We start from the raw sequence: 57295 nt of genomic DNA on the forward strand, positions 1-57295 counted from the left end.
ACAGAAGGAGGCACCCGAAACCAACCTCAAACCCGCCGCCTGATAACCTCACATGAGGGGGCGACTGTCAGGGGATAACCATCTCTGTACAAGCTATCAGAGTAGGAAGCGATCATGATTTATCGCCTCCTACTCCGAGGCCGGCCCTGAGTTCGAACCTATCGAACCCAAAGGTGTTTCACACCCGGGCGCCCAAATAGGCGCTTGGAGTTTAAGAATGGCTTTCCGCCATGGAAAACAAGACTGATGGGAGAACAAATTCCACATTCTTATCTTTCAAGGCGTCATACAGTCCGTTCATAAGAGCCCATGGATCGTTGTCACCATTACTCCCCCAGGCATTGACATAGACCATATAGAATGGCGGACTGGGCGGATTGCCCAAAATCTTCTTGGCAACGACATTGACGTCGCCGTCTAGGTTTATATTCATGGGGATGACAGTCTTATTGTTATATTTATTGAGCGCCGTACTATTGGGAACCACCCAAGGCGTATACGACACATACATAACGCCGCTTACGGCATCCTGATCCGCATACCCCTGCAAGTATTCTGAGTTTGGATATTGGTTTCCAAAAACAGACACCAAGTTGATGTTGGCATCGCTCATCAATTTCCCCGTCAAACTCAGAAACGATACGAAATTATCGCTCTGGGCTATGTTGTCGAATACATAACCAATGCCGGAAGGGCCGCATATAATTTCATCATTTTCCGTCTTCGTGCCGATATAGTAATTCCAAATGACCGGCGCCAAATTATAAAGCGACGGCGAGAATGTCCACCCTACGGGTAACGTGCCACGGCTGGAATTACCCCACCAGTTACTGCAATTTCCCCGATTCAACAACCACTGAAGATTGTCACCATCAGACATCATGAAGGCGACATAGACTTTCTTCTTTGGCTGGGCGCGGCCAGCTGGGAAGCTGCTCACCGCCGCAGGGACCGATGTGGGGGAAACGTCCAGACCATTGAACACAGTCAGATTGAAAGCGGCATCTGCCGCCACGTAGTAGTCGCCGGCCTTGCCAACATCCGTGATAAAGGCTTTCTCGCCGAATTGGTCAGTGGGACCCCAGCCATAAATAGGCGCCGGCGCCTCTAACAGGGTCAGGATGCTGGCGCGCTGGGTAGCGCCATAGATAACGACGGCCTGATTGGCGACAGCGTAATCTCTTGGTCCCCAAAAAATATTAGGATTCAGCTCGACCGCCATGGATTTGCTGATACTATCACTATATTTTTTAAGAAATTTATCAAATTTCCACTTCGTTACGTCCTCTGCCATGTTGAATTTCAGAGATTCAACTCTATCTTTCAGAGAAACATCCACCGGAATCGCCCCCAAGATTCCAGACAAGGATGTCGCGATATTCACAGAGTCTCCGTTATTCTCAATATCGCATAATATATAATGATTTATGTTTTTGTAGCTCGTAAGAAGCTTCCAGTAATCTTCGACAGATTCTTGTTTTATATCAATCTTCTGTAACCAGAAGTCGGCCGCCAAAGGTTCGAAAGACAGGTCATTAAAATTGTTGGACACGCAGTAAATCGCTTTGGGGCCTCGGCTAGCCAACCCTTGCAGCGCCGAGAACAACAATTTCTCGGCGCTCGTCATGGCGTTATAGACCGCGTTCGGAATGACGTGAAGTAAAGAGAAGGTCATTATCGGCTCCATCCCGCCAGTACCGTCGCCGGCGTGGCGCTGCACCAGAAAGAAGTTCAGCCCCGCATTCGATACAGGTGCTGATCAGACTGATGGGAGCGGCGTGCACATGCCCGCCGCTCCCTACCCCGGTTACGGGGTCAGCGCGTTGCCGACACCGGTGGCCTGATTCAGCATCGACTCCTGCTTGCACTGGTAGCCGGGGCCCTTCTGGGCGAGAGCGTTCTTGCCGATGATATAAGCGATATCCCACTCGCCCATCTTGTTGGCCTTGCACATGGCCAGGGCTTCCTCCGGCGTGGCCAGCTTCACGACGGCGCCGTCAGCGGTGATCGCGTTACCGACGCCACTGGCCTGAGCCGGCGCCGACTCCTGCGCGCATTGGTGGCCGGGGCCCTTCTGGACGAGGCCGTTCTTGCCGATGACATAGGCGATGTCCCATTCGCCCATCTTGTTGGCCTTACAGATGGCCAGAGCTTGCTCCGGCGTGGCCAGCTTAACCTCCCCGGCGGAAGCGACGGAGGGAACCAAGGCGCAAATGGCCAGGGCGAAGATGCCGGAAACGGTGAACTGTGCTTTACTGCTGAGCGTCATGATAATCCCCATTGGTCTAGTTGTGCTTTCGGCCTCCGAACGCCGGGATAAGCCGGGCCGTTACCCTGGCCTTGAGGCTGGGGCTCCGGGTTGGACACCCCAGCCAAAGACCAATCAGCAGTTTCCGTGCCAACTACATTTTCAATGATTCATGGTCATTTATGGGGATGACCTTCGCGTCCGCAGCGGTTTCGGACACGTCGGACGTGGTGGACACGGTTCAAGGACGCCGCACGTTACATCCGTAGCGGAGCGGTACCGTCACGCCGCCAGCGGTGCCCGGCCGTAGTTCTTGGCGTAGGCGTTCTCCACGCCCGCCAGGATGTCGACGATCTGGAAATAGCGGTCCCAGAATGGGGTTTCGCGCAGCGCCTCCACCAGCAACTGGTAGGATTCATGGCTGCGCGCGTCCCAGATCCATATGTCGGTGACGTTGGTTGAGTAGAACTCCACGTCATAGAAGCGCATACGCGCCTCCCCCTTGAACCGGGTCACGATGGGCTGAAGGTACTGGCTCAGTTCCTGGAAACGCTGGTCGATCGGCATGCCCAGCCACTCGGGCATGGTCTTCACCAGCATGAAGACGGTGATGGCGGGCTCAAAGTTCCCAACGTTGGCGTCAGCACTCATTTTTCTTTGTCCTTGCAATGGGTTGCGATGGCGCCAGTATGCGGGGACCGGTCCCTTTCCCCTACTCGCGTACCCCATGGCCAAGACACCCGACCTGAACCCCCGGAAATCGCCCCGGCAAGCGCGGGCGGCGGAGACGGTGCGCATCATCCTGGAGGCGGCTGCTCGCATTCTGGAGGCGCGTGGACTGGATGGATTCAACACCAACGCGGTGGCGGAGCGGGCGGGCGTCAGCATCGGCTCGCTCTACCAGTACTTCCCCGGCAAGGACGCGCTGACCGCCGCCCTGATCCGCGCGGACGGGGAGGTGCTGCTGCGGGAAATGGCCGCCGCCGCGATCCTGCCCCAGATCCGGGCCGCCCTGTCCGGCATGATCGCCGCCGCCGTGGGCCACCAGCTGCGCCGCCCCGTCCTGGCCCGCCTGCTGGATATCCAGGAAAATCGCCTGCCGCTGGGCGAGGCGCAGGAGGAGAAGGCGGGGGAGCTGCAATCCCTGCTGGCCCAGGTGCTGGCCCGCGTGGACCCGCCGGCGGGCCTGCCCGTGGAAACCGCCGCGGCCGACATTTTCGCCATCGTGCGGGGGATGATCGACCATGCCGGCGAGCGACAGGAATTGGACGCGCCCGCCCTGCAAGCCCGGGTGGAACGCGCCGTGTTCGGGTATCTGGGCTTGACCTGAGAAGACTCAGGCGCCGACCTTGTCCAGGGGCGGGGCGCCCAGGGGCGGGGCGTCCGCAACGCCCGGTTTGTTGATTTGCCGGATCAGCGCCCGGTGCGCCGGCAGGTCGCGGGTGGCATGGTCGCCATAGGACTGGATGCGGGCGAACATCTTGCGCGCGGTGTCGCCGTGGGGATAGGCGCCGCGGGCGGCCGACAGGTCGGTATCGAAGCCCATGCCGTACAGGATGTACTGGTAATTGAAGAAGGCGAAGGCCTCCAGATCCAGCGCGAAGTCGAAACGGCTGGGCGGACGCACCCGCCACTGCTCCAACAGATCCCGCAAGGGAGCGGGTATGGACTCCGGCGTGCGGTTGTCACGCCAGAACGGCTCCTCCCGCCGGCTGAGGCAGTAGTGCAGCTTCAGGAAGTTGACGATGTTCTCGAAGCGCCGGGTCATCAGCTCGTTGAAACGGGCGGCCGGCGCGTCCCAGCGGCCGTCGTGGGGGAACAGCTCCGCCAGCATGCCGACCGCGACCTCAATCAGCACCACGCTGGTGGATTCCAGCGGCTCCAGGAAGCCGCCGGCCAGGCCGATGGCGACGCAATTCTTCACCCACGGCGTCTCGCGATAGCCTGAATCGAAGGCGATCTTGCGCAAGGCCGGCGGCTCGACCCCCGGGCCGAGATAGGCCCGCACCGTCTCTTCCGCCTGCGCGTCCGAGATGTGGTCGCTGGAATAGACGCAGCCGACGCCGCGCGCGCTGGTCAGGCCGATGTCCCAGGTCCAGCCGCCGGCGTGCGCCGTCGCCACGGTGCAGCTTTCCAGCGGCGCGTCCGGCGCGTCATAGGGCATCTTGCAGGTCAGGGCCCGGTCGGCGAACAGGATGGGCCGCACCGACTTCTGCGGCACGCCCAGGGCCCGGCCGATCAGCTCGGCGCGAAAGCCGCTGCAATCGACGTAGAAATCGGCCGCGAGGGCGCCCTGCTCCCGCGTCGTGACCTGGGCGATGGCGCCATCCTCGGCCAGGGCCACGCCCATCACCGTGCCGGACAAGTGCCGCACCCCCAGCTCGACGGCCCGGCGCGCCAGGACCCGGGCGCCCTTGGCGGCGTCGAAGTGATAAGCGTAGTTCAGGGGCGCCTCGAAATCACCCTCATGCCCGCGCTTGGGCGCCCGCAGGGCATCGGCCACCTGCTGCTGGAAGGTCATGGCCTGGGCGAAGGGCAGGCGCCGGTCCTTGTCCTGCAACAGCCAATAGGGCACCAGGCCCGTGCCCTCCGCCGGGAAGGGCGCCTCGAAGGGATGGAAGAAACTGTCGTGACCGCCATCGGCGGTGGCCCCGGTCACCCAGTCGGTGAAGCGGATGCCCTGCTTGAAGGTGGCCGCGGTCTCCCGCATGAACTCGGCCTCGTTCAGGCCCAGGAACTTCAAGGTTGTGCGGATGGTGGGGAAGGTTCCCTCCCCCACCCCGATGATGCCGATGTCTGGCGATTCCAGCAAGGTGATGCCGATCGGGCCGTCCTTGCTCACGCCCAGATACTTGGCCAGATAGGCGGCGGCCAGCCAACCGGCCGTGCCGCCGCCTAGGATCAGGATGGTCCGCTTGCAGGTCATAAGGTCAGCTCAGGGCTTGCTCCGGTACCGCCCCCAGCTCACCACTCAGCCGGGCCTTGCGGCCATAGACCAGTTCGAACAGCGGGGACGCCATCATAGTGGTGACGATGGCCATCAGCACCAGCATAGAGAACAGCGTCGGGCCGATGATGCCCTTTTGCAGCCCGATGTTGATGATGATCAGTTCCATCAGCCCGCGTGAGTTCATCAGGGCGCCAATGCCCAGCGCGGTGCTGTTGTCCTCGCCACACAGCCGGGCCGCCGCGTAGCAGGCCACCCCCTTGGCGATGATGGAGGCCAGCAGCACGCCCAGCGCCATCATCAGCAGCGGCAGGGAGTTCACCATGTCCATGCGGGTGTTGAGGCCGGAGTAGGTGAAGAACATGGGCAGCAGCAGCACCACGGCCACCGGCTCGACCTTCTTCTTCAGCTCCTCCGCGAATTTGCCGCGCGGCATGGCCGTGCCGACGATGAAGCCGCCGAAGATGGCGTGGATGCCCACCGCGTCCATGATGAAGGCGGACAGGCAGAACACCGCGAGCGTGATGGCCAACACGGTGTGGGTCATCTCACCCCGCCGTTCCACCGCGCGGCCCAGCGGCGCCAGCAGGCGGCGGCCGAACAGGATGACGAACAAGGCGAAGGCGAGGCCGCCGCCGATGGCAAGGACGGCAATGCCCGGACCGGCGCCGAACACCGCCAGCACCACGGCCAACACGCACCAGGAGGCGGCGTCGTCGAACGCCCCGGCCGTCAGAGACAGGGTCCCCAGGGCGGAATTGCTCAAACCCCGCTCGTTGATGATGCGCGCCAGCATGGGGAAGGCGGTCAGCGCGATGCAGGCGCCCAGGAACAGCGTGGCCTGGGTCTGGGGCAGGCCCGGCGCGAACAGGCCTGGCACGCCCAACAGCATGGGGGTGATCACCACCGCCACCAGGAAGGGCGCGGCGATGCCGGACAGGGACACGGCGAAGGCGCTTCTGCCGTTGGTGCGGAAGTGATCGCCCCGGAAACTGGTGCCGACCAGGAACATGTAGAGGCCGACACCGAACTGGGCGCCGACGTAGAGGACGTTCTTGGTCTCCTTGGGAAACAACTCGGCAGCCAGTCCGGGGAACAGCAGGCCCAGCAGGGATGGGCCCAGGACCACGCCGGCGATCATCTCACCCACCACCTGGGGCTGCGCCAGCAGCTTCTGTCCCAGCCAGCCAACGACGCGGCAGGTCAGGATGATGGCGGTCAATTGCAGGAAAAAGTGGACGCTGTAGTCCGTCGGCGTCATGGCCCCGTTGGGTCCATGCGGCGACAGCATGCGCGCCGCCGTGTCGATGGTGTTTTGCACCGTGTCGGCTGAAAGGAATTCCGATGGCATGGACGCGATCCCACCCTGTTTTCATATTCGTTCTTGGTACCGATACCACGCTTATTGGGCGGGCTTTGCCGGTTGTCAAAGCCAAAAGATCGTAGGAATGTAGCAACATTGGCGACGGCGGAAATGTAGCAACATGACCACAATGAGCAGTCGGGATTTCAACCAGGACGTGGGCGGGGCCAAGCGCGCCGCCGTGGCCGAACCGGTGTTCATCACCGACCGGGGCAAGCCCACCCATGTCCTGATGAGCTTCGACACCTTCCTGCAGCTGACAGGCGACGGCCAGACCATCGTCGACCTTCTGGCCATGCCGGAAGACGTGCCGTTGGAAAAGAGCCGGCTGGATCTGGGCTGAGGCCCCTAGGTGGAGGAGAGAGGCTGATGTTCCTGCTCGACACCCCCGTGGTCCTGGAATTGCGCCGGGGCAAATCCGACCAGGCCGACGCGGGCGTACGAAGCTGGGCCGCCGGCACGCCGCGCCAGCAGCTGTTCCTGTCGGCGCTGACGCTGATCGAGATCGAGGAGTCGGTGGCCCGGGCCGAGCGCGCGGACAAGGCCGGGGGGGCGGCGCTGCGCTCCTGGCTGGATGACCGGGTGATGACGGCGTTCGAGGGCCGCATCCTGGCCGTTGACGCCGCCGTGGCGCGCAAGCGGCCGGCCGTGGCGCTGGCCAACAACCGCGACGCGCTGGTGGCCGCCACCGCCCTGGTCCACGGCCTGACCCTGGTGACGCCCAACCTGGCCGCCTATCGCGCCGGCCGCCTGAAGGTGTTCAACCCCTGGGGCTACACCCCCGACGCGGAGGAGGACATCGCCGACTGGCGCCAGGCGGCCAAGACCAGCCCGGTGTGGCTGAAGAACCTGTTCCTGAGGTTTTGAGGCCCAGAGGGCCTCACTCCAGCGGCAGGGCCACGAACAGCAGGTCGCCGGCGCGTTCCACCAGCAGCAGCACGGCCTTCTGGCCATTCTCCCTGGCCTTGGCCACGCGCGTCGCCACGTCGGCGGGCGTGCCCACCTCTTCCTGCCCGACCTCGACGATCAGGTCGCCGGCCTTGATCTCCCGCCGGGCGGCGGGGCTGTCGGGGGCGACGCGGACCACGGCCACGCCCTGGGCGTCCTCGCGCAAGCTGAACTTCTGGCGGATCTTGGGGGTCAGGGCATCCAGCGTCAGGCCGACGCCGTCGATGGTGCCTTCGGCGTCCGAAGCGGTGGCGCCGGTGGCGGTCGCGGCGGCGGCCTCGACATCCTCCTTCAACTCGCCCAGCGACACCGTCACATTCATGCGGCTGCCCTTGCGAACCACCACCAGGGCGGATTTATGGCCCACCGGCTCCTCCGCCACGATGCGGGGCAGGATGCGGCCGTTGGTGACGTCCTTGCCGTCGATGCTGACGATGACGTCGCCCTGGCGCAGGCCGGCCTGCTCGCCGGGACCACCGGGGCTGACCACCGCGACCAAGGCGCCCCGCGACTGCTTCAGGTTCAGGGTTTCGGCGATGTCGGGCGTCACATCCTGGATTTGCACGCCCAGCCAGCCGCGCCGCACCTTGCCGGTGTCCCGCAACTGCTGCACCACGTTCTTGATCACCACCGACGGAATGGCGAAGCCGATACCGACGGACCCCGCCTCGCCCTCGCTGGCCTGGGGCGAGAAGATGGCGGTGTTCATGCCGATGACCTCGCCATTGAGGTTGATCAGCGGCCCGCCGGAGTTGCCGAGGTTGATGGAGGCGTCGGTCTGCAGGAAATCGTCGTACTTGCCGGCGCCAATGTCACGGCCGCGGGCGGAGATGATGCCCGCCGTCACCGTGCCACCCAGGCCGAAGGGGTTGCCGATGGCGACCACCCAGTCACCCACCTTCACGATGTCGCTGTTGCCCAACACCATCGCCGGCAGCTTGGACGATGGCTCCACCTTCAGCAGGGCGATGTCGGTGGCCTTGTCGGTGCCGACCAGCGTCGCCTTCAGCTGGGTGTCGTCCTGCAGGCGCACGGTGATCTCGTCCGCCCCCTCGATGACGTGGTTGTTGGTGACCACGTAGCCGGCGGCGTCGATGATGAAGCCGGACCCCAGCGAGGTGGCGCCGCCCTTGTCACCGCCACCCTTGCCGCCATCGGGATCGCTTTCCTTCTGCCGCTGCTGGTAGTCGCGGAAGAAGTCGCCGAAGGGGGAGCCGGGCGGGAACTCGGGCATGGGCAGTTGGCCCTGCTTCTTGTTCTTCACCGTCTGGCTGGTGGAGATGTTCACCACCGCCGGCAGCATCTTTTCCACCAGCGGGGCGAAGCTATGGGGCGGCGGTTCCGCCTTGGCGGAGCTGGGATCGCCACAGGCCGTGGGCAGCAGCAGCACGCTCAGGACCATCAGCGACCGGCGCAGGGCCGAGAACGGCCGGCGCCGGGCCGGGCCCCGCTTCTCCGGGCCCCGATTTTCCGGGAAAGACACCGTCTGGGTAGGCACGGGGAAGGCGGGAGACGTCACTGTAGGGCCACTCCTGGCAGGGGGACGTCCAACACATGGCGTCCGCCCGTCATCATTCCATTTACCCACTATAGGGGGGTGATGTCGCGCCTGTTAAGGGGGATGGCTCGTGATATCGCAAGGGGATAAGAGGGCACCCCCGCCAGGCGCCCCCGATTTCGCCCCTTAGCGGCGCGCCAGCCACACCAGGACCACGCCGATGCAGGCCCCCGCCAGCCCCGCCCAGCGCAGGCGTTCCGGCGGCGTCTCCGCCATACGGCCGGCCAGCCGGCGCATGGCCACGGGCATGAGGGCGTAACACACGCCCTCCAGCACCAGGGCCAGGGCGGCCCCCGTCCATAAGTCGTTCAAACTGCTGAACTCCCTCCCGATAGCACCTGAACCGGCCCTTACCTGTCGACGCGCTTGCGATCACCGGCCCCCAGATACTTGAAGAAGTCGGCGCCGGGTGACAGCACCATGGTGGTGTCCTCGGGCTTCAAGGTCTCGCGATAGGCCTGGAGACTACGGTAGTAGCTGTAGAATTCGGGGTTGCGGCTGATCGCCTCATTCATGATGCGAATCGCCTGGTTGTCGCCTTCGCCCCGGGTGTACTGCGCCTGGCGCTGGGCCTCGGCCAACAGCACGGTGCGATCCCGGTCGGCGCGGCTCTTGATCTGCTGCGACAGTTCCTGGCCCTGGGCGCGGGCCTCCGCCGCCTCGCGCTCACGTTCCGAGCGCATGCGGGCGAACACCGCCTGGCTGGTCTGTTCCGGCAGGTCGGCCCGGCGCAGGCGCACGTCCACGATCTCGATGCCCAGGCGCAGCGCCTCCTGATTCACCTGCCCCTTGATGTCGGACATCACCTTCTCACGGTCCTGCGACAGCACGGCCGGCAGGTTGACGTTGCCCAGCACCCGGCGCATGGCCGAGTTCACGATCACGGCCAGGCGCTGGCGCGCCTGCTGCTCGTTGCCCAGGGTCTGGAAGAACATCAGCGGGTCGGCGATGCGGTACCGGGCGTAGGCGTCGACCTGCAGCCGCTTCTGGTCGGCCAGGATGGCGCTTTCCACCGGCGGGTCGATGTCCAGCACCCGGCGGTCCAGCACCACCACGTTCTGCACGAAGGGGATCTTGGTCCACAGGCCCGGCTCGCGGATGACGCGCTTGGGCTCACCGAACTGCAGCACCAGCGCCTGTTGCGTCTGATCCAGGGTAAAGAAGCTGCCCTGCAGCAGGATGGCGGCCAGCACCAGGATGCCGAGGGGAACGAACCAGCGTTTTTCCATGGGGTCGGCCCTCCCTTACTGGCCGGCCGCGGCCGGGCTGCCCTGGGGCGGCGCGGCGGGCGGGGTGGCGGAATGCGGTTTCAGCATGTCGTTCAGGGGCAGGTAGGGCACGGCGCCGCCACCGGCCTTGTCGTCCAGCAGAACCTTGCGGGTGCCCTTCAGGACCTGCTCCATGGTTTCGATATACAGGCGCCGGCTGGCGGCGTCGGGGGCCTGGGAATACGCGTCCAGCACCTGCTGGAAGCGCTTGGCGTCGCCCTGGGCCAGGTCCACCACCTGGTCGCGGTAGGCCTGCGCCTCCTGATTCAGACGCTCGGCGTCGCCGCGGGCGCGGGGGATGATGTCGTTGCGGTAGGTTTCCGCCTCGTTGCGCAGGCGCTCCCTGTCCTGGCGGGCGCGCTGCACGTCGTTGAAGGCCTCCACCACCGCCGGCGGCGGCTCCACCCGCTGCAACTGGACCTGGGTGATCTCGATGCCGGCCTGGTACTGGTCCAGGATGGTTTGCAGCAGCTGACGGCTGTCGCTCTCGACACGCTGGCGGGCGTCGGTCAGCGCCTGCTGGATGTCCGTCCGGCCGATGACCTCGCGCATGGCGCTTTCCGCCACCTTCTTCACCGTTTCCGCCGGCTCGCGGATATTGAAAAGGAACTTGCCCGGGTCCTTGATGACCCAGAACACGGTGAAGTCGATGTCGACGATGTTCTCGTCGCCCGTCAGCATGGTGCTCTCGTCGGCGACATCGCGGTCGCTGACGCTGCGCCGGCCGTCGCCCTGGCTGCGATAGCCGATCTCGATGCGGTTGACGTTGGTGACCTGGGGCAGCAGCACATGTTCGATGGGCGCCGGCAGGTGATAGCGCAGACCCGGCTGTTCCACCCGCACCGGCCGGCCGAAGCGCATGACCACGCCCTGCTCGTTCGCCGCCACGCGGTAGAGGCCGGTCGCCAGCCACAACGCCGCCACCGCCGCCACGCCGACGCCGATGACCCGGCCGGTGGTCCAGCCGTTCAGGCCGAAGGGCGCACCCGGGCCCGAGGGACCGCGCCGCGGACCGCCGGCGCCCGGCCCACCGCCGTTGCCGCCCAGCAGAACGCGCAACCGCTCGCCACCCTGGCGCACGGCATCCTCAAGACCTGGCTGGCGCGGGCCGGAACCCGACGGCTTACCCTTGGGCGGGGAGGAGGACGCGGAGGGGCCGTTGCCCGTCCCACCGGGGCTGGGGCCCCAAGGGTTGTGGGGCGGCGGGGTGCCAGCGCCCGTGTCGGGCTTGTCCTTGCCGGTGGATTTGTCCGGATCGTCCCCGGACCCGCCGTTCCCGCCGTTCGACCCTTGATTCGACCAGGGCATGTTCGTCTTTCCTGTCCTGGAGATTTGAGCGCCGCACCCCATATGGGGGGCACCCGGACAGGGGGCATCGGTGGCCGATGGTCGCCGATGGCGGCCATCTCTCCCCCGGGCTTCCCCCCATTTCGGCGGCACCGTATATAGTCGGACGTTCGCAGGGAAGCCCGACACGGGCGATATGACCCCCCGCCCCCCACTTTACAAGATGAAGGCGTTTGATCATGGCGGTTACCGAGTCCCAGGTGTTGGAAGCCCTACGGCAGGTGGCCGATCCCGACCGCGGGGCCGACATCGTCAGCCTGAAGATGGTGTCCGGCGTGGCCGTCAAGGACGGCCACGTCCACTTCACGCTGGAGGTCGATCCCCAGCGCGGCGCGGCGCTGGAGCCCTTGCGCCAGGCGGCGGAGAAGGCGGTGGACCGCCTGGCCGGCGTGCTGTCGGTCACGGCGGTGCTGACCGCCCACCGCCCCCCGCCCAAGGCCGTCAGCGGCCAGGGCGGCACCGGCGCGCCCGGGGCCGGCAAGCCGGCCAAGGCCGGCGTGCCCGGCGTGGCCGCCATCATCGCCGTGGCGTCGGGCAAGGGCGGCGTGGGCAAGTCCACGACATCCGCCAACCTGGCGCTGGCCCTGGCCGCCAACGGCCTGACGGTGGGCCTGCTGGACGCCGACATCTACGGCCCGTCCATGCCCCGCATGATGGGCCTGAGCGGCAAGCCCGACAGCGCCGACGGCAAGCGCCTCGATCCGCTGGTCAACTACGGTATCAAGGTCATGTCCATGGGCTTCCTGGTGGCCGAGGACACGCCCATGATCTGGCGCGGCCCCATGGTGATGAGCGCCCTGACCCAGATGCTGCGCGACGTCAACTGGGGCACCCTGGACGTGCTGGTGGTCGACATGCCGCCCGGTACCGGCGACGCCCAGCTGACCATGGCGCAGAGCGTGCCGCTGGCCGGCGCCGTCATCGTCTCCACCCCGCAGGACATCGCCCTGCTGGATGCGCGCAAGGGCCTGAACATGTTCCGCCGGGTGGACGTGCCCGTGTTGGGCATCATCGAGAACATGAGCTATTTCTGCTGCCCCAACTGCGGCCACCGCAGCGATATCTTCAGCCACGGCGGCGCCAGGGCCGAGGCGGAGAAACTGGGCATCGACTTCCTGGGCGAGGTGCCGCTGGACATCGCCATCCGCGAGACCAGCGACGCCGGCACACCCATCACCGTCACCCAGCCGGACGGCGTCCACGCCCAGACTTACCGCGCCATCGCCGCCCGCGTGGCGGAAAAAATCAAGGCCGGCGGACGGACCGCCCCCCGCTTCGTGATCGAATAAATCTATCGCCCCATAGATAAGGCATTGGAAAGACAGCGGGACGCGGCCGCAGCATCCCGTCGGAAGGCGAAAACGACGTTCTGTTGCGTCAATTCCGTGTCCGCTGTTTTTTCCTTTCCAATGCCAGGCCTCCATGATACATAAAGTTCCGTTTAGCGCATCTTGAGTGAAAGATCATGCATCGGGTTGATACGGTTCAGGTTGCATATGCGTTCCGGGATGGGGCTCATTCCTTCCAGGTTGAGAATCCCGCCACGGGGGCCATCGCGGTGGCTCACGGCGTTCCCGAGGTCGCGTACGAGCAAGTGACCCGTACCCTTTCCGAGCGGGCGACCGGCCTGTCCGGCCGCCGGGTGGTGGCGCGTCCCGCCCTGCCCTTCGATGATTTCTTCAACTGGCTGCGCCAGAACCCCATCGCCAGCGTCGCCGGCGCCCCGGTGAAGGTTGAGTTCGCCTGGGAATTGCGCTGATCGGCCTGAAGAGTTCGGGCGGCCCTGACCGGCCGCCCCGGTAGAGAGTGCCGCCTGTAAACCCGGGAAACACCGGGCGGGCGAACAGGGATAGAGGAAACACCAAGCAAGGCGTGGTCCCCAAGGGGCCGAGCGGCGAAACACCCGGAAGGTCATCCTTCCGGGTGTTTTGTTTTGGCATCGGTTCGCCCAGGGTAGAGGTTCGCCCAGGGCGTGGCCCGCTCAGTCAGAGGGGCGTCAAGGGGCCGCCGTGCTCGATCGCCCTCTGATAGGCCGGTCGTGCCCGGATCGTCGCCAGGAACGACAGGACACGGGGATAGCTGTCCGCGATCCCGGAGCGGGCCGCGAACGCCTCCAGCGGATAGCTCATCTGGATATCGGCGGCCGTGAACTCCGCCCCCGCGAACCAGGAACTCCGCGACAATTCCGCCTCCCAATAGTCGGCGTGCAGCTTGAGTTGCGGGTCGACCAGCACACGCTGCGTCGCGGCGGCGATCCCACGCGCGATGGGTCGGATCGGAAAGGGCACGCGGCTGGCAAGCCTGCCGAAGACGAGCTTCAGCAGCAAGGGCGGCATCGCCGAGCCCTCGGCATGATGAAGCCAGTGGGTGTACCGCAGCCGTTCGTCGGTACCGACCGGGGGCACGAGCCGCCCAGCGCCATGCTGGGTGACGATATGGTCGATGATCGCCCCCGATTCGGCGATCACCCGCCCATCATCCAGGATCACCGGCGCCTTCCCCAGCGGGTGCACCTTCCGCAACGCGGGCGGCGCGAGCATCGTCAGGGGGTCCCTTTGGTGAAGGACGACCTGGTAGGGCAGCGCCAGTTCCTCGAGCAGCCAGAGCACACGATGTGACCGCGAATTGTCGAGATGGTGAACCGTGATCATGGGCATGGATCCTTACGACGAGGCAAAGGCCTCGTGTTTACAGCGTAATCATTCTCGCCAATGATTACAACGTAAACATTTCTGGCCACGCTCATCACCATGGCGGGCCGCAGGTGCGCCGCTCCGCTCCGGACCAAGCCAAATCCTCAGCGCCGGCCGAACAGCCGCTCAATGTCCGCCAGCTTCAGTTCCACATAGGTGGGGCGGCCGTGGTTGCACTGGCCACTGTGGGGTGTCGCCTCCATCTCGCGGAGCAGCGCGTCCATCTCCCCCACCGTCAGCACGCGCCCCGCGCGGACGGAGCCGTGGCAGGCCATGGAGGAGCAGACCTCCTCCAGCCTTTCCTTGAGCGCGTGCTGGTCGCCCAATTCCGCCAGCTCATCGGCGATGTCGGTGACCAGGGCCTTGATGTCGGCCTTGGCGCCCAGCAGCGCCGGTATCTCCCGCACCACCACCGCACCGGTACCGAAGGATTCCAGGCACAGGCCCAGCTCCGCCAGCTCGTCGGAGCGCTCGGCCAGGCGGGCGGCGGCCGATTCCTCCAGCTCCACCACCTCGGGGATCAGCAGCATCTGCCGCTTCACCCCCTGGGCCATCATGGACTGCTTGATGCGCTCATAGACCAGGCGCTCATGCGCCGCGTGCTGGTCGACGATGACCATGCCGTCCCGGGTCTGGGAGACGATGTAGGTCTGGTGCACCTGGGCGCGGGCGATGCCCAAGGGGAAGTCGGGCACGTCATTGGCGCCGTTTTGCGCCAAGGCCGCCACCGCCGCCGCCAGGCCCGGGGATATCGGGCCGGGTGCGGCATCGGCGTAAGCCGGCGCCTCCGCCAAAACCGACGGCGCGTGGCCGGGCGCCGCCGGGGCGGCCCCCTCCCCCCTTGGGCCTTCCCAGGCGGCGACCGGCGCCTGGAAGGCGCGCGCGGCCTCAACCTGGCCCGCCGTGGGCCGGGTGATGCCGGGCCACGTGCCGCCCCCGGAATGGGGCTGCGGCTGCCATTGAAAGGCGGTCTGGGGGATGGGCTGGGCGCCATCGGCGCGGAAGCTGGCCAACGCCGCCTGGCCGACGGTGGTCGAGGCCCGGTGGCCGGCGCCGGCCAGGGCGTGCTTGAGCGCCCCCACGATCAGGCCACGCACCAGCCCCTGGTCGCGGAAGCGCACCTCCGTCTTGGCGGGGTGGACGTTGACGTCCACATCCTCGCACGGGATGTCCAGGAACAGGGCCAGCAGGGGGTGGCGGTCGCGGGCCAAGAAATCGGCGTAGGCGCCACGCACGGCGCCCAGCAGCAGCTTGTCGCGCACCGGCCGGCCGTTGACGAACAGGTACTGGCCGGCGGCTGTGTTCTTGTTCAGCGTCGGCAGGCCGATATGGCCATAAAGGCGCACCCCCTCCCGCCGGGCGTCGATGGGCAGGGCGTTCTCCTGGAACTCCCGCCCCATAATGGCGCCGAGGCGGGCCAGCAAGGGATCGTCACCCCCTAAAACACCCGAAGGCAGGGTTGCCGTCTGGGCCGGCAGGCGCAGGGGCGTGCGCCCCTCGTCCGCCACGGTGAAGGCGACCTCGGGATGGGCCATGGCCAAGCGCTGCACCACGTCGACAGCGTGGTCGGTCTCCGTCCGCGTGGTCTTCAGGAACTTCAGCCGCGCCGGGGTGGCGTAGAACAGGTCGCGCACCTCGATTCGGGTGCCGACGGGGTGGGCCGCCGGCACGGGCTGGCCCTTGGCCCCACCCTCCACCGTCAGCGCCCGGGCGCTGTCCGCGCCCGGCTGGCGGCTGGTGATGGTCAGGCGGCTGACGGCGCCGATGGAGGGCAAGGCCTCCCCCCGGAAGCCCAGGGTGTGGATGTTCAGCAGGTCGTCGCCCGGCAGCTTGGAGGTGGCGTGGCGTTCCACCGCCAGCGACAGTTCCTCCGCCGTCATGCCGCCGCCATCGTCCACCACCTGGATCAGGGCCTTGCCGCCGTCGCGCAGGGTGACATCGATGCGGCGGGCACCGGCGTCCAGCGCGTTCTCCACCAGCTCCTTCACGGCGGCGGCGGGCCGTTCCACCACCTCGCCGGCGGCGATGCGGTTGACCAGGGTTTCGGGCAGCAAGCGTATGGGCATGATGGGCCGCAGCCTACCACATCTTGGGGGCGGGGGGCAGCCACCTCACGCCCCCCGCCCCTCTTCCGCTTACTTCAGGCCGGTGCGCACCACCCGGATCAGGCCGGCGGTGGAGCAATCATGGCCGCGCCGGGCGCCCCCTTCCAACTCCGGCAGGATGGCCTTGGCCAGCTGCTTGCCCAGTTCCACGCCCCACTGGTCGAAGGAGTTCAGGTTCCACAGGATGCCCTGGACGAAGATCTTGTGCTCATACAGGGCCACCAGCATGCCCAGGGTGTGGGGGTCCAGCTTCTGGAACAGCAGGGTGTTGGTCGGGCGGTTGCCGGTGAAGACCTTGTGCGGCACCAGGGCCTCAAGCTCCTCCCCATCCAGGCCCTGGGCGGCCAGTTCGGCCCGCGCCTCGTCCTCGGTCTTGCCCAGCAGCAAGGCCTCGGTCTGGGCCAGGAAGTTGGCCAGCAGCAGGGTATGGTGGCGCCCCACCGGGTTGTGCGTCTCGATGGGCGCCAGGAAGTCCGCCGGGATCAGCGGCGTGCCCTGGTGGATCAGCTGATAGAAGGCGTGCTGGCCGTTGGTGCCGGGCTCCCCGAACAGCACCGGACCCGTGGCGTAGTCCACCGGGCGGCCCTCGCGGTCCACGCCCTTGCCGTTGCTCTCCATGTCCGCCTGCTGCAGGTAGGCCGGCAGGCGGGCCAGGTACTGGTCATAGGGCAGCACGGCGTAGGACTGGGCGCCCCAGAAATTCACGTACCACAGGCCGATCAGGCCCAGCAGCACGGGCATGTTGGCATCCAGCGGTGCCGTGCGGAAATGCTCGTCCATCGCATGGGCGCCGGCCAGCAGCTCGGCGAAGCGGTCAGGGCCGATCATCAGCAGGATGGGCAGGCCGATGGCCGACCACAGGCTGTAGCGGCCGCCCACCCAGTCCCAGAAGCCGAACATGTTGTCGGTGTCGATGCCGAAGGCCGCCACCTCCTTGGCGTTGGTCGACACCGCCACGAAGTGCTTGGCCACCGCGTCCGCCGGGGCGCCCTGGGCCAGCAGCCAATCGCGCGCCGTATGCGCGTTGGCCAGCGTCTCCTGGGTGGTGAAGGTCTTGGAGGCGATGATGAACAGCGTCGTCTCCGCATCCACCTTCTTCAGCACCTCGGCGATATGGGTGCCGTCGACGTTGGAGACGAAATGCGCCTGCAGATGGGGATGGTGATAGGGGGTCAGCGCCTGGGTCACCATGACGGGGCCCAGGTCGGAACCGCCGATGCCGATGTTGACGATGTCGGTGATGGGCTGGCCCGTCCAACCGCGCCATTCGCCATCGCGCACCGCCATGGCGAAGGCGCCCATGCGGTCCAGCACGGCGTGCACGTCCGGCACGACGTTGCGCCCGTCAACCAGGACGGTGGCGCCCCTGGGCTGGCGCAGCGCGGTGTGCAGGACGGCGCGCCCCTCCGTCAGGTTGATGGGCGATCCTGCGAACATGCGATCGCGCCAGCCTTCCAGGTCGCGCGCCCGGGCCAGGTCCAGCAACAGGGGCAGGGTCTCATCCGCCAGGCGGTTCTTGGAATAATCCAGCAGCAGCGTGCCCAGCTTCAGGGAGTATTTGTCGAAGCGCTCCGGATCGGCGGCGAACAGGTCGCGCATGTGCGCGCCCTCCAGCGACTGCCGGTGCCGGGCCAGCGCCTCCCAAGCCGGGGTCTGAATCAGGGGCGTCTCCAGGGCGGGGGTGTCCAGGGCGGGCTGCTGCGGGACGGACATCATTCTCTCCTGACCGGTGACCAGGGTGCCGGGATCCCATTATCCCACCCCTGGAAAGCACCAGGGGGTTTAGCACGGCTGATCGTGGTTAAGCAGCGGTTCGGATGGGGATTCCGTCTCTTTGACGCGATTTTATGGCGCTTTTGACGTCTCGCGGGCCGCCGCCCCATGGGGCCACTTGGCCGCCGGCGACGCGCCGGAGCGGCCCCAAGCCCGCGAGCGCCCTTGATCGACGCCCGCCACAGGCGACAATGGCGCCGAACACCGCCATCCCTGGGGAGATCCGGCCATGTCCCGCCACCGCCACCGCACCGCCCTCGCCTTGATTCTGTCGCTGGCGGCCGGCGGTGCCACGACCCCGGCCTGGGCGCTGGACCGAACCTGGACGCTGGAAGGCCAGGACCTGAAGATCGCCAGCCCCTGCGCCCGGTCGGTGCAGATCACCGCCGCCGCCGACACCAGGTCCATCCGCGTCGTGGCGATGGCGGATGACGCGGGGGAGATCGATCAGCTGGCGGCCAGCGGCGGCCAGACGGCGCAACTCTCCGCCACCGGGCGGCGCTGCTATCACCGGGGTGAAGACTGGAACCGGTGGCAGCCCACCCTGCGCATCGAGATCGTCGTGCCGGCCGGCACCCCGCTGGACGTGCAGGAAGGCGGGTCCACCGACTACGCCGCGTCCGGCGGCTTCGGCGCCCTGACGCTGACGCTGGACGGGTCGGGGAATTTCAAGGGCGGTCGCGTGACCGGCGGCGCCCGGGTGCGGTCCCATGGCTCCGGCGACATGGAACTGGACCGTCTGGACGGCGCCTTGACGGTGCGGGCCGCCGGCTCCGGCAATATCACCATCACCCAGATGGCGGGGCCCTCGACCGACCTGGAATCCAGCGGCAGCGGCAACATCACCATCAGCGGCGGCAGCGGCGGGGCGACGACCGCCAAGATCAACGGGTCGGGCGACATCACCCTGCCGGCCGTGGGCAGCCTGCGTCTGGTGGCCCGGGGCTCCGGCGACACGGTGGCGGCGCGGGCGCAGGGGGAGGTGTCGGCGGAACTGTCGGGCTCGGGCACGCTGAAACTGCACGCGGTCTCAGCCCCCACCGCCCTACTGAGGCAGTCCGGCAACGGCGACATCACCATCGATGGCGGAGAGATCGGCAGCCTGACGTCCACCATCAGCGGCAGCGGCGATCAGGTGATCCACGCCAAGGTCACCGACGCCAGCGTCTCACTGAGCGGCAGCGGCGACGTGCATATCGATCAAGTCACCGGCCACCTGGACCAGACGCGCAGCGGCAGCGGCAGCGTGCGCGTCGGCGGCCACTGACCGCCACGCAACGGGGGTGCTCTCCCCGCCTAGAGCAGATCGTGCAAAAGCGGAATCGCCTTTGCGCGTGAAGCTGCTCGCGGACAGGCTCAGCTGTAGCCGGCTGTGGTTCCGATTAAACGCAGCCGGCTCTAGCGCGCCTGGCGGCGGGCGGGCCGCACCATGGTGCGGGACCGGGGCATGCGCACGGGCTCCGCCTTGCTTGGCCCCCGTTCCTCTTCCAGGTCGAACAAGCCACCGCCGGCCGTCGCCATCGCCATCGTCGGTTCCGCCGCGCGCGGGGCGTTGGGCATAACCGTCAGCGGCAGGCCGATGGCGCCGCCCAGCGCTTCCGCCATCTCCTTGGGCATGGCCCGTGACGACAGGGTGGGACTGACGGCCTGGGGCAGCATGGCGTCATCACTGAGCGTGCGGTATTCGCGCACCAATTCCTGCAGGGTCGACCAGACGGAGCGGATCTCACCCTCCAGCACCTCGCGACGGCGGTGCAGGGCGACCGGATCCGCCTTGATGGCGGCGAGGATCGCGGCGATGGGCATGCCGTCGATATGGTCGGGGGCGGCGGCCGCACGGGCGCTGGGCCGCCGGGTGCCCAAGCCATTGGGCACGGGATTGTCCTGCGCAGCCGCCGGCATCGGCCGTTCCGGGACGGAAACGGGGGCGGCCGGGAAGAAACGCGCCTTGAAATCATCGAACGTGAACGTCATCCGAACCCCCCAACAGCCTGATCGCGGTCAGGGACCGTTCAGCAACTCCCATGCCAGCGGTTGCGGCAGCGAGCTGTCAACAAGCCTTGCATATCGCATCATTGCGGGACGCCAGCACCCCCAACCACCACGGTCGCCATGCCCTCGGGCCGCAGCAAGCGCGCCGCCACCCGCTGAACCGCACCGCGCGTCACGTGGCGCAGGGCGGTCGCCCGGTGATCCAGGTAGGCGGCGGGAAAGCCATCGCGGCGGATGTCCAGCAACAAGGCGGCGATGGCCCGGTTGCTGGTGAATTGCAGGGGAAAGGAACCGATCAGGAAGGCCTGGGCGTCGCGCAGTTCCCGGGCCGTCACCCCCCGCGCCGCCACATCCGCCAGGGTCCGGCGCACCAGGTCGAGGGCCTCGGGCACGGTGCGATTGGCCGTGGAGCCGTTGACCACCAACAGATTCGCGTGCCGGTATGATTGCAAATTGCATTGCACATCGTAAGCCAGCCCGCGCTGGTCGCGTACCGCCGCGACCAGGCGGGATTCCAGCCCGTCCCCACCCAGGATGTGGGCCAGCACCAGGGCGGCAGGCCAGTCGGGGTCATCCGGCGCCACCCCCGCCGCCGCCAACACGAACAGACTCTGCTCTCCGGGCCAGGGCAGGGCCTGACGTTGCCCATGGGCGGCGGGCACGCGATCGGGAATGGCGACGGGGGCGCCGGCCGCCGGCAAATCGCCGAAAATCCCGTCCACCGCCGTCGCCAGCTCCGCCGGGGAGATGTCGCCGGCCGCCGTCACCAGCAAGCCGTCGCGGGCCAGCCGCCGGGCGGCGAAGCCTCGCAGGTCATCGGGCGTGATAGCCGCCAGGGTGTCGGGCGTGCCGCGCAGGGGCCGGCCGTAGGGGTGGTCGGAAAACAGCTCGCGGGCCAGGGCATGGTAGGCGGCGGTCACCGGATCCGCCTCCTGCCGCGTCACGGCCACCTGGAACTGGCCGCGGATACGGGCCACGGCGTCGGCGTCGAAGCGGGGCGCCACCAGGGCCAACCGGGCCAGGGCGAACGCCTCCTCCCGGTTGTCGCGCAGGGTCAGCAGCGCGCCGGAAAGCCAGTCGCGGCTGGCGGTGAAGGCCAGGCCGATGGAGCGATCGGCCAGCCGGCCCTGGAAGGCCACGGCGTCCAGATCGCCCGCCCCCTCATCCAGCAGGCCGGCCGTCATCGCGGCCAGGCCCAGGCGATCGGGGGGATCGGTGGCCGCCCCGCCCCGAAAGGACCAGTTCAGCGCGATGATGGGGTTCTTGCTGTCGCGCACCAGCCAGACCTCTATGCCCCCGGGGCTGACCACGCGTTGCACCAACGATTCCCCGGCGACCGTCGCGGCCGCCGCCGGCAGCGCGGCCAACAGCAAGGCCAGCGCAATGACCAGCCGGCGGATCAACGCCGCCCTCATCGAATCGCCCCCGCCATCCCGGCCGCCCCGGTCGCCGCGATATCCTCCAGGGACTCCTCCGGCGCCGCCGCGTCCGGATCGGGCACCATCACGGCAATGACCGAGGCCCCGCTCCCGGGGCCCGCCCCCATCAGGGTGCGCAGCGCCCGGTTCACGTCGGCCACCGTCACGGCGGCGATGCGCTCGGGCCAGGCCTCCACATCCGCGACCGTCTGGCCAGTGGTCAGTGCCACGCCGAATTCCGAAGCGGGCCCCTGCAGGCTGTCACGGGCATAAAGGGCGCCCACCCGCAGGCGCTGGATGGCCCCCGCCACGTCCGCCTCGCCCACCCCGTCATGCAGCAGGCGGGCGATCTCCACGTTCAGGCCGGCCTCGACGTCGGCCAGGGCCACGTCGGGGCCCGGCACCACGCCCAGGCTGAACTGGCCGGGGCCCAGCACATCGGCCTGGTAGTCCACGCTGACACCCGCCGCCAGGCGCTGGCGCACCACCAGCGCCTGGTAGAGGCGGCCGGTGGCCCCACCGCCCAGGATGGTCTGCAACACCTCCAGCGCGTAGACCTGGGTCGGGTCGTTCACCGCGCCGGGCGCCCAGCCGTGGGAGGGGGCGATCCACACCCGGCTCAGCGCCGGCTGGCGCACCTGGCCGTCCTTCATCTCTATGCGCTTCGCGTCCCCACCCGGCGGCGGCGGCGCCCCCCGCGCGGCCCGGCGATCCGGCACCGGGCGGGCGGGAACGCGGCCGAAAGTGGCCTCGACCAGGGGACGCAACCGCGCGGCGGTGACATCCCCCGCCACCACCAGCACGGCGTTGTTGGGCGCGTACCAGGTTCGGTAAAAGTCGCGGGCATCCGCCGGCGTCAGGGTGGACACCTCGTCGGCCCGGCCCACAACGGGGCGGCGGTAGGGATAGGTCGCGAACAAGGCGGCCTCCACCTCTTCACGCAGGCGGGCGGCGGGGTTCGCCTCCGTCCTCTGCCGCCGTTCGTTCAGCACCACCGCCAGTTCCGGCGCGGCCGTCTCCGGACGGATGCGCAGGTGGGCCATGCGGTCAGCCTCCAGCGCCAGGACCAGGGGCAGGCGGTCACGGGCGATGGTCTGGAAAAAGGCGGTCTGATCCTGATTGGTGTAGGCGTTCTCCACCCCGCCATCGCGGGCCACCTGGCGGGAGAAGCCGCCGGAGGGCACGGCGGCGGTGCCGCGGAACATCAGATGTTCCAGATAATGGGCCAGGCCTGACTTGCCCGCCGGGTCATCAGCCGCGCCCACCTTGTAGAACAGCATCTGGGTGACGACCGGCGCCCGGTGGTTGGGCACCACCACCACCTGCAGCCCGTTGGACAGGGTGAAGCTTTCCGGATCGAAGACGCGGGCGGCGACGGGAACCGCCGGCGAAAGCCCGAGGGCAAGCGTCAGGATAGCGATGCGCACCCGCCATGAAGGCCGCCGGAAGACGCCCAAGGCCCCGCCACTCCCCACGTCAAGCCGCCCCATTCCCCAAAAGGAATATCATGGGCGGGCCGGGTGTCCATGGGAAGCTAGACGTCGGGATGGGCGCGCGCCTCCCCCGCTTTTCCTGAAACCGGGGCGCCCATGGCAAAAAGCCCGGGCGGGAGGCAATCCCGTCCGGGCCTTGAGGCCTGTCGAACGCTTAGCGGGCGCCGGCGGAGCTGCTGTCGCGGTTGAGGACCGGCGCGTTGTCCTTCGGCGCGCTGTCGCCCTTCCAGAACATCAGGCTGTCCAGGAAGCTGCGGTCGCCCACGACCACGCCCGGCCACTCCTTGTCCACGATCTTGCGGATCTGGGGGTCGGCCTGGTCGGCGCCGGCCTTGGCCACCAGGGCGGCCTCGCCCTTGCTCTGGTTGGCGGTGGCCGAGGCCACGGCCGTCGCCTCGGTGGTGGCGGCGCCGAAGACGGTGCTGGTGGCCCGCGTCTCCTTGACGATTTCCTGCGGGCGGGGGCTGCCGGGCTGCGGCGGACGCAGGTTGAAATCGGGCGGCACCTCCAGCGGCGCGCGCGCCAGCACGCGGAACTCGTCGGGGGTCGGCCGCGACCCGCCGAACAGGTAGTCCAGGCTGTCACACCCCGTCAGGGCTGCCAAACCGGCCGCCGCGAGCATCAGCCGCGCGCTAAACACCTTAGAATTCTCGCCCATATCCTCGTCCGTCGAATGTGAGCCCCGCGATAGCGGGACCCCGTGAACCTGACCCGAAACCAAAACCGTTCCCAACCGGGAGACCCGACCATCACCCGTGATGGCCGACACCCTACCGCGTCGCGGGCTTGACGAACAGCCCATCCACGACCAGCACCAGCATGCCGACAACGATGCCGCTATCGGCAACGTTGAATGCCGGCCAATGCCATGCCGCGATGTGGAAGTCCAGAAAATCAACGACGGCGCCCAGGCGCAGCCGGTCGATCACGTTCCCCAACGCCCCGCCTATCACCATGCCGGCGCAGACCGCCTCGATCAGGCGGCTGGCACGGCGCATCCACACCGCCATGGCGGCGGTGATCACCAGGGCTAACACGATCAACATGACGGTGCCCGTCGCGCCGCCCTGATTAAACAGGCCGAAGCTGACGCCATGGTTCCACACCAGCACCAGATTGAAGAAGGGCAGCAGGATCACGCCGTCGCCCGCCTGGGTGAAGCGGTCCAGGATGGCGGCCTTGCTGGCCTGGTCGAGGGCCAGCACCAGGATCGCCGCCAGCAAACCCGGGATGCCGAACCGCCCCAACATACGGGTCAGCATGCTCATGCTTGGTGGCCCCCAGCGGGACCAACGGCGTCATCACAGCGGTGGCACAGCTGCTCCACCCCCTCGGCCGCTGCCGGCACCTCCGGCAGGACGCGCCAGCAGCGCTCGCACTTCTCGCCTTCGGCCGGGCCGAACACCACACCCACGCCAGCCACGTCGGCCAGGGTGAACGCGCCCTCCGGCGCCGGGCCCACCGTCACGGTGATGCCCGAGGTGATGCTGATCTCCGCCAGGTCCAGCCCAGCCAGGGCCGCCCGGTGGGTGTCCTGCACGTACACCGTCGGATGGGCCTGCAGGGAGGAGCCGATGGTCTTGTCGGCGCGCTTCAGTTCCAGGGCACCCGTCACCACGCGGCGCACGTCGCGCACCACCGCCCAGCGGGCGGCCAGGTCCTCATCCCGCCAGGCGGACGGGATGTCGGGGAACTGGCGCAGGTGGACGCTTTCGGCCAAGGCGGCGCGGCGGGCGTCGTCACCCTCCGCCCGGAAGGCCAGCCAGGCCTCCTCCGCCGTGAAGCAGAGGATGGGGGCCAGCCAGGCGGTCAGGGTCAGGAACAGCTGCTCCAGCACCGTGCGCACGGCGCGGCGGCGGTCGCTGGTGGGCGCATCGCAGTACAGGCTGTCCTTGCGGACGTCGAAGTAGAAGGCCGACAGGTCGACCGCGCAGAAATTGTGCAGCTCGGTGATCAGGCGGTGCAGGTCATAGTCCTTGGTGGACTGGCGCACGATGGCGTCCATCTCCGCCAGGCGGTGCAGCACCCAGCGCTCCAGGTCCGGCATGGCGGCCGGTTCCACCCGCTCGGCGGCCGTGAAGTCGGCAAGGGCGCCCAGCAGATAGCGCAGGGTGTTGCGCAGGCGGCGGTAGAGATCGGCGTTGCTCTTCAGGATCTCCTTGCCGACCTTCAGGTCTTCGGAATAGTCGGAGCCGACGACCCACAGGCGCAGGATGTCGGCGCCGTATTCCTCCATCACCTGCTGCGGCGCCACCACGTTGCCCAGGGACTTGGACATCTTGCGGCCCTGCTCATCCAGGGCGAAGCCGTGGGTCAGCACCGCCTTGAAGGGCGCGCGGCCGCGCGTGCCGCAGCTTTCCAGCAGCGAGGAGTGGAACCAGCCGCGGTGCTGGTCCGACCCTTCCAGGTAAAGGTCGGCGGGCGACGACAGGTCGTTGCGCCGCTCCAGCACGAAGGCGTGGGTGGAGCCCGATTCGAACCAGACGTCGACGATGTCGAATACCTGGTCATAGTCGGCGGGATTATAATCCGGGCCCAGGAAGTCGGCGGCAGGCCGGCTGTACCAGGCGTCCGCCCCTTCGGTCTCGAAGAAGGTGGCGATGCGGTTCAGCACCGCTTGGTCCTTCAGCGGCTGGCCATCCGCCTTGGACAGGAACAGGGCGATGGGCACGCCCCAGGCGCGCTGCCGGCTGATGCACCAGTCGGGGCGGCTTTCCACCATGGCGTGGATGCGGTTCCGGCCCTGCGGCGGCACCCACCGCGTCTCATCGATGGCGGCCAGCGCCCGCGCCCGCAGGTCGTTGGTGTCCATGGAGATGAACCACTGCGGCGTGGTGCGAAAGATCAGCGGCGCCTTGGACCGCCAGCTGTGCGGATAGCTGTGCTTCAGGTTGCCCTTGGCCAACAGGGCCCCTTGGGCGATCAGCGCGCTGATGGACTTGCCGTTGGCGTCGCCCGGCTTGCCCTCGGGCGTGTAGACACGGGCGCCGGCGAACAGCGGCACGTGGGCATAGTAGCTGCCGTCCGCGTCCACGGTCTGCGGCACCTCAAGCCCGAACTTGCGACCCAGGTCGAAGTCCTCGGCACCATGGCCGGGGGCGGTGTGGACGAAGCCGGTACCGGCGTCGGAGGTGACATGGTCGCCCGGCAGCAGCGGCACCGCATAGTCATAGCCGCCGTTGGCGTCCAGATGGCCGCGGAAGGGATGGGCCAGGATGGCGCCGTTGAGGTCGGCGGCGGTGACGTCCGTCCCCTTCTCGAACGTCGCCTTGGCCGATGCCGCCACGCCCTCGGCCAGCGGCTGGGCCAGGATGAGCTTTTCACCCACCTTGGCCAGCGAGCCCTCCTGAACCTCGGTCACGGTGTAGACGGCGTAGGCGATGTCCTCGCCATAGGCGACCGCGCGGTTGCCCGGCATGGTCCAGGGCGTGGTCGTCCAGATGACGACGGCGGCACCGTTCAACGCGGGCGTGGGCGCCGTCACCACGGGGAAGCGCACCCAGATCATGGGGGAGGTCACGTCCTGGTACTCGACCTCCGCCTCGGCCAGGGCGGTCTTTTCCACCACCGACCACATCACCGGCTTGGCGCCCTTGTACAGGCCGCCATTCAGCAGGAACTTGTGGATCTCGCGGACGATGGCGGATTCGGCGTCGAAAGCCATGGTCAGATAGGGATTCTGCCAATCACCCTCCACACCCAGGCGGCGGAACTCACCCGCCTGGATGCCCACCCATTCGGCGGCGAAGTTGCGGCATTCGGCGCGGAACTGCAGGACCGGCACCTCGTCCTTGTCCTTGCCGGCCTTGCGGTACTTCTCTTCGATCTTCCACTCGATGGGCAGGCCGTGGCAGTCCCAGCCGGGGACGTAGACGGCGTTGCGGCCCTGCATCTGCTGGCTGCGGATCACCACGTCCTTGAGGATCTTGTTGACCGCGTGGCCGATGTGGATGTTGCCGTTGGCGTACGGCGGGCCGTCGTGCAGCACGAAGGGCTGCCGGTCCGCGCCATCCTGGCGCAGCTTGCCGTAAAGGTCGATGGCCGCCCAGTGGGCCAGCAACTCCGGCTCCTTCTTCGGCAGGCCGCCGCGCATGGGGAAATCGGTGCGCGGCAGGAAAACGGTGTCTTTAAGATCGCGGGTCATGGCGGGTCAGAAATCCGGTGTTCGGATGGCGGCCCTGCCCCGGACGCGCATGCGGGCGCCCCGGGGGTAAGGCCGGCGGGAGTGTGGTGGTGGCGGTACGCGAGCGCGCCCCGGGTCCCGGCCCCCCTCAGGAGACCGGGTCGATAATTCGCAGGTCCATGACCCTGATCTGGCGCGTTGGCAACATGGGGGCGGATGTTAGCAGCCGGCCCCGGCGGGTCAAGCTGAAGCGCGAGGACAGGGTCATACCGCGGGCAACAGCGCCAGACGGCGCCGAGCCTCGGCCGAATCCTGGATGATCTGGTCCTTCAGCGCCTGGAAACTTTCGAACTTCATCTCCGGCCGGATGAAGTCCAGCAATTGCACACGGACATGGCGGCCGTAGAGGTCCTCATCGAAATCGAACAGGTGGGCTTCCAGCCGCTCAACCAGGCCGCCCACAGTGGGCCGGCGGCCCAGATTGGCCACACCGTCATGCCAAACGGTGTGGGCGCCCTCATCCACGCCGGCGCGCATGGCATAGACGCCGAAGCGCGGGCGCAGATAGTCGTGGACCTCAATGTTGGCGGTGGGGAAGCCGATGGTGCGGCCCCGCTTGTCGCCATGTTCCACCCGCCCTTCGATCTCGAAGGGATGCCCCAGGATCCGGGCTGCCGCCAGGGGACGGCCTTCCTGCAGGTGGCGGCGCACGGCCGTCGAGGAATAGGGCTCACCGGCGCTGTCGGCCACCGGCCGCGCCTCGGTCACGCCGAAGCCGTGCCGGACGCCCAGGGCGCGCAGCAAGGCCATGTCGCCGCCCCGGTTGTGGCCGAACAGGAAGTCGTACCCCGCCACCACGTGATGCGCGCCCAGGCCCCGCACCAGGACCTTGTCCACGAACTCCTCCGCCGTCATGTGCGACAGCGCGGCGTCGAAGTGCAGCACCACCAGCAGATCCACGCCCAGCGCTTCGACCAGATGGGTCTTGATGCGCAGGGGCGTCAGGCGAAAGGGCGGGTCGTCGGGGCGGAAGACGCTGCGCGGATGCGGCTCGAACGTCAGCACGGCGGACGGACGGCCCAGATCGGCCGCCAAGGCCCGCGCCTGGCCGATGACGGCCTGGTGCCCCAGATGCACGCCGTCGAAGTTGCCCAGGGCCACCACGGCGCCGCGCACGTCGGCGGGGGCATCTTCATAGTGGCGCAGGAGCTTCATCGGCGACGGCCTTCAGTCGATACTCGATAGAGTAAGGGGCACTTAAAAAGTGGGCATGCAAGGCTAACGGCTATCCGTTGCGTCCGGATATAGGCTTTAACGCCTCCCGCTGCAAAGCCCCCATGCGCACATGCGCCCCTTCCGCGCGACGGGGGGCTGACCAGGCCGGCAAGCCGCTTTTCAGCGGCGTTCCCGCCCGGGATCCCGGGCGATGTGAGCCAGCGCATAGCACGCATGGAAAAGCCGGCACTAATCTGACAAAACGTGTCCGGGATTTGCCTGCCCAGTCTTGATCGGCATCCCGAATCACGCGGACAATGCGGAACAACGACAACCGGGTATATCGGCTTGGGAACGGTCGCCGTCATGGACAACGCAGTCGAAACACCTGCCGGGTGGGAGCGGACGGCCGCCGGCCCCGGCTGGGCCTTCCGCTATCTGGACCGCCCCGATGGCGCACGCCTGCGCCTGGGAAGCTGGCAGGGGACCGACACCTGCCGGCGCGGCACCTGTTTGCTGGTCAATGGCCGCAGCGAATTCATGGAAAAGTACGCCGAACAGGCGGGGGAGTGGGCCGCCCGCGGCTGGCGCGTCGTCTCCTTCGACTGGCGGGGCCAGGGCCTGTCCTCCCGCCCGCTGGACAACCGCCAGATGGGCCACATCGACGATTTCGGCACCTATCTGGACGATCTGGACGCGATCATGGCGGCGCTCTGTCCGCCCACGGGAAACGTCGTCGCCTTCGCCCACAGCATGGGCGGCCACCTGATGCTGCGCCACGTGCTGGAGTGCGACACGGCGATGGAGGTGCCGCGGCTTAAAGCCCTGATCCTGTGCGCCGCCATGCTGGAGATCAACACCGCCCCCCTGCCCAACCGCGCCGCGGCGCTGATCGCCACCCTGGCGTGCCGCCGTGGCCGGGCGGAGGCCTATGCCCCGGGGCAGCACGATTTCGACCCGGTGGCGGAGGCTAAACGCTTCGACGGGAACCCGCTGACCAGCGACCCCCGCCGTTTCCGGGTGGCGCTGGACGCCTGCCGGCACCAGCCGGACCTGTGCCTGGGCGGCGTCACCTATGGCTGGCTGGCCGCGGCCTTCCGGTCCATGGACTATCTGGCCCACAGCACCCTGTCGGGGGTGGATCTGCCCATCCAGATCCTGGCTGCCGGCGGCGACCGGGTGGTGCGTTCCCCGGCCCTGCGCGCCCTGGCCCGCCGCCTGCCCGACGCCCGCTTCCACCAATATCCCGGCGCCCGGCACGAGCTGATGATGGAACGCGACACCATCCGCAGGCTGGTGTGGGAGGATATCGACGCCTTCCTGGAAGATACGGGGCTGTAGCCCAGGGGCCTTACCCTTGCTCCCCATCCGGGGGCATCAGCATCAGCGGCTGCAGCGCCGGGGCCAGCACCCGCAGCAGCTGGGCCGGCAGGGCGCTGGTGAAGTGGTAGTTGGCGGCCTGGGGGCCGTGGACATGGGCGGTGATGACGCCGAAGAAGCGGTCGCCGGCATAGAAGACGAAGGTGGCCGTCCGGTTCACCACCCGTGATTCCAGCAGCACGCCGCCGGGGCCGAAGCGGTCGAAGCGCTGGTCGCCCGTGCCGGTCTTGCCGCCCAGGGGCAAGGCGTTGCCGGCGGCGTCCACGAAGGCCCCCTTGGCCCGTTGCGCCGTGCCGTTCTGCACCACGTCCAGCAGATGGGCCTTCACCACCGTCACCAGATCATGGGACAGCACACGCTCGCCCTTCAGGCGGTCGTCCACCCCCACCACCGTGTCATACGGCGTGCCGGACCCGAAATGCAAGCGGGTGATTCGGGCGGTGGGCAGCCGGACACCGTCGTTGACGATGATGCCCATCAGGTCGGCCAGCGCCCCCGGCCGGTCGCCCGAGCTGCCGATGGAGGTGGCATAGGACGGCACCAGGGATTCAAAGGGATATCCCAAACGCTTCCAGTCGGCATGGATGCGGGCGAAAGCCTCCTCCTCCAGCACGATGCCGATGCGCGTGTCCTGCGCGTGCTTGTACCGGGTGGTGAACAGCCACTGGTAGCTCTCCTGCCGCGGGGCGCTGCTTTCCTTCAGCATCTGGCGCTTGGGCGCCGCCGGGCTTTCCTGAAGATAGGCCACCAGCCACAGTTCCAGCGGATGCACGCCCGCCATATAGCCGCGATCGTTCAGGCTCCACTTCTCGGGATCGGCCTTCTCGAACAAGGCGGCCACGGTGGCCGCCTTCAGCGGCTGGGGCTTGGCGCCGGGCCGGTCGTCGTTCTCCATGGCGCCGTGGGCCGCCAGGAAGCGCGCCAAATCCTCCGGCGTGGCGTTGGCCCGCACCGAACGGTAGATGACGGACAGGCGTTCCTCCCGCGTGCCGGCCTTGGCCGCCAGCTTCTCCAACGCCTTGTCGGGGCTCAGGCCGCCGTACTCCTCCCAGAAGCGGTTGAGGAAGGTGCTGCCCTCCCGGTCGGCGAACTGGGCCAGATAGGTTTGGCGGGCGGGATGGTGCGGGTCGTCCAGGACGTCGTCCTTCCGCGCCGGCCCCTCGGCGATATAGTGGTTCACCACGTCGCGCATCAGGCGGATGAACACCAGGTTCACCGAGCGGCGCAGCGCCTCCGACACCGTGAGGATGCGGTGGTCGTCCGACTTCTCGAAGTTGTTGAAGCTGTGCAGGCCGCCACCGGTGAAGAAGCGCTCCCCGGTGCCGGCGGAATAGGTTCGCTCCATCGCCGCGTCCAGCATGGCCGGCAAGCCCTGGTCGCCCGTCTGCGCCAGGGTCTGGGTCACCCAGCGGGTGAGGTTGTCGTCCGCCGCCGCCGAGATGTCACGCAGGGAGGCCGCGTCGCGCTGGTGATAGTCGCGGTACAGCTTCTCAATGATCTCCAGGTAGGAGATCAGGGTGCGCAGCTTGGCGGTGGAGCCGAGGTCCAGCCGGGCGCCCTCGTTCAGGTCCAACGGCTGGTCCAGGGTGTCGACCTGCACCCGCACCAGGTTGGCATGCGGGGCGCGTTCATAGAGGGTGACGGAATAGACCACCTTGGCCGGGTCGGCGCCGGTCAGCAACCGGTCCCCGGTCAGGCCCAGTTCCGCCGTGGCCGCCGGGTCGGCCAGGCGCTTCAGCACGCCCGTCACCCGCTCCTGCGCCGCCTGGTCCAGCGTCGTCTCGGTGGTCAGGTCCAGCCGGTCCAGCTGGTACAGGGTATGGGCGCCCAACATGGACAGCAGGCGGTTGCGGATGGCGTTGACGGCCTTCTGCTCAACGTAGGAGACGTCGGGCGGATCGGGCACCTCCTCCCGGAAGCGCAGCTGGAAGTTCTGGGCGGCGTCGGCCAGGGCTGGATTGATGACCCCCGCCTTCTCCAGCACCCGCAGATGCTCGTTGCACAGCGCGTCCAGCGCCATGCGGTTGGTGGCGAGGTAGAAGGAGGGCCGCCGCTGGGCCAGCAGCAGGCTCAGCACCTGCTTGTAGACCACCGCCTGGGTGGCCAAATCCTCCTCCGTCGCGGGCTGTTCGCGCAGGATGCGGTTGGCGGTGGCGAAATCGGTGCCGTACCAGGCCCACAATCCATCGCCCAAGCCGTTGATCTCGCCGATGCCGGCGCGGGCCGACAGTGGCGTGGAGTTCAGATAGTCCACCAGGATGCGGTAGCGGGTCTGCGTCGTGTCCGGCCCATCCATGTAGGCGCGCATGCTGGCCGACGCCATCTGGCGCAGCTTCTCCACCCCGTCGGCGGTCTGGCCGCCGGCGGAATGGCGGTATTTCTCCGTCTGCGTCGCCAGGGTGCTGCCGCCGATGCGCTGGGCGCCGGGGTTGATCACCTGGAGGGGGATCTGCAGCAGCGCCAGGCCGAACCGGTCCCAGTCCACCGCCGGGTTGCGGTTGGGGTGCGCCGAATCCAGCAGATGCCGGTTCTCGATGAACAGCAGGGTCTGGGCCACCAGGGGCGGGATGGAGGCGTAGCTGGTGAACACCCGCTCCGGGAAGCTGACGCCGTACAGTGGCGTGCCGCCCCGATCCAACACCTTCAGCCCGGCGGACGTCTTCTCGGCATAGGGCGGATAGAAGCTGAGGTCCAGATAGTCCAGCAGGGTGGGCGACATCCGCGCCTGTGAGGTGACGCGGTAGGGGCCGGCCGTCAACCGCTCCAGGAAATTGGGCATCTGGGTATAGCCCAGCCGCTCGTCATACGGGCCCGCCGTGGGATAGCGTACGGCCGTGGTCGGGCCGGGATAGACGGAGAAGCGCAGGTCGCGGCCGATGCGGGCCAGCAGCACCGATTCGAAGCCCGAGGTTTCCGTCTCCAGCCAGGCGGCCCCACCGATACAGCCGAGGATGGCCAGGCTGGTGGCCCAGCCCAGCAGGCGCACCAACAGCGGCGTGCCCCGCCGCCGCGCCTTGGGGGGCTTGGGCGTCGCGGCACGCGCGCCCGGCGCCAGTCGGGAGACCGGCGGGCGCAGGGCGGCCAGGGTGCCGTCAGCCGCCAAGGCGTTGGTCGCCAAGCTGTTGTCCGTGCCGGTCGTCATCGCCCGCGTACGCGGTCCCCCCCCTCAACGGCGGCCTGTCACAGGCCACCGGGACAGGCTCAACCCCCATCTCAACTAAACGGCCTAATCCCGGCCTCGATCAAGCGATAACAAGATCAGGCGCCAGTCGAGGTAGGCGGCGGCACCTCAGGCGGTGCGCCCGATGGTGCTGCGCAGGTGGGCGGCCAACTCAGCGCGGGCCACGGCGGCCTGCTCGCCGCTGTCCAGCCGCTTCACCGTGACGGTGCCGGCGGCCTTCTCATCCGGGCCCATCATCAGCACCACGGGAATGCCGGCGCGGTCGGCGTACTTCATCTGTTTGGCGATCTTGGCCGGCTCCAGATGCACCTCGACGTTCAGGCCGGCGGTGCGCAACTCACCCGCCAGGGCGAGGTAGTCGGGCAGCAGCTCGGGCGCGAACTGGGTGACCAGCACGTCGATGGTGCTGACCTGGTCCTTCACCAGGCCCGCCTGGTCCAGCACGTAGAACAGGCGGGTGGCGCCGATGGAGATACCCACGCCCGGCAGCTTGCTCTTGGTGTACTGGCTGGCCAGGTTGTCGTAGCGGCCGCCGGAGCACACGCTGCCCATCTGCGGGAAGTCGGTCAGGAAGGTCTCATAGACCGTGCCGGTGTAGTAATCAAGGCCGCGGGTGATGGAGAAGTTGACGCGGAAGTGGCTGTCCGGCACGCCCAGGGCGCGCATACCCGCCACCACCTGGGTCAGCTCATTCAGGCCTTCCTGCGCCAGGGCGCTGGCCCCGGCCAGCTCCTTGCCCTGGGCCAGCATCCCGTCCGTCGTGCCCTCGATGCCGACGAAGGCCAGGATGGCGTCCGCCACCCCGGCCGACAGGGCCTGCTCCCCCGTCAGGGTGGCGCGCACGGAATCCACGCCCACCTTGGGCAGCTTGTCGATCTCGCGCAGCACGGCCGCCTGGGCCTCGCCTTCCGTCAGGCCGAGGCCATCCAGGAAACCACGCAGGATTTTGCGGTTGGACAGGTTGATCTGGAAGGGGCCGACAGCGATGCCCACCTGCGCCAGATCACGGAACACGGTGTAGATGACAGCCGGCATCTCCGCGTCATAGGCGACGGACAGGTTGTCCTTGCCGATGACGTCGATGTCGCACTGGTAGAATTCGCGGTAGCGGCCCTTCTGCGCCCGCTCGCCCCGATAGACGCGCTGGATCTGATAGCGGCGGAAGGGGAAGCTGAGGTCGTGCTCATGCTCCGCGACATAACGGGCGGTGGGCACGGTCAGGTCGAAGCGCAGGGCGATGTCCGGACGCTTGGCCTGTTCCAGCGATCCCGTGGACTGCACGAAATAGATCTGCTTTTCCGTGTCGCCGCCCGACTTGGTCAGCAGCACGTCCACGGTCTCGAACACCGGGGTTTCGATCTGCAGGAAGCCGAACCGCTCATAGCCCCGCCGGATGGTGTCCAGCATGCGCTGGAAGGCGATCTGCTTGGACGGCAGCAGCTCCATCGTGCCGGGCGGCGTGCGGGGGGTGATCAGGGCCATGGGGTCGAACTCGGGATAAAGACGGACAAGAGGGGCTTCATACCCGATTTGCCCCGTCCCGCGCCACACCCGCGCCACGGGCATGGGCGAAGCGCCCTCGCCTTGAACCGGCGGGGGTTGAGCCGGCGCGCTTGAGCGCGTAGGACTGGCGCCCGGACGCCACCTTGCCCGGACCCCGCCCCCATGAGCGCGAACACCGCCGCCCGCCTCACCCTGCGCCGCCCCGACGACTGGCACCTGCACGTCCGCACCGGCGCCATGCTGCGGGCCGTGCTGCCCCATTCCGCCCGGCAGATGGGCCGGGCCATCATCATGCCCAACCTGGTGCCGCCGGTGACCGACCGGGCGGCGGCCCGGCGCTACAAGGCGGAGATCCAGGAGGCGCTGGGCCCCGACCATCGCTTCCAGCCGCTGATGACCGCCTACCTGACGGACGGCAGCAGCGCCGACGAGATCGCGGCCGGCTATGAGGAAGGCCTGTTCCGGGCGGTGAAGCTCTACCCCGCCCACGCCACCACCAACTCCGCCCATGGCGTGACGGACCTGGCGACCGTGGCCGGCGTGCTGGCGCGCATGCAGGACATCGGCATGCCCCTGCTGGTGCATGGTGAAGTGACCGACCCCGCCATCGACATCTTCGACCGCGAAGCCGTGTTCATCGAGCGTGTGCTGCTGCCCCTGATGGACCGCTATCCCGATCTCAAGATCGTGCTGGAACACGCCACGACCGAAGAAGCCGTGGCCGTGGTCGAGGCGCATGGGAGCAGCGGGCGCCTCGCCTGCACCATCACCGCCCATCACCTGATGATCAACCGCTCCTCCATCTTCGCCGGCGGCATCCGGCCCCATCTCTATTGCCTGCCCATCGCCAAGCGCGAGAAGCACCGTCTGGCGCTGCGCCGCGCCGCCACCTCGGGATCCCCCTGGTTCTTCCTGGGCACCGATAGCGCGCCGCACCCCACCAGCGCCAAGGAGACGGGCTGCGGCTGCGCCGGCATCTACACCGCCGCCAGCGCCATCGAGCTGTACGCCCAGGTCTTCGATGAGGAAGGCCGGCTGGACGCGCTGGAGGCCTTCGCCAGCCTGAACGGCCCCCGCTTCCACGGCCTAGCGCCCAATGACGACACCATCACCCTGGTGCGCGACGGCTTCACCGTGCCCGACCTGGTGGATGCCGGCGGCAGCAACGCTGTCCTGCCCTTCCGCGCCGGCGAACGGCTGGACTGGCGCCTGCTCGAAGATTAATTAGCGACCCAATTCCCTTATCAAGCGCCAGAGGCTCCCTCCGATGATCGACGCCCAGACCGCCGCCAGCCTGACCGCCCGCATCCTGCTGGACATCAAGGCGATCCACTTCAACGCCACCCAGCCCTTCATCCTGACCTCCGGCAAGGCCAGCCCGGTCTATATCGACTGCCGCAAGGTCATCAGCTTCCCCCGCGCCCGGTCGGCCATCATCGACTATGCGGTGCAGACGGTGATGCGCGACGCCGGCTTCGAGGCGTTCGACGGTGTCGCCGGTGGTGAGACGGCCGGCATCGCCTATGCCGCCTGGATGGCCGACCGCATGGGCCTGCCCATGCAGTACATCCGCAAGAAGCCCAAGGGTTTTGGCCGGAACGCCCAGATCGAGGGCCAGTTCGCCGAGGGCGACCGGATCCTGCTGGTGGAGGACCTGACCACCGACGGCGGCAGCAAGGTCGGCTTCGTCAACGCCCTGCGCCAGGCGGGTGCGGTGTGCGAGCACGCCTTCGTCGTCTTCCACTACGGCATCTTCCCCAAGAGCGTGGAGACGATGAAGGAGATCGGCGTCACCCTGCATGCCCTGACCACCTGGTGGGACGTGCTGAAGGTGGCCCGCGACCACAATTATTTCGATACCGCAACGATGACGGAAGTGGAGAAGTACCTGCACGCCCCGGCCGAATGGTCGGCCGCCAACGGCGGCAAGGTGGAAGCGTAAACGCTTCCCCGCTCGGTGTTCGATTCAACAGCCGCAGGGGGCGCCCCCTGCGGCTGTTCGTTTATGCGGGCTCCGCCGCCAGCTGGCGGCAGCGTTCCGCCGTCTGCTCATCGGCCGGAAACATGCACTCGATGCGTAGTTCCTCCACCGTCACATCCCGGGCGGTGCCGAAGGTGGTGATGGTGGAGAAGAAGCGCAGCGGCTGGCCCTGCCCATCCAGCGCGCCGCCGGCGAAAACCGTGGTGCACAGAGGCAAGGGATAGGCATCCGGATCGCGGGAGCGCCAGCGGGCGGGCACGCCGGGGTAAGAGAGCACATCGTCCAGCAGGCGGCGCAATTCCTGGTCCAGGGGCGTGGCCGTCAACTCATCATGCAGGTGGCGGATCAGGTCGCCGGCCAGCGATTCCCAATTGCCCATGACAGAGCGCATGTCCTCCGGATCGAACACCTGGCGCAGGATGTTGTTGTGCCGGGGCATGCGCCCGCGCGCCAAGCTGACGATGCGGGCGGTGGCGCGGTTGATGCGCACCACGTCCCAGCGCCGATTCATCACCAGGGCGGGATAGGGTTCCTGCTGGTTGATGATGAAGTCGATGGCTTGACGCACCGGCGCCATCTCCGGCGTCGTCAAGGTCCTCTCGCCATAGCGCGGGGCGTAGCCGGCGGCCACCAGCAGGGCGTTGCGCTCCCGCAAGGGCATGTCCAGCGTGTCAGCCAAGCGCGCCAGCAGCTCACGGCTGGGCTGGGCCTTGCCGGTTTCCACGCAGCTGAGGTGCCGGGTGGAGACGCCGGCCTCCAGCGCCAGATCCATCTGGCTCATGCGCCGCGCCGCCCGCCATTCGCGCAGCAGCAGCCCCAGTGGCGTGGGGTGCGTCGGGTGGACGGTCGTGGGCGTGACCAGGGGGGCGGGGGCGGGGGACATGGGCTTGATGATACGGCGCCCATCGCCAAAAACCATGACCTCTCAGGTCAAGAAACCATGACCTGCCCGGTTATTGAGGGCCGATGACCATCGGCCGTATCCCTGAGGCATCCGAACCACCTTGCCCCTTGAGGGGCCCTTGAGGGGATAGAGATGCTTCCCGCACCCATCGCCCGCCGCCGTTTCCTGCAGGGAATCGTGACCGCCGCCGCCACGCTCGCGCTACCCGCCGCCCCGTCGCGCGCCGCATCCCTGACCGGCACGGGGCCGCTGGATGCCGCCGCCTACCGGTCCTTGCGCCGCTATGCCGGCACACCCTTCGGCCACGTCGCCCATATGGATCAGGGAAGCGGCCTCGACGCCCTGTTCCTGCACGGCTTCCCGCTGAACAGCTTCCAGTGGCGGGGCGCCATCGAGCGGCTGTCGGCCCACCGCCGCTGCCTGGCGCCGGACTTCCTGGGCCTGGGGTTCAGCCGCGTGCCCGACGACCAGGCCGTGACGCCCGCCGCACAGGTGGCCATGCTGGCCGCCTTCCTGGACGCGGTGGGCGCCGACATTGTGGATGTGGTGGCCAACGACAGCGGCGGTGCCGTGGCCCAGTTGTTCGTCACCCGGTACCCGAAACGGGTGCGCAGCCTGCTGCTGACCAACTGCGACACCGAGCCCGACAGCCCGCCGGCCGCCCTGCGGCCGGTGCTGGACCTGGCCCGGGCCGGTACCTACGCCGACCAGTGGCTGGCGCCCTGGGTACGGGACAAGGCGTTGGCGCGGGGCGCCGGGGGGCTGGGCGGCATGACCTTCAGCGACCCGAGCCAGCCGACGGATGAGGCCATCGATTATTACCTGGGGCCCCTGGTCAGCAGCCCGCGCCGCAGGGATCTGGTGCACGCCTACACCCTGGGCCTGGCGCCCAACCCGCTGGCCGGCATCGAGAAAGACCTGAGGCGGGTGACGGCGCCCAGCCGCATCGTCTGGGGCATGGCCGACACCATCTTCAACCCGGCCGGCGCCGACTATCTGGCCGGCATCCTGGCCAACTGCCAGGGTGTGCGCCGCCTGCCCCAGGCCAAGCTGTTTTTTCCCGAGGAATATCCCGAGGTCATCGCGGAGGAGGCCAAGAAGCTGTGGGGCGTCACCGCCTGACGCGAATCAGGGAAAGCGGACGACGTCATCGTCCAGCGGCATCTCGCGTTGCCGCCGTTGAGCCGGTCCGCCCTTAAGAGCCACCGGCACCGCCGGATCCAGGACATCCGCAACGCTGACCGTGCCCAAACGTTCAAACGTTTCGAATACGAAAGGAATGCCTTCGGATTCCTCGAAGGTGGGGATATCGGACAGGTGGAAATGCAGATGGGGCGCGTTGGCATTGCCCGACTGCCCCAGCCGGCCCAGCACCGTCCCCCGTGAGACATGTTGGCCGACGGCCACCGTCACACTCCCCGTGCGCAGGTGGGCGTAGTGGACGAAGACATGGGGGGCGATCTCCAGCACGACGAAATTGCCGTAAAGGGTGCGCGCCGTCAGATCGTCGGGAGCAGCCAAGGGAGCCAGTGGCTTGTTGTCCGGCTCGCCATCGCGCCGGTCGCGCACCACCCCGTCGGCGACGGCGAGGACCTCGGTATCGAAGCCGGCCCAGTCGGCGACGGTGGATTGATCGATCTTCTCGCGGTCGGTCCGCACCGCGTGGAAGGCGGGGTCGAGGCCGAAAAAGTCGATGGCGTAGCGTTGCGGAATGGTGCGCCGGCCATTGGCCGCCACGAGGCTGCCCCAGTGATGGGAATGGGGATTGCCCGGCCCCTCATGCGCCAACCACCGCCCAGCGCGCAACGGCGGGCCAACAACGACCGTCCGGGTTGCGTTGACACCCACCCGGACGCCATCAATCACTTGCCGCTCACCTGACACCGTCTCGAACTCCAGCACATGCCGCAGAATCCGCGGCACCGGCGCCTTGGCCGGCAGGGTCAGCCAGAGGAACAGCGTGGTCGTCTTGCCTGCGGCAAGGGTAGCGCCGGCGGCAACCTCCTCCGGCATCTGCGCCAGCAGGCTGGTGACGTCGGCATCAGCGACATTGAGCAGTGGCGCCGTCGCCCCATCCACGAATACGGCGACCCGGCGCAGGCGCAAGGTGCCGGTGGCGTCGTAGACGTTGCCGAGGGTCAATTCGTAAGCCAGATGCGTCAGCCCATCGGCACCAGCGACTGGGCGCGGCGCCTGGATGACCCGCGCCTCGACCGGCGCCTGGCTACCAGCCTCCGCCTGGGCCGCACTCAGGCCAACCATGAGGGCCAGCGCGGTGGCACCGCCGAGGACGACGCGCGATGTATGACGCAAAGCCGCCAAACCAGCCCCCTTATGAAAAACCCCGCAGGATCGCTCCTGCGGGGTTGCTTTACTGGAACGGCGCGCGGATCAGGCGGCGCGGACCTGCTGCAGGAAGCGGTCCACCTGGCCGGACAGGGTGTCCGACTGCTGCGCCAGGCCGGTCGCCGCACCCAGCACCTGGTTGGCCGACTTGCCGGTGTCCTCGGCCGCGTGCTGCAGCGAGCCGATGTTGCGCGACACTTCCATGGTGCCCATGGAGGCCTGCTGGACGTTGCGGGCGATTTCCTTCGTCGCGGCGTCCTGCTCCTCCACAGCACCGGCGACCATGTCGGAGATGTCGTTGATCTCGGCGATGGTCTTGGAAATGATGATGATGGCGTCCACCGCGTCGCGGGTGGCGTCCTGCATGGTGGAGATCTGGGCGGAGATTTCCTCCGTCGCCTTGGCCGTCTGGTTGGCCAAGCTCTTCACCTCGCTGGCCACCACGGCGAAGCCCTTGCCGGCTTCACCGGCGCGCGCCGCCTCGATGGTGGCGTTCAGCGCCAGCAGGTTGGTCTGGCTGGCGATGTCGCTGATCAGCTTCACCACGTCACCGATGCTCTGCGCCCGCGAGGCCAGCGACTGCACGGTCTCGTTGGTCTTTTCGGCGGTGGAAGCCGCCGCCTTGGCGATGCGGGCCGAAGTGTTGACCTGATTGGAGATCTCGGCCAGCGAGCCGGCCAGTTCCTCGGTGGCGCTGGCGACCGACTGCACATTGGCCGAAGCCTGCTGCGTGGCGGCGGCGACGGCGCCGGCCTGGCTGCGGCTTTCGTCGGCGGAACCGGACAGCGTCTGGGCGCTGGACTGCATGCGGGTGGCGGCTTCGGAAACCTGGGCCACCACACCCTTGACCGTGCTTTCGAATTCGTCGGCCAGACGGTTCATGGTGCGGCGCTTTTCCTCCGCCGACTCACGCTCCGCCTCTTCCTGCACCTTCTTCAGGCGTTCCACCTCAATGGCGTTGTCCTTGAACACCTGGACCGACGCGGCCATGGCGCCGATCTCGTCGCCCCGCTCCGTCCCGGTGATATCCACCGTCAGGTCACCGCTGGCCAGGCGCCCCATGGCGGTCTGCAGGGTGGTCAGCGGACGGCTGACCAGGAAGTGCAGCAGCACGGCCAAGCCGCCGACCAGGATGGCCAGCACCAGGACCGCCGTCAGCAGGGACCCCTTGACGGTGGAGGCGATGGCCTCGTTCAGGCCCTGGCGGCTCCACGCCACGATGAGCGTGCCGACTTGATCATGGTTGGCGCCGGCCTTCACCGGCGACATAACGATCAGATGGTCACCCTTGTCGAAGGACTTGGTCTCGGTGACCTTCTTGGGCAGGTCCTTGTCCTTGTCGATGGCGTAGGTCGGCAGGGTCTTGCTGTCGAAGCTGTCCAGGGATTCGCCATCGCTGTCGTTCACGCGCACGCCCGCCAGGCTGCCGCCGGCACGGGTGCTGAGATCGTTGTAGGCGTCGGCGATGGACTCCTGCTGTTTGAAGCGGACGGCGGCGCTCATCTGCTGCGCCAGCATTTCCGTTTCCTGCCGCTCGGACGCCACAGACTGGGCCAACATGGCCTCATGCATCTTGGCGGAGCTCAACCAGATAACGGCACCCAGGCCCAATATCGTGGGAATCGCGACAGCGGGGGCGATCTTGCGCCCAATGGTAAACCAGCTCTTGGAATTCTCCGGCTTCTTTACCAGGCCACTGAAACGCCCCAAAATCCCATCCGCCTCATACGACATTCTCAACTACCCCTGCTTTGTTCATTGCCCCGCGCTCCCATCGCCGAAGGCGGCAACCACCCTGCCATCCCTCGCGCGCGCGCCTTACTCCAAGGTCCCCCGCCGCAGTGCGGGGGCGGCCCGATCCTGGCCCTGGGCTAATACCTAGACATGCTTTCGCAGACCTGTAAACTGACTTATAACCTAGACTACAGTTAACGCCCCCGGTGGGCGGAACGATTGGAATTTATCCTTCACAAAGGTGGAAAGATTTCAGTCTGCGTCTTTTAGCGTACGGCTCTGATTAAACCGCCGGAATCCAAGGCGATAGCGGGGCCCGTTAACCAAAACGGGGGGAAAGGGGCGCGGCATTGCCGTTCTTCTTAGCATTTTAAGTAATTAAAATTCGGCGAGGGTGACGAAAGTCTTCATCCGCCCCTGGCGCTCATGCCCCGGCCCCCCGCCGGGACAGCCTTGGGGGTGCGCCGAACGGGAACAGGGAACGGGCCCGGAACGACGGGCCCTGGCGTGGGTAAAAATCCGTAAACCTTTGGCGAATAGCTTTTTTTGACTGAGCTTTCTGTGACTCTGGGAGGTCGGTGCAGATGAAGAAACGGGTGGCGGTCGTCGTCCTGATGGCTGGTATGGGGTTCACGGGCCTGGCGCGGGCGGAGTGCGCATTGGGATCGCCCCCGGCGGTTCCGGACGGCAGCAAGGCCGCGGAAGCGGAGATGCAGGCCGCGTCGGCGGCGGTGAAAAAGTTCATGGCCGAAACTCAGGACTATATGAGTTGCGTTGAATTCGAAGGCAAAAGCGGCAACGGCAACTGGCAAAAAAAGTACAACGATGCCGTTGACCAGATGCAGAAGCTGGCCAGCGACTTCAACAAGCAGTTGAAGGCTTTCAAGTCCAAATAATGGTTAACACCAACCGTACCGCCGGCGCCGGCAGGGCGCTGGCGGACGGACCGTGTGGTGGCGCGGCCCTCACCACCACCTGGGCGGGTAAAATCAGACACCAAAACATCAAAAGCGCCGTCAGGGGCGATGCGGCGTTTTGTCCCTTGGTGGTGGCGGCGCCGCTCCCGGGGCCGTTGGCTGGGAATGGCGCGCCTCGGGCGGCCCATCCAACGGCACGGTCACCACGGCCGGCGGCTTGCGCGGGGTCACGATGGGCGGCATGGCCCAGCCCTGCGGCTGGGTCGCGATCGAGGAATAGGGCGTGCGCTTGGGCTCCGGCGGGCGTTCCAGATGACGGGAGACGAGGTTGGCCAAGGCGGCATCGTCCCAGGGGTCAACCGGTCGGCCCAAGCGCAGGATGACCAGATCCGCCGCCTTCGACACATACAGCCGCTGCCCGCCGGCGCCGGCCAGGAAGACGGTATCGGGCTCGGCGAAGGCCTCCGCCGCCCTGATCGCTCCCCCCTTCTCCCGCGGCCAGGCCAGACGCAAGCGCAGGCCCTCATTCCGGGCGAACAGCGACGGCCGCTGCATCTCCTCCACCCAGGGCATGGGCAATACCGGACGTTCCTCGACCTGACCGCCGTCCTTCAACAGCAGGCCCAGCCGCAGCCAGTCACGGGCCGTGGCCTTGACACAGCAGGCGACCACCGTGCCATGGCCGGCGCCGTCCATCAGCAGTTCCGCTGGGCGCGCGCCCAGCGGCGCCCACAGGGCCTGCGACAGGTAGGCCGCCAGTGGCTGCCGGGTCGCCCGTTCCAACACCAGGGCCAGCACCTGGACCTCGCCCTCGGCGGGCTTGAAACGGGTGCCAGGCTCCGCCTCCAAGGCCAGGCCGTGCAGCCACGCGCCAAGGTCGGCCCGGGCCGCGGCGTCGTCCGCCGGAAACCCCAGGCCACTGGTCCCCACCAACAGGTCGCGCACGGTGACGCGACCACGGGGATCGTCCTTCCATTCCGTCAGAATCTGGCCCAGCGGCTGATCGGCGGAGGTGAGGAAGCCATCCTGGATGGCCTTTCCGGTCAGGAGCGCCAGCAGGCCAGCCTGCAGGCCGGCGCCGTCGACCAGGTCGGACGGGCGCGCGCCGGCGGCGTAATCCTCCACCTGCAGGGCGCCGCGGTACCAGACCAGCAACGCCGTCGTCCCCGTCGTCGATTCGAACGCCTGCAGGGCCTTCAGCCCCTGATCCGAGATCTGGCGGTCGTCCGGCGAGGCCACCGTCAGGATGGGTCCGTCCCCGCCGGCCACCTCCACCGTCACCGGGCCCTGGGGCGGAGCTGATGCCGCCGCCATCGGCGGGGGGGGCGCCACCGGAAGCGGCGGCCGCTTCCCCCAATGGGCCAGCAGCACGCCGCCGCCCACCGCCACCGCCAGAACCGGCGCCAGCAACAGGACCAGGCGGCCCGCCTTGGGCGAGCCTGCCCCCGGTTTGCCAGCCCCTGGTTTGCCAGCCCCTGGTTTGCCAGAGGGTGGGGCGCCAGGCCCGGGAACCGAGGGGCCGGATTTGGATGATTGGGACATTCGTGGGCAACGCTCCCCGACGGCGGACGAGACCGCCCGGAGCAGGCATAGGCCCCGGGCGGATCCGGCAACAGACTTGGCCGCGACTATGGCACGGCCAAGGCGGCGAGAGTCGGCGGGGCGCCTTACTTGCGTTCGCGGACCGGGTAGTCGACGCCGTCGACCACTTCCCAGCTGCCATCGGTCTGACGGCAGATGAAGCCCGTCTGATGACGGAACAGCTGGCCCTGGAACACCACGGAATGGAACTCGCGACACGGACGGTTCTTGGCGTCGAAGCCGTCGCGCAACATCTTCACCGTGCCCTGGCGGCCGGTCTGCGGATTGGTCCAGATCACCGTTTCCTGCAGGGGTTTGCCCGTGGCCTCTTTCAGCGCCGTCTGCAGGGAGGCCAGGTCGCTGGCGTCCAGCACGATGTCCGTGGGCGGCGGCTTGGGTGCCTCCACCGGCGGCGGCGCGGGCGGCGCCACGGGCTTTTCCTCAGGCTTGGCGGCGCAACCCGCCAACGCCAGGAGCATCAGCCCCGCGACCGACAGCTTCATCTTCATCCCTTTGGCTCCTGCATCCCCTGGGTGCGTCCCCGAAAATCATCGACGGCGCCCCGATTGAGCGCCCCTTTTGCCAAAGGTGACGCCCGGCGCGCAATCCCCGCCTAAGCCAGACCCCCGAAAGGCAGGGGAGCCCCCGAAGGACCGAGGCGCCCCCACCCGCATCACTCGGGCCGGTCGGCATGCGCTCACGGTCCGTTGTAAACCCACTGCCCTTCAAATACACAGCTGTCATAGTGGGCCCTGCCCCACCCTGCCCAAAATATGCCAGTACCGAGGGCCTGCATCGCATGACCGACATAAAGACCGGCGTTAACCCCCTGTTCCTGCGGGAAGAGGAACTGCGGCAGGCGATGGAGATGCTGTTCTACGCCTACCGCGACTTCACCAAAGAACCCGACACCATGCTGGAGAAGATCGGCCTGGGCCGGGCGCACCACCGCGTCATCTATTTCGTGGGCCGCCATCCGCACATCACCGTGACGGACCTATTGGGCATCCTGCGCATCACCAAGCAGAGCCTGTCGCGCGTGCTGCAGGATCTGGTGCGCGAGGAATACATCGTCCAGCGCCAAGGCACCCGCGACCGCCGCCAACGGCTGCTGGACCTGACACCCAAGGGGCAGGAGTTGGAACGGCAGCTGTCCGAACCCCAGCGCCAACTGATCGCGCGGGCCTATCGCCGGGCCGGGGCGGAGGCGGTGGAGGGGTTCCGCAAGGTCATGGTCGGCATCATGGATGACGCCGACCTGGACACGTTCGCGCAGACACGGCCGGCCGGGGCGGCGCAGGCCAAGCGATAGGACGCCGCCCGGTGTGCGGACCCGCGTGCCCGGTGTGATATGCTGCCGCCCCCGATGCCCCCCACGTCCGGAAGCGGTTACGGCCATGACGCTGACGCAAGCCCTGCCTGAAGAGCTGCCCCACATCCTGGTGGTCGATGACGATGACCGCCTGCGCGAGGCGCTGCGCCGCTATCTGTCGCAGAATGGCTTCATCGTTTCCGCGGCGGCGGACGCGGCGGCCGCGCGGCGCATGCTGGCCTCGCTGAACTTCGACCTCATGGTGCTGGACGTGCGCATGCCCGGCGAATCGGGGCTGGACCTGACCCGCAGCCTGCGGGCCGACGGCGGCCTCCCCATCCTGCTGCTGACCGCCAACGGACAGCCAGACGACCGCATCGCCGGGCTGGAGGCGGGTGCTGACGATTATCTGCCCAAGCCGTTCGAGCCGCGCGAACTGGTGCTGCGCATCACGTCCATCCTGCGCCGCCTGCCCAAGCCGGCGGTCGCGACGGCGGAGGTGCGCCTGGGCCGCTGGGTGTTCGACGCCGACCGGGAAGAGTTGCGCTCCAGCGATGAGACCGTGCGGCTGACCAGCGGCGAGGCCAGCCTGCTGCGCACCCTGGCCGCCCAGCCGGGCACGGTGTTCACGCGTGAGGATCTGGGGGGCGCCGGCATCGACAGCAACGCCCGCGCCATCGACGTGCAGGTCACCCGCCTGCGCCGCAAGATCGAAACCGACCCGCGCCAGCCCCGCTATCTGCAAACCGTGCGGGGGGAAGGCTATGTCCTACGCCCCGACTGACGCCGGCGGCCCGCCGGAAAGCCAGACAGGAAGGACGACCCCATGAGCCTGGCCCGGGAACAAGGGGCTCCCCCCCGGCGGCAGGGCCTGGCCCGGCCGCCCCGCCTCGATCCCTTCTGGGTGGTGAAACGCCTGCTGCCCCGCACGCTGTTCGGCCGCTCCCTGCTGATCATCACCACGCCGGTCATCCTGGCCCAGGCCATCGCCACCTTCTACTTCTATGACCAGCACTGGGAGCGGGTGACCAACAACCAGGCCTTCGGCGTCGCCGGCGAGATCGCCATGGTCATCGAGCAGCTGGGCCGCGACCAGACGCCCGAGGATCGGGGCGTGACGTTGGCCATGGTGACCCGCACCACCGACTTGATGGTTACCTTCCAACCGGACGAGCGGCTGCCCAACTGGCGCCGCCAGCATCTCTTCGGCATCCTGGAACACACGCTGGGCCGCGCGCTGGATGAGAAGGTGGGCCGCCCCTGGATCATCGACACCCACGTCGCCCACGAATGGTACGGCATCAATGTGCAACTGCCCGATGGCGTGCTGCACGTCCTGTCCCCGGAGCGCCGGCTGTTCAGCTTCACCAGCTGGGTCTTCATTTTGTGGATGGCCGGCAGTTCGCTGCTGCTGTTCACCATCGCCATCATGTTCATGCGCAACCAGATCCGCCCCATCCGACGGCTGGCCATCGCGGCCGAGGCGTTCGGCAAGGGACGCGACACGCCGGCCTTCAAGCCGGAAGGCGCGTCGGAGGTGCGGCAGGCGGCCACCGCCTTCCTGCAAATGCGCGAACGCATCCAGCGCCAGATCAGCCAGCGCACCGAGATGCTGGCCGGTGTCAGCCACGACCTGCGAACGCCGCTGACCCGCATGCGCCTGCAACTGGCCATGCTGCCCGAGGCGCAGGAGGTGGAGGAGTTGAAGGCCGACGTGACCGAGATGGAGGGAATGATCGAGGCCTACCTGGCCTTCGCCCGGGGGGAAGGGGCGGAACCGCCCGCCCCGACCGACGTCGGCGCCCTGCTGTCCGACGTGGTGGCCAACGCCCGGCGCGAAGGACGGCGTGTGGAGTTGACCCTGCCCGAGATGGCCATCGTCGTGCCCCTGCGCGCCAACGACTTCCGCCGCTGCGTCGCCAACCTGGTGGGCAACGCCGTGCGCTATGCCGGTCGCGCCTGGGTCACCCTGCAGCGACAGGGCGGCCACCTCTACGTCCTGATCGACGACGATGGGCCGGGCATTCCCGTCGACATGCGGGAAGACGTGTTCCGCCCCTTCCATCGCCTGGACGGATCGCGCAACCAGGCCACGGGCGGCGTCGGCCTGGGCCTGGGCATCGCCCGTGACATCGCCAACCGCCATGGCGGCAACGTCCTGCTGGAAGACAGCCCGCGAGGGGGCCTGCGCGCGGTGATCCGACTGCCTGTTTAGGGCGATTGACGAGCCATGGCGCCGTCGGCCCTTCCGGGCCGTCCCTCGACGGGCCTGGCAACACCCTGGGGGCGCGTCAACGACCTGGATCAACCACCCGCCACGGCGACCGGCGTGCCTGCCTTGTGCGCAAGGCGCGTTGACTTGATCGCCACCCCTCCAGAAAGTGCCCCCAAGGATAGGGGGCATGACACCACGCACCGCACATGACCGGCTGGAACGGGCGCGCCGCCAAGGCGGGCGTCGCCTGTTCACGTGGCTGACGCTGGCGCTGCTGGCCATCGAGGTGATGGCCGCCGGCCTGCTTCCCCTCCGGCCGCAAGCGGGGCAAGCCGACACCGAAGCCACCTACATCCTCTGCGGCCCCGCGTCACCGGCGGGCGGGCAGAAGGGCGGCGATCCCTCCCGCCAGGGATCGGGGGGCCATGCCCCGGTCCTCTGCGCCTACTGCCTGCCGTTCCTGCACGGCGGCCTGGACCTGCCGCCCGTCATCGTCCTGCCGCCGCCGCGTCTCGTCGGCCGGCTGGCCCTGGGGGATACCGACAGCCGCGCGACGGTGGCGACGCATCGTCAAGCCGCCTACCCGCGCGGCCCACCGCTCCCCGCCTGATCCCACCATCGTCACGCCGTGACGCCCCCCGCCTTCACGGGAAGGCCCGGATGGGCGCACGGACCATCGCATCCCCGCGACCCTCACCGGGTCCGGCGCGCGGGCTTGCGCCCTCGGCGGCCCGGCTACACGGACGGCCGCGCCGCGCGCATGCCGCCGCCCTTTCGGATTGGTCTGGACCATGTCTTCCTTCACCCCCCGCCCCCAGGAGGGGCGCATCCCCCCATTCCGCCGCCGCCTGGCCCGCACGTCGGCCCTGGCGCTGATGGCCGGCACACTGCCCTGGCTGCCGACCGTGGCATACGGCCAACAAGACGCGGCCGACGCGAAAGCGCCTGTGGTCGCCCTGCCGGCCATCGACGTGGACAAGGACTTCGTCCCCGGTGGCATGTCCGTTCCCCCGGTCGACGGTCACCTGGGCCGCCAGGCCATCGCCGACCGCCGCACCGGCACCCCCGACACCGCCGCCCTGTTGTCCGGGCTGCCGGGCATGGCGCTGCAGGGCGCGGGCGGCATCTCCAGCCTGCCTGTGATCCGGGGCCTGGGCGACGACCGGGTGCTGACCCTGGTCAACAACGTGCCCATCACCGCCTCCTGCCCCAACCACATGAACCCAGCGCTGTCCTACATCGCACCGGGCGACGTGGGGGCCATCGACGTCCTGGCCGGCGTGACGCCCGTCAGCCGTGGTGGCGACAACATCGGCGGCACCATCGCCGTGACCACGCCGGATCCCCAATTCGCCGGGGAAGGCCAGGGCCTAGCGGTGCATGGCGACGCCTCCACCGCCTTCCGCAGCGTCAACAACGGCACGACCGTGGGCGGCCACCTGTCCGCCGCGACCGACCGCTATGTCGTCAGCTATGCCGGATCGTGGAGCCGGGGCGATGACTACGACCGCGGGGGCGACGGCAAAAGCGTCAACTCCACCCTGTTCGAAACCCAAAGCCACGCGCTCAGCCTGGCGGCCCGGGTGGGCGAGGACGGCGTGCTGGAGGTGCGGGGCGGCGTGCAGGTCACGCCCTATGAGGGCTTCGCCAACCAGCGCATGGACATGACCGACAACCGGGGCACCTCGGTCGACGCTCACTACAAGGCCGGCTTCGCCTGGGGCCGCCTTGACGCCACCGCCTATTGGCAGCATGTGCGCCACGCCATGAACTTCCTGGCGGACAAGGGCGGATATGACGACGGCGGCATGCCGATGAACACCCGGTCGAACGCCGACGGCTACACGGTGAAGGCCGACATACCGCTGAGCGCGGCCGACACGCTGCGCGTGGGCAATGAGTTCCACCATTACGCCCTGGACGATTGGTGGCCACCGGTCGGCGGCATGATGGCCATGATGATGGGACCCAACACCTTCCACACCATCAATGGCGGGACGCGCGACCGCCTGGGCACCTATGTCGAATGGGAACGGACCTGGGGCGGCGGCTGGAGTAGCCTGGCGGGCCTGCGCAACGACACGGTGTGGACCGGCACGGGCACCGTGTCGGGATACAACGCCAGCTACGCCAAGGACGCGGCCGCCTTCAACGCGCGAGACCGGTCCCGCACGGACGCGAATGTCGATGCCACCGCCGAACTGCGCTACGCCGTCGGCGACCAGGCCACCGTCGACCTGGGCTACGCCCGCAAGAGCCGCAGCCCCAACCTCTATGAGCGCTACGCCTGGTCCACCGGCAACATGGCCAGCAGCATGATCACCTGGAACGGTGACGGGAATTTCTATGTCGGCAATCCGGACCTGAAGCCCGAAGTCGCCAACACCGTCAGCACGTCGCTTAGCTGGCACGCGGCCACGGCCGCCGACGGGGAAGGCGCCACCCCGCCCCCGGCGTGGGAGGTGCGCCTGACCCCGTATTACAGCTATATCGAGGATTACATCAGCCAGCGCCGGCTGGGCACCGTGGTCTCCAACGGCGTTTCCTTCGCCAAGGTCATGTTCGCCAACCGCGACGCCCGGACCTACGGCGTGGACCTGTCAGGCCGGGCCACGGTCTGGCGCGACGCGGACCTTGGCGTCCTCGGCGTCAGCGGTTCGCTGGGCTGGGTTCGGGGACAGACGGTGTCGGACGACGACGGCCTCTACCACATGATGCCCCTGAACGGACGGATCGGCGTGGAGCACACGCTGGGCGGCTGGCACGGCGCGGTGGACGTGCAAATGGTCGACGCCAAGACAAAGGTCGACCACCTGCTGAACGAGCCGACAACCCCGGGCTACACCCTGGTCAACCTGCGCGGCAGCTACAGCTGGGGCAACATCCGCGTCGATGTCGCCATCGAGAACCTGATGGACAAGGCCTATGCCCTGCCCTTGGGTGGCATCGATTATGGCGACTGGCAGGCCGGCAACCACACCACACCGCTGGGCTCCCTGCCCGGCCCCGGCCGGTCCTTCAACGCCGGCCTGACCGTGGCGTTCTGACATGGGGGGCAAGACCGCCCCGTCCGGGACGACGCCGGGCGTCAGCGACGGCTTCCGGCCGGCCGCGTACGGCCGGGCCATGCGTCCCCGGACGGGCGCGGTCTTCGCCGCCCTTCTGACGCTGGCCATCCAGGCCACCTTGGTCGCCTGGGTGGCCCGCTTGCCGGGCGCGCATCGGCCCGGACAGGAGCGGGGCGTCATGGTGACGGCCCGGCTGCTGGCCCCTGACCGCCCCGTGCCACGGCCAGACGGGGCGGCACCGCCCAGGCGGCCGGCACCCGCCCCAGCGCCCCGCTTCCGGCGCCCGGCCCAACCGGTCCGGACACCCGCGTCCGCGGTGCCCACCATGGCGCCGGCGGCGGCCGAAACCACCGCACCCAGCCCGCCGCCGGACGTTGTCTCGGACGTTCCGGCGACCATCCCCGCCCTGCCATCCATGAGCCACGCGGGTCCCCCGCCACCGGATCTGATCGAGACCTACAGCCGGTCGGTATGGCTGGCGCTGGCTCGTCATCGGCCACCCGGCATCGCCGCCGCCGGCACGGTGGTGCTATTGATTTCGGTGGCGGCCGATGGCCAGGTGCGGCAGGCGATGATCCAGACATCCAGCGGAAGCGACCTGCTGGACGGCGTGGCGCTTCAGGCGGTCATGGACACGGGGCGGCTGCCGCCACCGCCAGAGGCCTTGCTGACGGGCGGCCAGTTCACCTTCACCGTGCCTTTCCGGTTTCGATAGCCGCCTGGGACGGGCGTTCAGGCGACGATGTCGAGCAGCCGCTTGCTGTTCTCATCCACCGTCTTGGCCACCTGGGTCATGGCCTTGAAGGTCAGGGCGTCGCTGCTGAGGCTGACCACGTCGGTGGGGTTGATGTCGCCCTGGCTGGAGGCGATGGACACGGCATCCTGGCTGACCCGGGCGCTGCTGGTCTGCAGGCCGGCGGCCACGGTGGCGTAGGGGTTGGGGGCGGAGATGCTGGTCATGTCCGGAATATAGCACCGTGGCAGGGCGTGGCACAGGGGGGTACCTGAAAGCGCGCCCCTCAGTTCTGCGGCGGCACCACCAGCACAGTGACCGTGGCGGCCGGACTGTTGGACAACTGCAACACATAGGTGCCGGCGGCCAAGCCGAAATCCACCACCTTGTGGATACCGGAACAGTTGGGGCCATGCTTGTGGCTGGTGGAGTCCAGCGATTTTCCATCCATGACCACGTCAACCCAGGCCGTGCCGTCCAGCGCGACGCGGTAGGGGCCGGCCATGGGCACGGTGAAGGACACCGTGCCGGCATAGGTCTTGTCCGCCGCCGGCTTCGGCGGGTTGACGGCCAAGGCCACCCCCTCCTTGGGCGCCAGGGTCACCCGTGCCGGCGAGCCCGGCGCGATCGAGGGCGCCGCCGCGGAACCGGTGGCGGCGGTCACCGGCACGGCCGCCAGGCGCCAGGCCTTCAGGTCGGCCGGCCATTCCACCGCCACGCCCTTGCACGACGGATCAGCACCCTGGGCCCACGCCGGCGCCGCGAGCGTCATCACCACCATCGCCAATACCACACCGCGCATGACCATCCCCTTCTCCCGCGCCATATCGCTATATCCAGTCAGATATAGCGTGCGCGCTGTGACCCACGGCAAGGAAATCGCGCGCCGTCGCACCGCGACAAGCGGTGTGGCCCCGAAAATTAACCGCCAAGCGGCCCTGTCGTCGCCGCAATCTCAATCTTAAGTAAAAGGACGGCCGATGGGGGCCGCGAGTGGACCGAACGGGGGATATCTTTGGGTGTAAGGATGCATTGGCGGGCGGCGCTGGCCGTCCTGGCCTTGTTGGCGGCGGGCACTGCCCGGGCCCAGACGGGGGAAAAGGCCGCGACGGATCAGTCGGCGGGGCTGGCAGCCCCCCAAACGGCACCCGACCCGCCGGTCGAGGCGGTGCCGGAAATGGTGGTCACCTCGCGTGAGCAGTTCGGCAAGACCTCCTACGCCAAGCTGGCCGAAGCGCTGAAGGTGCTGGACCACATGGAGAACGCCAGCGGTCATCATTTGCGCATGGTCTTCAAGGTGGAACTGGGCAAGGACAAGTCCGGCCCCCTGCCCGTCCAACTGTGGGCCGTCTACAACGGGAAGGAGGAAGCCATCGAATCCACCCCCGACGGCTATTTCTACATCCCCTACCGCAGCGATTGGGAAGCCGCCGACGCGAAGCTGGTCAGCAACCAGGCCAAGGGCGCGTTGCGGGCCACGGTGATGCTGGAAGTGCTGCCCACCGCAGGCCAGCCCGTCGCCTATGCCGAATTGCGCCAGGGCGCCCAGGTGCTGGATCGGGCGATCGAGGAATTCGTCGGCCCGGTCATGGGCTTCTTCGTGCCCAGCATCGACCAGTTGGATTTCATGTGTGAGCCCCGGGAGCATTGCCGCGTCAACGCCGCCCTGACCACGGGCGAGGTGCTGGAGGCCGACGACAAGGGCCGTCCCCTCCTGGAATTCGGCCGCAAGATGGACCGCCGCAACCCCGCGCTCAGCCTGGCCGCCACCGGCGAGGACGGCGCCCCCGCCCGCCTGTACGCCCAGCCGGAGCTGCACATTTTCTGAAGAACGGACAAGGTGGAAAAAACGGGCGGAGGATGCCCCCGCCCGTCATCGTTCGCTTCAGGCGCGGCCGATCAGAACCCGTTGTCCTTGGCCACCTTGGCGTACCAGAGGCCCGAGTCCTTGATGGTGCGTTTCTGGTTGTTCTTGAAATCGACGTAGACCAAGCCGAAGCGCTGACTATAGCCCTGGGCCCACTCGAAATTGTCCATCAGGCTCCAGGCGTGGTAGGCGCGGACCGGCGCCCCATCCTTGATCGCGCGGGACAAGGCCGCAAAGTAGGCCTTCATGTATTCGATCCGCTTGGCGTCCTTCACATGGCCGTTGACCAGCGGTGTGTTATAAGCGGCACCGCTTTCCGTGATCTCGATGGGGCGGTTGCCGATGGCCTTGGCCATGCGCACCAGCGTGTCGTGGAAGCCGTCGGGATCGATGTCCCAGCCGATGTCGGTCTTGGCATGCGGGCCCTCGCCCCACTGGTGATCGGTGTTCAGGCCGGGCACACCATTACCCTCCGGCTTATCGGCCACCACCCAGCGGGTGTAGTAGTTCAGGCCAACCATGTCGTAGTCGGCCCGCATGGCTTTCTCGTCACCCGGCTGGATGCCCAGCAGGTCCGCCTGACGGTCCGCCGGCAGCACGTCGGGGTAGGTGCCGTCTAGGACCGGCTGCAGGAACCACAGGTTCAGGAAGCGGTGATAGCGCTCGGCCGCGGCCTTGTCGGCCTCGCTATCGGTGCGCGGCACCATGTTGGCGACGTCACAGACGCTACCGACCTCGAACTTGGGATTGATGGCCTTCAGGGCGCGGAAGGCCTTGCCCTGGCTGAGGTTCACCACATGGGTGGCCCGCAGCATCTGCAGCGGGTCCTTGTGGCCGGGGGCGAAGATGCCTTCCCAATAGCCCAGATGGGTGAAGGTCTTGGGCTCGTTCAGGATCGCCCAATGGTTGATGCGGTCACCCAGCGCGCGGCCGACGATGTCGGCATACTCCGCCAGACGGTCGGCGGTGTCGCGGTTGGTCCAGCCGCCGGCGTCATCCAGCGCCTGTGGCAGGTCCCAATGATACAGGGTGACCAGGGGACGGGCGCCCGCCTCCAGCACCGCGTCGGTCAGGCGCTTGTAGTAGTCGAGGCCGGCCTGGTTGACCGCCCCCTTGCCCAAGGGCTGCACCCGCGACCAGGAAAGGGAATAGCGATAGCTCTTGAGGTTCAGCTGGCGGATGAGCGCCGCGTCTTCCTTATACTTGTGATAACTGTCGCAGGCGACGTCGCCGGTGTCGCCGTTCTTGATGCGGCCCGGCTGGCGGACGAAGGTGTCCCAGATGGACGGCCCCTTGCCATCGGCGTTCCACCCGCCCTCGACCTGATAGGCCGCGGTGGCCGCCCCCCATAGAAAGTCCTTGGGAAACGTCACCTTCTCCGCGTTCGCGGCCGCCAAAGCGGCGCGCCAGCCCCCGCCAACGGCACCCACACCGGCCAGGGCGGCCGTGCCCTGCAATAGGGCGCGACGATTGATCATGCTGTCTGTACTCCGTTTCTTGGTAGCGCCTCATCCCCACGGACGCCCCGCCGCGTACGCTCATCCCGCGACCGGTTCCGGTATCGGCTGTCCGGCAAGGCCAAGGCATGCGCCCGCATAAGCGCTTCCGCCGGTGAAACCGGACCGGAAACGGTGCCAAGCTTGGTTTTCGTCATGCCCTTCCTCCCAAAAGGACTTTTACCCTATGTCGGACAGCGCTGTCACACGCGATGTGACCGCTAACGTGCGGGAAATACGGCTCCCGTCGACAGATTTACATTTTACACTTTTGTAATGCTGATTTATTCGAAGATGCATGGCACCCCTGTGAAAGAGGCGCCTGCACTCCACAGCGTGAAGGTTGTACACGCTCCCGGCCTTATGCATTAATCTCGCGTCTCGAATTTGGGGAAAGGCCGCCCATGACCCGACCGGGTTCGTCTCACGTCGACTTATCCCTCTCGGGCGGGACAGCCTCGTGACGGCCGCGGTGTCCACCGGCGGCGTCAAGCCGGCCAAGCGCGGGCGGGGCTTCCTTGCGCCGACCATCCTGCCGGGCTTCGGCACGGCCTTCGGCTTCACGCTGTTCTATCTGTGCCTGATCGTCCTGATCCCCCTGGGCCACATGGTCCTGGTGTCGGCCGGCGTGGGCTGGACCAGGTTCTGGGCCATCACGCTGGCCCCTCGGGTGTTGCACGCCTTCTACATCAGCTTCGGCTGCGCCTTCGTGGCCGCGCTGGTGAACGCCGTGTTCGGCCTGATCGTCGCCTGGGTGCTGGTGCGCTATCGCTTCCCCGGGCGGCGCATCATCGACGCCATGGTCGACCTGCCCTTCGCCCTGCCCACCTCCGTCGCCGGTATCGCCCTGACGGCCATCTACGCCCCCAACGGCTGGGTGGGGGCCTTCGCCAAGGCCGCCGGCTTCAAGATCGCTTTCACGCCGCTGGGCATCATCATCGCCCTGGTGTTCGTGGGCCTGCCCTTCATCGTCCGCACGGTGGAGCCGGTGCTGCAGGACCTCGACGCGGAGGTGGAGGAGGCGGCGGCCTCGCTGGGCGCCACCCGGTGGCAGACCTTCTCCAAGGTGCTGCTGCCCGCCATCCTGCCGGCGCTGCTCACCGGCATCGCCCTGGCCTTCGCCCGCGGGGTGGGGGAATACGGCTCCGTCATCTTCATCGCCGGCAACATCCCGGCGGTGTCGGAGATCGTGCCCCTGCTGATCGTCGCCCGGCTGGAGCAGTACGACTACGCCGGCGCCACCATCATCGCCACGGCCATGCTGGGCCTCTCCTTCCTCTTGCTGCTGGCCATCAATTTCCTGCAGCGCTGGACCCGGTCGCGCCATGCCCGCTGATCCCCACTCCCGCCGCCCCGCCGTGGGCGAAGGCCCCCTGACGCGCGTCGCGCTCATCGGCCTGGCCATCCTGTTCCTGGCCGCCTTCCTGGCCCTGCCGCTGGCCGCCGTGTTCAGCCAAGCCCTGGCCAAGGGCGTCGGCGCCTTCATCAAGGGACTGACCGATCCCGACGCCCTGCAGGCGGTCAAGCTGACCCTGATGGTGGCCGTGATCGCCGTGCCGCTGAACCTGGTGTTCGGCGTGGCGGCCAGTTGGGCCATCGCCAAGTTCCAGTTCCGAGGCAAGAGCCTGCTGCTGGCCCTGATCGACCTGCCCTTCTCCGTCTCGCCGGTCATATCGGGCCTGGTCTACGTGCTGCTGTTCGGCCTGCATGGCACCTTCGGCCCCTGGCTGCGGGACCACGGGGTGCAGATCATCTTCGCCGTGCCGGGCGTGGTGCTGGCCACCGTCTTCGTCACCTTCCCCTTCGTCGCGCGGGAGCTGATCCCCCTGATGCAGGAACAGGGCGTGGAGGATGAGGAGGCCGCCATCGTGCTGGGTGCCAGCGGCTGGCAGACCTTCCGCCTGGTGACCCTGCCCAACATCCGCTGGGGCCTGCTGTACGGCGTGCTGTTGTGCAACGCCCGCGCTATGGGCGAGTTCGGGGCGGTGTCCGTTGTCTCCGGCCATATCCGGGGCAAGACCAACACCATGCCCCTGCATGTCGAGATTCTGTACAACGAATATAATTTCGTGGCCGCCTTCGCGGTGGCCTCGCTGCTGGCGCTGTTGGCGCTGGTGACCCTGGCGGCCAAGGCGGCCCTGGAATGGCGTTTCGCCGACCAGATCGCCGCCGCCAAGCGCTGACCGGGGCAGCGACAATGACGACCAAAAAGACGGGCGGCGCGCATGGCCATTGAAATCCGCAATGTGGAAAAGACCTTCGGCGCCTTCACGGCCCTGGGCGGCGTCAGCCTCGACGTGCGCTCGGGCGAGTTGCTGGCCTTGCTGGGCCCCAGCGGCTCGGGCAAGACCACCCTGCTGCGCATCATCGCCGGGCTGGACCACGCCGACGCCGGGGAGGTCAGCTTCGACGGTCAGGACACCCGGGACCGGGCGGCGCGCGACCGCCAGGTGGGCTTCGTCTTCCAGCACTACGCCCTGTTCCGTCACATGACCGTCTTCGACAACGTGGCCTTCGGCCTGCGGGTCAAGCGGAAGGCGGAGCGGCCGGCGGAAATGGACATCCGCCGCCGCGTGGGCCAGCTGC

50 protein-coding genes (1 of these 50 cut by a window edge) are annotated in these 57295 nt (G+C 67.8%); 21 read left to right on the forward strand and 29 right to left on the reverse strand.

Annotation, left to right across the window (positions count from 1 at the left end):
• Positions 1-211: 211 nt before the first annotated feature.
• The 3 genes from FHS74_RS26040 to FHS74_RS26050 all read right to left on the reverse strand — a co-directional run bounded on the left by FHS74_RS26040 (position 212) and on the right by FHS74_RS26050 (position 2899).
• On the reverse strand, positions 212-1720 hold the full coding sequence (locus tag FHS74_RS26040; RefSeq protein WP_184807186.1) for a GxGYxYP domain-containing protein: 1509 nt from the start codon (positions 1718-1720) through the stop codon (positions 212-214).
• A gap of 87 nt (positions 1721-1807) precedes the next feature.
• Complete coding sequence (locus FHS74_RS26045; RefSeq protein WP_184807187.1) at positions 1808-2269, reverse strand: hypothetical protein; 462 nt, start codon at positions 2267-2269, stop codon at positions 1808-1810.
• Between the two features lie 261 nt (positions 2270-2530).
• Positions 2531-2899, reverse strand: coding sequence for a darcynin family protein (locus FHS74_RS26050; protein ID WP_184807188.1), 369 nt, complete (start codon positions 2897-2899; stop codon positions 2531-2533).
• Positions 2900-2975: 76 nt separating this feature from the next.
• Here FHS74_RS26050 and FHS74_RS26055 point away from each other — a divergent pair, with 76 nt between their 5' ends.
• Positions 2976-3578 (forward strand): TetR/AcrR family transcriptional regulator, encoded by a 603-nt coding sequence (locus FHS74_RS26055; RefSeq protein ID WP_184807189.1) that lies wholly within the window; start codon positions 2976-2978, stop codon positions 3576-3578.
• A gap of 6 nt (positions 3579-3584) precedes the next feature.
• Here the strand turns inward: FHS74_RS26055 and FHS74_RS26060 are convergent, their stop codons facing one another.
• Both FHS74_RS26060 and FHS74_RS26065 read right to left on the reverse strand, forming a co-directional pair.
• On the reverse strand, positions 3585-5174 hold the full coding sequence (locus tag FHS74_RS26060; protein WP_184807190.1) for a tryptophan halogenase family protein: 1590 nt from the start codon (positions 5172-5174) through the stop codon (positions 3585-3587).
• Between the two features lie 4 nt (positions 5175-5178).
• Entirely contained in the window at positions 5179-6546 is a 1368-nt protein-coding gene (locus FHS74_RS26065; RefSeq protein ID WP_184807191.1) for a cation:proton antiporter, read from the reverse strand.
• 133 nt (positions 6547-6679) lie between these two features.
• Between FHS74_RS26065 and FHS74_RS26070 the strand changes: the two genes are divergently transcribed.
• Together FHS74_RS26070 and FHS74_RS26075 are read left to right on the forward strand one after the other, a co-directional pair.
• Positions 6680-6901: a type II toxin-antitoxin system Phd/YefM family antitoxin gene (locus tag FHS74_RS26070; RefSeq protein WP_184807192.1), complete on the forward strand. Its 222-nt coding sequence runs from the start codon at positions 6680-6682 to the stop codon at positions 6899-6901.
• A 26-nt stretch (positions 6902-6927) separates the two neighbouring features.
• Complete coding sequence (locus FHS74_RS26075; RefSeq protein WP_184807193.1) at positions 6928-7425, forward strand: PIN domain-containing protein; 498 nt, start codon at positions 6928-6930, stop codon at positions 7423-7425.
• 13 nt (positions 7426-7438) lie between these two features.
• Here FHS74_RS26075 and FHS74_RS26080 read toward each other — a convergent pair whose 3' ends face one another.
• From FHS74_RS26080 to hflK, 4 genes are all read right to left on the reverse strand, one after another.
• The gene (locus FHS74_RS26080; protein ID WP_343067040.1) at positions 7439-9025 is read right to left on the reverse strand and encodes a DegQ family serine endoprotease; all 1587 of its coding nucleotides are present in this window, start codon (positions 9023-9025) and stop codon (positions 7439-7441) included.
• 165 nt (positions 9026-9190) lie between these two features.
• Positions 9191-9376, reverse strand: coding sequence for a DUF2065 domain-containing protein (locus tag FHS74_RS26085; protein WP_184807194.1), 186 nt, complete (start codon positions 9374-9376; stop codon positions 9191-9193).
• Positions 9377-9414: 38 nt separating this feature from the next.
• Positions 9415-10293 (reverse strand): protease modulator HflC, encoded by an 879-nt coding sequence (gene hflC, locus FHS74_RS26090; protein WP_184807195.1) that lies wholly within the window; start codon positions 10291-10293, stop codon positions 9415-9417.
• Positions 10294-10308: 15 nt separating this feature from the next.
• Positions 10309-11640, reverse strand: a complete 1332-nt coding sequence (gene hflK, locus FHS74_RS26095; protein WP_246463378.1) for an FtsH protease activity modulator HflK — start codon at positions 11638-11640, stop codon at positions 10309-10311.
• 215 nt (positions 11641-11855) lie between these two features.
• On the opposite strand from hflK, the gene apbC reads away from it, so the two are divergent.
• Complete coding sequence (apbC, locus tag FHS74_RS26100) at positions 11856-12968, forward strand: iron-sulfur cluster carrier protein ApbC (RefSeq protein WP_184807270.1); 1113 nt, start codon at positions 11856-11858, stop codon at positions 12966-12968.
• Positions 12969-13273: 305 nt separating this feature from the next.
• Positions 13274-13438 (forward strand): hypothetical protein, encoded by a 165-nt coding sequence (locus FHS74_RS26105; protein WP_184807196.1) that lies wholly within the window; start codon positions 13274-13276, stop codon positions 13436-13438.
• A 226-nt stretch (positions 13439-13664) separates the two neighbouring features.
• Here the strand turns inward: FHS74_RS26105 and FHS74_RS26110 are convergent, their stop codons facing one another.
• From FHS74_RS26110 to pgi, 3 genes are all read right to left on the reverse strand, one after another.
• Complete coding sequence (locus FHS74_RS26110; protein ID WP_184807197.1) at positions 13665-14330, reverse strand: glutathione S-transferase; 666 nt, start codon at positions 14328-14330, stop codon at positions 13665-13667.
• A gap of 146 nt (positions 14331-14476) precedes the next feature.
• The gene (mutL, locus tag FHS74_RS26115) at positions 14477-16438 is read right to left on the reverse strand and encodes a DNA mismatch repair endonuclease MutL (protein ID WP_184807198.1); all 1962 of its coding nucleotides are present in this window, start codon (positions 16436-16438) and stop codon (positions 14477-14479) included.
• A 69-nt stretch (positions 16439-16507) separates the two neighbouring features.
• Entirely contained in the window at positions 16508-18190 is a 1683-nt protein-coding gene (gene pgi, locus FHS74_RS26120) for a glucose-6-phosphate isomerase (protein ID WP_184807199.1), read from the reverse strand.
• 289 nt (positions 18191-18479) lie between these two features.
• On the opposite strand from pgi, the gene FHS74_RS26125 reads away from it, so the two are divergent.
• Positions 18480-19517 carry a GIN domain-containing protein gene (locus FHS74_RS26125; protein WP_184807200.1) on the forward strand — a complete coding sequence of 346 codons (1038 nt, stop codon included), beginning with the start codon at positions 18480-18482 and terminating at the stop codon, positions 19515-19517.
• A gap of 131 nt (positions 19518-19648) precedes the next feature.
• Here the strand turns inward: FHS74_RS26125 and FHS74_RS26130 are convergent, their stop codons facing one another.
• The 7 genes from FHS74_RS26130 to FHS74_RS26160 form a co-directional block, all read right to left on the reverse strand.
• A complete protein-coding gene (locus FHS74_RS26130; protein ID WP_184807201.1) occupies positions 19649-20224 on the reverse strand; it encodes a hypothetical protein in 576 nt (191 codons plus the stop codon).
• Between the two features lie 98 nt (positions 20225-20322).
• Positions 20323-21657 carry a M16 family metallopeptidase gene (locus FHS74_RS26135; RefSeq protein ID WP_184807202.1) on the reverse strand — a complete coding sequence of 445 codons (1335 nt, stop codon included), beginning with the start codon at positions 21655-21657 and terminating at the stop codon, positions 20323-20325.
• Positions 21654-23087 carry a M16 family metallopeptidase gene (locus FHS74_RS26140; RefSeq protein ID WP_343067041.1) on the reverse strand — a complete coding sequence of 478 codons (1434 nt, stop codon included), beginning with the start codon at positions 23085-23087 and terminating at the stop codon, positions 21654-21656. Before FHS74_RS26140 ends, FHS74_RS26135 begins: the two co-directional genes overlap by 4 nt.
• Before the next feature lie 220 nt (positions 23088-23307).
• Positions 23308-23811, reverse strand: coding sequence for a DUF3035 domain-containing protein (locus FHS74_RS26145; RefSeq protein ID WP_184807204.1), 504 nt, complete (start codon positions 23809-23811; stop codon positions 23308-23310).
• A gap of 112 nt (positions 23812-23923) precedes the next feature.
• Positions 23924-24421, reverse strand: coding sequence for a signal peptidase II (gene lspA, locus FHS74_RS26150; protein WP_184807205.1), 498 nt, complete (start codon positions 24419-24421; stop codon positions 23924-23926).
• Entirely contained in the window at positions 24418-27297 is a 2880-nt protein-coding gene (gene ileS / locus FHS74_RS26155) for an isoleucine--tRNA ligase (RefSeq protein WP_184807206.1), read from the reverse strand. Before ileS ends, lspA begins: the two co-directional genes overlap by 4 nt.
• Before the next feature lie 243 nt (positions 27298-27540).
• Positions 27541-28491 carry a bifunctional riboflavin kinase/FAD synthetase gene (locus FHS74_RS26160; protein ID WP_184807207.1) on the reverse strand — a complete coding sequence of 317 codons (951 nt, stop codon included), beginning with the start codon at positions 28489-28491 and terminating at the stop codon, positions 27541-27543.
• A gap of 366 nt (positions 28492-28857) precedes the next feature.
• Between FHS74_RS26160 and FHS74_RS26165 the strand changes: the two genes are divergently transcribed.
• Positions 28858-29832, forward strand: coding sequence for an alpha/beta fold hydrolase (locus FHS74_RS26165; RefSeq protein WP_184807208.1), 975 nt, complete (start codon positions 28858-28860; stop codon positions 29830-29832).
• A gap of 10 nt (positions 29833-29842) precedes the next feature.
• Here the strand turns inward: FHS74_RS26165 and FHS74_RS26170 are convergent, their stop codons facing one another.
• Both FHS74_RS26170 and hisS read right to left on the reverse strand, forming a co-directional pair.
• A complete protein-coding gene (locus FHS74_RS26170; protein ID WP_246463380.1) occupies positions 29843-33013 on the reverse strand; it encodes a transglycosylase domain-containing protein in 3171 nt (1056 codons plus the stop codon).
• A 147-nt stretch (positions 33014-33160) separates the two neighbouring features.
• Positions 33161-34618, reverse strand: coding sequence for a histidine--tRNA ligase (hisS, locus tag FHS74_RS26175; RefSeq protein ID WP_246463381.1), 1458 nt, complete (start codon positions 34616-34618; stop codon positions 33161-33163).
• Between the two features lie 99 nt (positions 34619-34717).
• On the opposite strand from hisS, the gene pyrC reads away from it, so the two are divergent.
• A complete protein-coding gene (gene pyrC, locus FHS74_RS26180; RefSeq protein WP_184807209.1) occupies positions 34718-35779 on the forward strand; it encodes a dihydroorotase in 1062 nt (353 codons plus the stop codon).
• A 43-nt stretch (positions 35780-35822) separates the two neighbouring features.
• The gene (locus tag FHS74_RS26185; protein WP_184807210.1) at positions 35823-36497 is read left to right on the forward strand and encodes an orotate phosphoribosyltransferase; all 675 of its coding nucleotides are present in this window, start codon (positions 35823-35825) and stop codon (positions 36495-36497) included.
• A gap of 61 nt (positions 36498-36558) precedes the next feature.
• On the opposite strand, the gene FHS74_RS26190 is transcribed toward FHS74_RS26185, so the two are convergent.
• The gene (locus FHS74_RS26190; protein ID WP_246463382.1) at positions 36559-37455 is read right to left on the reverse strand and encodes a helix-turn-helix domain-containing protein; all 897 of its coding nucleotides are present in this window, start codon (positions 37453-37455) and stop codon (positions 36559-36561) included.
• Positions 37456-37572: 117 nt separating this feature from the next.
• Between FHS74_RS26190 and FHS74_RS26195 the strand changes: the two genes are divergently transcribed.
• Positions 37573-38562, forward strand: a complete 990-nt coding sequence (locus FHS74_RS26195; RefSeq protein WP_184807211.1) for an alpha/beta fold hydrolase — start codon at positions 37573-37575, stop codon at positions 38560-38562.
• A 6-nt stretch (positions 38563-38568) separates the two neighbouring features.
• On the opposite strand, the gene FHS74_RS26200 is transcribed toward FHS74_RS26195, so the two are convergent.
• Entirely contained in the window at positions 38569-39762 is a 1194-nt protein-coding gene (locus FHS74_RS26200; protein ID WP_184807212.1) for a M23 family metallopeptidase, read from the reverse strand.
• Positions 39763-39831: 69 nt separating this feature from the next.
• Positions 39832-41346 carry a methyl-accepting chemotaxis protein gene (locus tag FHS74_RS31035; protein WP_281384700.1) on the reverse strand — a complete coding sequence of 505 codons (1515 nt, stop codon included), beginning with the start codon at positions 41344-41346 and terminating at the stop codon, positions 39832-39834.
• 758 nt (positions 41347-42104) lie between these two features.
• Between FHS74_RS31035 and FHS74_RS26210 the strand changes: the two genes are divergently transcribed.
• Positions 42105-42416 carry a hypothetical protein gene (locus tag FHS74_RS26210; RefSeq protein WP_184807214.1) on the forward strand — a complete coding sequence of 104 codons (312 nt, stop codon included), beginning with the start codon at positions 42105-42107 and terminating at the stop codon, positions 42414-42416.
• A gap of 120 nt (positions 42417-42536) precedes the next feature.
• On the opposite strand, the gene FHS74_RS26215 is transcribed toward FHS74_RS26210, so the two are convergent.
• Both FHS74_RS26215 and FHS74_RS26220 read right to left on the reverse strand, forming a co-directional pair.
• Positions 42537-43847, reverse strand: a complete 1311-nt coding sequence (locus tag FHS74_RS26215; RefSeq protein ID WP_184807215.1) for a serine hydrolase domain-containing protein — start codon at positions 43845-43847, stop codon at positions 42537-42539.
• 257 nt (positions 43848-44104) lie between these two features.
• The gene (locus tag FHS74_RS26220) at positions 44105-44527 is read right to left on the reverse strand and encodes an RT0821/Lpp0805 family surface protein (RefSeq protein WP_184807216.1); all 423 of its coding nucleotides are present in this window, start codon (positions 44525-44527) and stop codon (positions 44105-44107) included.
• Positions 44528-44817: 290 nt separating this feature from the next.
• On the opposite strand from FHS74_RS26220, the gene FHS74_RS26225 reads away from it, so the two are divergent.
• The 6 genes from FHS74_RS26225 (at position 44818) to FHS74_RS26250 (ending at position 51328) form a co-directional block, all read left to right on the forward strand.
• A complete protein-coding gene (locus tag FHS74_RS26225) occupies positions 44818-45330 on the forward strand; it encodes a MarR family winged helix-turn-helix transcriptional regulator (RefSeq protein WP_184807217.1) in 513 nt (170 codons plus the stop codon).
• Positions 45331-45415: 85 nt separating this feature from the next.
• Entirely contained in the window at positions 45416-46114 is a 699-nt protein-coding gene (locus tag FHS74_RS26230) for a response regulator (RefSeq protein WP_184807218.1), read from the forward strand.
• A 42-nt stretch (positions 46115-46156) separates the two neighbouring features.
• Complete coding sequence (locus tag FHS74_RS26235; RefSeq protein WP_184807219.1) at positions 46157-47545, forward strand: ATP-binding protein; 1389 nt, start codon at positions 46157-46159, stop codon at positions 47543-47545.
• A gap of 187 nt (positions 47546-47732) precedes the next feature.
• Positions 47733-48155, forward strand: a complete 423-nt coding sequence (locus FHS74_RS26240) for a DUF2946 family protein (RefSeq protein ID WP_184807220.1) — start codon at positions 47733-47735, stop codon at positions 48153-48155.
• A 181-nt stretch (positions 48156-48336) separates the two neighbouring features.
• The gene (locus FHS74_RS26245; RefSeq protein WP_184807221.1) at positions 48337-50592 is read left to right on the forward strand and encodes a TonB-dependent receptor; all 2256 of its coding nucleotides are present in this window, start codon (positions 48337-48339) and stop codon (positions 50590-50592) included.
• 1 nt (position 50593) lies between these two features.
• Positions 50594-51328 (forward strand): energy transducer TonB family protein, encoded by a 735-nt coding sequence (locus tag FHS74_RS26250; RefSeq protein ID WP_184807222.1) that lies wholly within the window; start codon positions 50594-50596, stop codon positions 51326-51328.
• Positions 51329-51345: 17 nt separating this feature from the next.
• Here the strand turns inward: FHS74_RS26250 and FHS74_RS26255 are convergent, their stop codons facing one another.
• Both FHS74_RS26255 and FHS74_RS26260 read right to left on the reverse strand, forming a co-directional pair.
• Complete coding sequence (locus FHS74_RS26255) at positions 51346-51573, reverse strand: hypothetical protein (RefSeq protein WP_184807223.1); 228 nt, start codon at positions 51571-51573, stop codon at positions 51346-51348.
• A 59-nt stretch (positions 51574-51632) separates the two neighbouring features.
• Positions 51633-52172: a homogentisate 1,2-dioxygenase gene (locus tag FHS74_RS26260; RefSeq protein ID WP_184807224.1), complete on the reverse strand. Its 540-nt coding sequence runs from the start codon at positions 52170-52172 to the stop codon at positions 51633-51635.
• A gap of 201 nt (positions 52173-52373) precedes the next feature.
• Between FHS74_RS26260 and FHS74_RS26265 the strand changes: the two genes are divergently transcribed.
• Positions 52374-53174 (forward strand): hypothetical protein, encoded by an 801-nt coding sequence (locus tag FHS74_RS26265; protein ID WP_184807225.1) that lies wholly within the window; start codon positions 52374-52376, stop codon positions 53172-53174.
• A 71-nt stretch (positions 53175-53245) separates the two neighbouring features.
• On the opposite strand, the gene FHS74_RS26270 is transcribed toward FHS74_RS26265, so the two are convergent.
• Positions 53246-54691 (reverse strand): GH1 family beta-glucosidase, encoded by a 1446-nt coding sequence (locus FHS74_RS26270; RefSeq protein ID WP_246463383.1) that lies wholly within the window; start codon positions 54689-54691, stop codon positions 53246-53248.
• A 490-nt stretch (positions 54692-55181) separates the two neighbouring features.
• Between FHS74_RS26270 and cysT the strand changes: the two genes are divergently transcribed.
• The 3 genes in view from cysT to FHS74_RS26285 are tightly spaced (at most 42 nt apart) and all read left to right on the forward strand, a layout consistent with a single transcriptional unit that may run on beyond the window.
• Positions 55182-56045: a sulfate ABC transporter permease subunit CysT gene (cysT, locus tag FHS74_RS26275; protein WP_425491378.1), complete on the forward strand. Its 864-nt coding sequence runs from the start codon at positions 55182-55184 to the stop codon at positions 56043-56045.
• Positions 56035-56892 carry a sulfate ABC transporter permease subunit CysW gene (cysW, locus tag FHS74_RS26280; protein ID WP_184807226.1) on the forward strand — a complete coding sequence of 286 codons (858 nt, stop codon included), beginning with the start codon at positions 56035-56037 and terminating at the stop codon, positions 56890-56892. Before cysT ends, cysW begins: the two co-directional genes overlap by 11 nt.
• A 42-nt stretch (positions 56893-56934) precedes the next feature.
• Positions 56935-57295, forward strand: partial view of a sulfate/molybdate ABC transporter ATP-binding protein gene (locus FHS74_RS26285; protein ID WP_184807227.1) — the 5' portion only. The gene runs 704 nt beyond the window's last position; only the first 361 of its 1065 coding nucleotides appear in the window; the start codon lies at positions 56935-56937; its stop codon lies beyond the right edge, outside the window.

It is taken from the genome of Nitrospirillum iridis (genome assembly GCF_014205765.1).
In the GTDB taxonomy this organism is placed as follows: Bacteria; Pseudomonadota; Alphaproteobacteria; order Azospirillales; family Azospirillaceae; genus Nitrospirillum; species Nitrospirillum iridis.

Coding starts and splice junctions, on each gene's coding strand:
- FHS74_RS26045 (WP_184807187.1), bottom strand. CDS start 2,269: ATGACGCTCAGCAGTAAAGCACAGTTCACCGTTTCCGGCATCTTCGCC.
- FHS74_RS26050 (WP_184807188.1), bottom strand. CDS start 2,899: ATGAGTGCTGACGCCAACGTTGGGAACTTTGAGCCCGCCATCACCGTC.
- FHS74_RS26055 (WP_184807189.1), top strand. CDS start 2,976: ATGGCCAAGACACCCGACCTGAACCCCCGGAAATCGCCCCGGCAAGCG.
- FHS74_RS26060 (WP_184807190.1), bottom strand. CDS start 5,174: ATGACCTGCAAGCGGACCATCCTGATCCTAGGCGGCGGCACGGCCGGT.
- FHS74_RS26065 (WP_184807191.1), bottom strand. CDS start 6,546: ATGCCATCGGAATTCCTTTCAGCCGACACGGTGCAAAACACCATCGAC.
- FHS74_RS26070 (WP_184807192.1), top strand. CDS start 6,680: ATGACCACAATGAGCAGTCGGGATTTCAACCAGGACGTGGGCGGGGCC.
- FHS74_RS26075 (WP_184807193.1), top strand. CDS start 6,928: ATGTTCCTGCTCGACACCCCCGTGGTCCTGGAATTGCGCCGGGGCAAA.
- hflC (WP_184807195.1), bottom strand. CDS start 10,293: ATGGAAAAACGCTGGTTCGTTCCCCTCGGCATCCTGGTGCTGGCCGCC.
- hflK (WP_246463378.1), bottom strand. CDS start 11,640: ATGCCCTGGTCGAATCAAGGGTCGAACGGCGGGAACGGCGGGTCCGGG.
- FHS74_RS26110 (WP_184807197.1), bottom strand. CDS start 14,330: ATGATCACGGTTCACCATCTCGACAATTCGCGGTCACATCGTGTGCTC.
- mutL (WP_184807198.1), bottom strand. CDS start 16,438: ATGCCCATACGCTTGCTGCCCGAAACCCTGGTCAACCGCATCGCCGCC.
- pgi (WP_184807199.1), bottom strand. CDS start 18,190: ATGTCCGTCCCGCAGCAGCCCGCCCTGGACACCCCCGCCCTGGAGACG.
- FHS74_RS26125 (WP_184807200.1), top strand. CDS start 18,480: ATGTCCCGCCACCGCCACCGCACCGCCCTCGCCTTGATTCTGTCGCTG.
- FHS74_RS26130 (WP_184807201.1), bottom strand. CDS start 20,224: ATGACGTTCACGTTCGATGATTTCAAGGCGCGTTTCTTCCCGGCCGCC.
- FHS74_RS26135 (WP_184807202.1), bottom strand. CDS start 21,657: ATGAGGGCGGCGTTGATCCGCCGGCTGGTCATTGCGCTGGCCTTGCTG.
- FHS74_RS26145 (WP_184807204.1), bottom strand. CDS start 23,811: ATGGGCGAGAATTCTAAGGTGTTTAGCGCGCGGCTGATGCTCGCGGCG.
- lspA (WP_184807205.1), bottom strand. CDS start 24,421: ATGAGCATGCTGACCCGTATGTTGGGGCGGTTCGGCATCCCGGGTTTG.
- ileS (WP_184807206.1), bottom strand. CDS start 27,297: ATGACCCGCGATCTTAAAGACACCGTTTTCCTGCCGCGCACCGATTTC.
- FHS74_RS26160 (WP_184807207.1), bottom strand. CDS start 28,491: ATGAAGCTCCTGCGCCACTATGAAGATGCCCCCGCCGACGTGCGCGGC.
- FHS74_RS26165 (WP_184807208.1), top strand. CDS start 28,858: ATGGACAACGCAGTCGAAACACCTGCCGGGTGGGAGCGGACGGCCGCC.
- FHS74_RS26170 (WP_246463380.1), bottom strand. CDS start 33,013: ATGACGACCGGCACGGACAACAGCTTGGCGACCAACGCCTTGGCGGCT.
- hisS (WP_246463381.1), bottom strand. CDS start 34,618: ATGCCCGTGGCGCGGGTGTGGCGCGGGACGGGGCAAATCGGGTATGAA.
- pyrC (WP_184807209.1), top strand. CDS start 34,718: ATGAGCGCGAACACCGCCGCCCGCCTCACCCTGCGCCGCCCCGACGAC.
- FHS74_RS26185 (WP_184807210.1), top strand. CDS start 35,823: ATGATCGACGCCCAGACCGCCGCCAGCCTGACCGCCCGCATCCTGCTG.
- FHS74_RS26190 (WP_246463382.1), bottom strand. CDS start 37,455: ATGGTTTTTGGCGATGGGCGCCGTATCATCAAGCCCATGTCCCCCGCC.
- FHS74_RS26195 (WP_184807211.1), top strand. CDS start 37,573: ATGCTTCCCGCACCCATCGCCCGCCGCCGTTTCCTGCAGGGAATCGTG.
- FHS74_RS31035 (WP_281384700.1), bottom strand. CDS start 41,346: ATGTTGGCCCAGTCTGTGGCGTCCGAGCGGCAGGAAACGGAAATGCTG.
- FHS74_RS26210 (WP_184807214.1), top strand. CDS start 42,105: ATGAAGAAACGGGTGGCGGTCGTCGTCCTGATGGCTGGTATGGGGTTC.
- FHS74_RS26220 (WP_184807216.1), bottom strand. CDS start 44,527: ATGAAGATGAAGCTGTCGGTCGCGGGGCTGATGCTCCTGGCGTTGGCG.
- FHS74_RS26225 (WP_184807217.1), top strand. CDS start 44,818: ATGACCGACATAAAGACCGGCGTTAACCCCCTGTTCCTGCGGGAAGAG.
- FHS74_RS26230 (WP_184807218.1), top strand. CDS start 45,416: ATGACGCTGACGCAAGCCCTGCCTGAAGAGCTGCCCCACATCCTGGTG.
- FHS74_RS26235 (WP_184807219.1), top strand. CDS start 46,157: ATGAGCCTGGCCCGGGAACAAGGGGCTCCCCCCCGGCGGCAGGGCCTG.
- FHS74_RS26240 (WP_184807220.1), top strand. CDS start 47,733: ATGACACCACGCACCGCACATGACCGGCTGGAACGGGCGCGCCGCCAA.
- FHS74_RS26245 (WP_184807221.1), top strand. CDS start 48,337: ATGTCTTCCTTCACCCCCCGCCCCCAGGAGGGGCGCATCCCCCCATTC.
- FHS74_RS26250 (WP_184807222.1), top strand. CDS start 50,594: ATGGGGGGCAAGACCGCCCCGTCCGGGACGACGCCGGGCGTCAGCGAC.
- FHS74_RS26255 (WP_184807223.1), bottom strand. CDS start 51,573: ATGACCAGCATCTCCGCCCCCAACCCCTACGCCACCGTGGCCGCCGGC.
- FHS74_RS26260 (WP_184807224.1), bottom strand. CDS start 52,172: ATGGCGCGGGAGAAGGGGATGGTCATGCGCGGTGTGGTATTGGCGATG.
- FHS74_RS26265 (WP_184807225.1), top strand. CDS start 52,374: ATGCATTGGCGGGCGGCGCTGGCCGTCCTGGCCTTGTTGGCGGCGGGC.
- FHS74_RS26270 (WP_246463383.1), bottom strand. CDS start 54,691: ATGATCAATCGTCGCGCCCTATTGCAGGGCACGGCCGCCCTGGCCGGT.
- cysW (WP_184807226.1), top strand. CDS start 56,035: ATGCCCGCTGATCCCCACTCCCGCCGCCCCGCCGTGGGCGAAGGCCCC.